Origin of the sequence: Novosphingobium sp. 18050 (genome assembly GCF_902706195.1) — a bacterium.
GTDB lineage: Bacteria > Pseudomonadota > Alphaproteobacteria > Sphingomonadales > Sphingomonadaceae > Novosphingobium.
Genome location: NZ_CACSJO010000007.1, coordinates 1 through 53,023 on the forward strand (window position 1 = coordinate 1; position 53,023 = coordinate 53,023).

Here is a 53,023-nt window from a genome sequence, read left to right on the forward strand (position 1 = left end):
GAAAAGCGTAGGTCCGGCCTTCTGCAGAAGGCCGGACCTACGCTTGAGAACACCGAAACCACCATGCCATGAGCGGGGGTCAGTTCTTCGCTTCGCCAAGGGGGTCAAACCCTCAGTTCGGTTGACACATCGAGCACGCCTGGTTTTTGACCAGCGGTTTGACTTCGATTATCGCCATGTCCGCAGGTGTCCAAAGCATCGAGGTCGGAATCTCCGGCCGTGACGGCGTGATCGGAATGCCGCTTGTCCTCGACAGTGACCGTTCGCCGCACAGGGTGTTTATGCAGGTCGGGGGCGAAGGTTTCCGTATTGCCGCAGAGCCGCTCCAGGACGCGATCGACCAAAGCCCCTCACTGCGCAAACTGCTTTTACGGTACGTCCAGGCGTTCTCGGTGCAGCAGGCTTATACAGCGCTGTCGAACGCCATCCATACCATCGAGGAGCGTCTGGCCCGCTGGTTGCTCATGACCCACGACCGGCAGGACAGTGATGATATCGCTTTGACCCACGAATTCATGTCGCTGATGCTCGCGGTGCGGCGCCCCAGCGTCACGATTGCGCTTCATTCGCTGGAAGGCCTGGGTTTCATCAAAGCGAGCCGCGGGTTGGTAGTGATCCGCAGCCGAAACGACCTCGAGGAGTTTGCCGGAATGGCTTACGGGATACCGGAAGCGGAGTATAAGCGTCTGATAGGATCGCTTCGCTAGCATCGTCGCCGCGAAGCATAGGCAAGTGACGGACAATGCGCCAATGGCCCGATATTATTTTCATTACCTCGCAAGCGGAAATCGGGTGGCGGATCCCGAAGGCAGCGAGCTTGAGAATCTCGAGGCCGCGCGGATGGAGGTGCTCGAGGCGTTGCGGGAGCTGTGGGCCGCTGCGATATTACAAGGCAATGATCTTGGCGAGGGGCGGGTCGAAGTGACTGACGGGAGCAGCGCCGTGTTACTGACCATACAGTTCGAAGAGGCACTTCCCGTAAGATTTCAAACGCAAATGTGATAGGATGCCGTCCTGAGACGCACCGCTTCGGGTCGGCACAGTCACTGAGCAGGATCGGAGACCGATGCCGGGATGTTCTTATCGCTCGTCCATCGCCGCCGCGACCATGAAGCGCCAGGTGCTTGCAGCGTCACCCTGATGGCCCATGGCCGTTTCGGCATCGCCGACAGTCCGGATCACTTCAGCACCGGCAAGCGCCATGGCGTCAGTAGGTTCACGGATCGCATGGAATATCGCGCGTATATCGCGCTTGATGGTCTCCTGATGCTGGATGTCCAGTGAATCCCAGTCATCATGCCCGCTCGCGGACTCTGCGAGGGCACGAGCGGCCCGCTCGATGATTGATCCAGTCATAAACTAAAGTATCACCTGACCTTTCAATGGCCAAGCAGGATCTGACCGCTAGTGTCCATCCGATCAGATTGGCCGGTTCGTCGCCGGTAGCCCACGCCGCGTCCCATCGCGTTGGTCATTCCAGTCCTAGGTTCTATGACAGCGCCGAGCCAGTCGGAGGACCAACCGGCCAGGCCCACTCCCGGCGGTCGCGGTGGGGTTTCAGGCCGCCGGGAGACCATTGCTGCGTTACCGTTACCGGATTGTCTCAATGGAACTGACTGCGGCACGCGCCGCCTGTTGCGTCCCTGAGTTTAAGCACGCAGCGGCCGCTTTGCGGCAGCGATGGTCCTACCGTCCGAGCAAATGCATCAACCGGACTAAAACCTGTGCGCGGTTTCTTCCGCGCAGATTCTACAGGCGCATGCGGTATTATTAAGATACGTTCATCATCTTGTTAAGTCCGGCGAATGCATGATTCTAAATGAAGGCCGGTACGGTGCAGGATGGGGGAAATATGCACGATATCTCTGAAATGGAACTGACTGCGCGTGAAGCCGAAGTGGTAGGCCATGTCGCATCCGGGATGTCGGCCAAAGAGATCGCAATCCGACTGGGCATTGCACCATGCACGGTCGAACGACACGTCGAAAACGTGCGTCTGAAGACCCGGACGCGTAACCGGGTCCACATGGTGGCATATCTCCTGCAGGAGGGTCTATTGGGAGCGGTGGCCGGCGAACAGCTGGCAAAACGAGCTTGACGGTGACGCGAAAATGGACGCTGGGGCGAGCACCCGACGATCGCGAGGGCGTCGCGTGCATGCCGCTGCGGCGCGGAGACGTTTTCGTTATCCCCGGTTGCCTCGCAGGCGTGGGTTGGGTTGTAGCTGCGCAACTAGCAGCGCAAAATCATCTGCTCGAATGATGCGTTCGAACTGAAAACCGGCGCGCTCCTCATGTGACCATACGAGATGGCCTTCGATCCGGCCGATTACAGGGAAACGAAGGGCGATCCGTTCACCGCTCTCGATGTCCGGCCGGCCCTGGATCATGAAGCCTTGGGACGAGATATTGACCAGATGCAACTCCAGCTCGCCGAGGTGCCGATGCTCACCGGTGGTGGTATAATCGACTGGATGACGCGCGGCGCCGCGCATTTCGCTCACGGTAAGCCGCGCTCCCGCGCTCATGTTCCTTGCCAGGAAGAATGTTCTTGGCAGCAGGCCGTGCATCGACGCCGGAATGTACAGTCCGGTTGCCCGGCATTGCAGAACCAGGGGGTGCTGAACGCGCTGCGAAGGCGGCGGATCACTTGCTGTATCATACCTTGGCCCAATGACTACAAATGAACAGACATACCGGGCCTATATGGTAAATTTGAAGTTACATGTGCGATGAATTGGCTTCTCGTTGCGGCGAACCGCTGAGCCGAAAGCAGGGTGAGGAAGTCGGTGCGCTCACAGTCCATGTTTGGCGCGCAGCCGCTAACGCGGCATTGGCAACCGAGCAGTCATGGATCAGTCGGTGTGGAATTAAGCACTCAGGCGACGAGCAAGGATGGTTTCCGGCTCGGCCGGCTGAAGGCGCGACACCCGAAATGGCTGCATGGGGTTGTCGGTACGCACGATGAACTGGACCGTGGCTTCGCGGAGCTGCACAGCGAGAGCGTAGCAGTTTTCGAATAGAGCCAAGCGAGGACGAGTCGACGAGATTGATATGACGGTCATAGTGGCGTCTTTCCTAGAAGTCTGCGGGTTAAGTGCCGCCGAGCCGACGAGGGCGCTTCATTCATGGAATGTCGATTGTTCCTGATGTATCGATCATCGGGACCGGATTCGATGCTGGAGCGTTGATCCGGTTGCGCCCGCATCCACGGGTGTATTCTTCGATCGACGGGATCGGTACCGCTGCTACGGTTTCGATCCCGTTTCGTTCCCCACGGCGGCGCGTCGATCGTGCTCTGCCCCTAAGCCTTCCACTATTTAAACGCCGGGCATGAACGGTGCGAGTGGACGTCAGGTCTGCCTGGTGCAAGACGATGCAGATCGACTTTTGCCTGCGTTGCGACGGCAGCGACTTCGGCGCGGCAGGCGAGATGCATTGAGCGAACGCATCTTGGACGTCTCTGACAAACGCCGGGGCACGTGAATGACTGCGACAGCCAACGCAATGGCAGGGGCAATGCCCACAAACGGCGGTAGCCCAGCCTTAAACCCAAGCAAAAGCATGGGGTAATGAATGGCGTAAAGCGGGAACGAAATCGCCCCAAGTCGTTCCCCCAAATGGTCGAATGCTTCGCTGGGACGCCCGCACCTTCGGGACGATGCTTGTCGGCCTCGCGATCTCGCAAATCCCGCTGGCATCCTCGCACTGCAGGGTGCAACGGTCTGGCAGGCGGGTGCCGGCAGCAATCTCGAAGTCGGCCGGGCGCTGCTCGCTTCGATCTCCGGTCCGTCCAGCCTTGCGCTGCTGGCCGCGAAGGTGCTGGTGGCGCCGATGATCGAGGAGTTGCTCTATCGCGGCTATCTGGTTGGTGCGCTCATTGAGCGGATGCCGGGAGCCGTAGTCGCGGTCATTTCAGCGGTGATCTTCGTAACCTTGCATTTCGAGCCGGCCAATCTTGTCGCGGCCCTGTGCCTCGGCCTCGGCGCCGCCCTATGTGCTGTGCGCACCCGGTCGGTCCTACCGGGGGCTGCTCGTGCATATTGCCAGCAACGGCTTCGGGATGTGGTACGTGACGCTCGGTTAGGTGGTAGCGACTGGTTCAAACTTCAGCTGCAGTCCGAGCGCCGGTAGCACTTTGAGCATGGTTTCAAGGGTCGGGTTGCCGTTTTCACCGAAGGCACGATAGAGCGCTTGCCGTTTGATACCGGTCTTCAAGGCGAGATCCGTCATGCCTTTGGCACGAGCAACCAGGCCGATTGCAGCAGCGACGATATGCACGTCGCCGGATCCAACCGCTTCGGCCAGCAGCTCGGTCTGATCCTCGGTTTCGGTAAGAAATTCGGCAGGATCGAAGGGGATGAGTTTCGTGGTCATGCGGGCGTCTCTTTCACTGAAGCAGGTCGTTTTCGAGATCCGCCGCAATTTTCTTTGCAGCGGTAATATCGCGGTCCTGGCTAGACTTGTCTCCACCTACCAGAAGGATCACGAGGGATGCGCCTCGTCTGGTGAAGTAGATTCGATAGCCAGGCCCATAGTGAATGCGGATCTCAGAAACCCCGGCTCCGACAGATTTGACGTCGCCAGGCAGACCCAATTCCAAGCCCGCAATGGTCTTGGCAATGCGTGAGCGCGCACGAATATCCTTCAGCCGGTCGAACCATTTCTGGAAGGCAGGGGTAACTTGCGTCTTCATGTGTCACCGTGCCCCGGTTCGCGGCAACTGTCAACATATAAGAGACAGCGCAGTCAGTTCATTTCGGCTGTAGGCGAATTTAGAGGTCACACGTCCCCCCGCACCATGATGGTCATGACGCGGCGTGAGACGCTGGCGTCCGCAGGATCTTCCGAGCGTAGACAGGGTCCAGGTCGTAAGCGTCGATCGCGAAATAGACCTTCGTGCCGCGATACTCGACGTGGCCGCGATCGCCCGGGCTTGCGTCGTCCTCGGGGAAGCGGTGCTTGCGGATCGCGGCGAGGATCTCGGCCTGGGCGACGATCCGCGTAGGCCCCTGCTCCTCACTGAACGTCGCGAGGCAGGTTCGGGTGATGACGGCGCGGCCGGTTCGATCGAGGCCGAGACGGCAGCGATCATTGAGACGGGCGATGACTTCGGCGCGCTGGGCCTCGGCGGTGAGAGTCAACATGAGCGTCCTTTCAACAGAGGAATCAGGCAGCGAGCGGTATCCTGCCGTCCTGGGGGAGCCCGACGTTGAGATTCGGAAACCATTCCTCGAGCGCAAAATCACCTCCCCCTTTCCCTCTTGCGCCAATGATCTGCAGGGGCGAAGATGGCTGGCGTGGTCAGCTTGCAGGCAGGTTCAGCATGTCAGCGAGAGTTAGCGGCGGGGTCGCCCTTGGGCGGCGCTCGCAGCTGTAGCCATGTCTGGCAGCGTACTTGTGGACCGCAGCGTAGTTGACCTAAGACGCCCGCCAGATCGCGCAAGGGACACCATTGATGGGAGCGATACGGAGCGCCCTGCAGTCGTCATCCGTCCAGGGCTTATGAAACCCGTGGGTGAGACCCATGGCGTGGCGCGAGTGGTCAACGAGGCTCGGGTGCGCCCCATCTGCCGAGCCAGCTCTGCGGTAGGGATCACGCCGTACCGGGTGCGCGATGTGGCTTCCTCGGCCTCGGTCCAGTCCGGCAAGGTACGCCATCCGCTTTGGTTGGCATGGCTTTCGCGCAAGCCAAAGCATGGTCTTGCATTGCGCGAGGTCGTCATCGTGCCGACGCTCGCGTATCCGGCCGACGGTAGAGGTCCGTTCGGTCTAGCGTACCAGGGCGTAATGGTCGCTGCTGGGGCCTAAATCGCGAACAATCGATACATGTAGCGAACCCATGCAGCTATGCCCTCCCAGGCCAGGGAATGCGCTTTCGTTCAATCGGGCTAGGGAGGTACCTCGGGAAGATGCCACTACATACCCCATGCACGCTGAACTTGGAACCCACGGGTCGGAACGCTCGTTAATCTGACGAGGACTGTATGGCGAAGTATACTAAAGGCGACCATGTGAGCTGGAATTCGGAAGCCGAACAGGCGAGCGGCCGCATCATCAAGCTGCATGAACGGGATTTCGATTACAAAGGCCATCGGCATCACGCTTCGAAGGAGGCACCGCAGTACGAGATCGCCAGCGACAAGATCGACCACATAGCGGCGCACAAGGAACACGCTGAAAAAGGTCGACTGATGGCGGCGGCTTTCACCACAATCGGCCATTCTAACCGCAGCCTCGAAGAGTTCCTTGATATGCTGCGAGATGCGCAGGTGGGCCTGCTGGTCGACGTGCGATCCTTTCCGAAATCGCGCAACAATCCTGTCTTCAATATCGACCGTCTTCCGTCCGATCTCGCGAAGCTGCAGATCGGCTATCAGCACTGCCCGGCACTGGGCGGGCGCCGTCCGAAACAGTCCGGTGTCGACGAAGGACTCAACGCCTTGTGGCGAGTGCAAAGCTTTCATAATTATGCCGACTATGCCTTGGGGGATACGTTCGGCGTGGCCCTTGATACGATCGTCCGGCTCGGCGGCGAGCGCCGGCTCGCCATGATGTGTTCGGAAGCGGTTTGGTGGCGATGTCACCGCCGCATCATCACCGATTATCTGCTTTTGAACGGACACGCGGTCGATCACCTCATGGGGCCGGGCCAAACGCAGCAGGCCAAACCCACACCCGGTGCCGAGCGAACTGAACTGGGCAAGGTGATCTACCCTTGAAGCGTCTGGGCCGGCGCGAACGAGATGATCACCGGATCGCCACCACCTTGACCTGCGCACCTTCGGCAATGGTCTTCCAGGCGAGATCACTGGTCCGCGCGGGCAGGCCGTCACGGCGGGCGAGCGCGAGACAGCAGCGATCGCCGAGCGACAGGCCAGCCTCCGAGGTCACCGCGCGCAGACGACCGGCCAACTGAGCCAGCGCCTTGTCGACCGGCACGATCGTCATCGGCAGCGGATCGAGCATCGCATCCACTTCGCGCTCGGGCATGCCGGCGTGCACAAAGTGACTGACGACCTCGGCGTAGTTCACCGCGCTGATCCTCGCGCCGGCGATGGCATTGGCAACCTTGGCGGCGCCGCGCTCGCCCTTAAGCATGGCCAGCAACGCCGACGCATCGAGAACGACCTCAGTCATTCGCCGCTATCCTGGCGGCGGTTGGCGAGAAAGGCGTCAACTGAGCTGTCCGAGTTGCCGTCAGTATAACGTTTGGCCAGCGCCTGCGCCCGGGCAACGGCTTGGGCGGCGGTGCGCAGCACCACGCCATCGTCGGTTTCGTCGAGGTAGATCGCACCGCCGCCGTTCAGGCCCAGGCGTTTGCGAATGTCAGCCGGCAGGCTCATGCGGCCATTGGGCGTGATGTTGATCTGAACGGTCATGATGGGCTCGCTTGCGATCGGCACGGTAACTGGTCACAAACTAGACCTGTATTCTATTGCATGCAACTCTGCCCATAATGAGTCTCAACGAAGGTTTTTGACCATGCTCCCTGCTCCGTGACATGCCTCAGATAGGCACTTTCCATAATCGGACATTATGGTAATATTAGAGCGATTATTGGTCAGAACAGAATGGCGGGGCAGGGCATGATCCACGAAAACGCAAACGAGGCACGATCAGCCCTCGATGACCCACCTGCATCGCCAGACCTCGATGTGGCCGATGAGGCAGACACGCTAAATTCTGGTGTGCGACCACTATCCGGGAGCAATCTAGCCCCACCGGTACACGCGACCAAGATCATGGTGCGCGGCTCCGGGCCGCTCCCACGTCGCCACGCGCGGCGCGCCCATGCTTCTACGCCCGACGAACGCCTGATGACAACGCTTGGCCGTGCCGCACCGCAGGACATGCCCCCCGTCAGCGGCATCGGCATCGAGACCGCGCTCGAGGCGATGGCGCCCGCGTCGAAGCTGGCGATTGCCGCCGATCTCGATTGCTGGCTCGACTGGTGCGCGCACGAACACCGCCGCGCGCTGCCAGCTGATCCTGAAGACCTGGTGCGCTATCTGCGCATCCTCGAAGCCGACGGCAAGAAGCCCGCTACGCTCAGCCGCCGGATCGCTAGTCTCGCGACGGTGCACCGCATACTCGACCTTGGCGGCGAGCTGCCGCCGACTTCGGCCCCGATGGTGCGCAATGCGCTGCGCGCGCAGCGCCGCCGCAAGGGCGCCGCGCAGCGCCAAGCCGCACCGCTGCGCTTTGGTGGCGCGCTCGGCAGCGTCGGCGGGTTCACGATCTCCGCGCTGCTCGCGGCGTGCAGCCACGATGTGCAAGGTGTGCGCGATGCCGCCCTGCTGTCTCTCGGCTACGATGCGGGCTTGCGCGTCAGCGAGCTCACCGCCGTGGAAGTGAAGGATTTGCGCCCTCAAGGCGACGGCACGGGCCTGCTCCATCTGCCTCGCTCGAAGACCGATCAGGAAGGTCTCGGCGCCTGGGCGTGGCTGTCCGCCGACACCATGCGCCGGATCGCGGTCTGGCGCTCGGAAAGCGGGGTTGATGAAGGGGTATTGTTCCGCCGGGTCGGCATCGATCGACGCCGCCAGCGCGCCAAGGAAATCGCCGATGCCCGCTGGGGTGAGACCGATGAAGACGGTGCGGTCCTGCTTGTCACATTTACCGTCGGCACCGCCCCCCTCACCCGGCAGGGCGTGACCGGGATCTACCGGCGGATCGCGCTCACCGCCGCGCGGGCCGGGCTCGTGGATCTGCCCGCCGGAGAACTGGACGCGGCCATCGCCGCGCTGTCGACCCACAGTCTGCGCGTTGGGCTAACACAGGACCTGTTCGCGGCAGGCGAAGATGGCGCCGGGATTGCGTTGACCCTGCGCTGGTCTTCGCCTTCCACCGCACTGCGGTACGGGCGTCAGCTCCAGGTACAAAGCGGCGTAGCGGCAAGGGTTTTGTCCCGAGTGCGGCAGTAGGTTGGCAGTCGGGGTACGCGGAAAAGTGGGACAAAGCAGTCGCAATGGCCAGCAATGATGAACAGCGGAAAATGGGGCTAAAGCGGCCATAGCGCACGCGCCGTGAGATATAGATCGAACGATTGTCTTGCAGGGTAGAGTCGCATAATCGGCATTTCCACTCATTCCTGCTAAGAATGTTTATGGACCGATTTTCGTCATTGCAGCTTTTCGCCCGGGTCGTCGAACTGGGCAGCTTCACGCGTGCATCGAAAGAGGTCGGCATTGGTCAGCCTGCCGTCAGTAAGCAGATCGCCGCGCTGGAGGCCCATCTCGGGGCGCGTTTGTTGGACCGGACGTCGCGTGGACTGCGCGCCACGGCAGCGGGCCTGGATCTTTACAATTCCACAATGCGCTTACTGGCTGACCTGGAAGAGGCGGAGGCTCGCGTCCGGCGCGCGAGCAAAGGCCCGGTCGGGCTTGTTCGTATTGCCACGCCGCCCGCACTCGGCCGCATGTACATCATTCCAAGGCTGCCAGCATTCATCGCCCAGTTCCCCGAGATCAGCGTTGAGTTCTCCGTCGCCCAGCGGCTGACGGATCTCGTGAAGGAAGGTGTCGATGTGGCGCTTCGCATTGGTAGCCTTGAGTCATCGAGCCTCGTCGCGCGGCGGATCGGGAGTATACAAACGATGACCGTGGCGGCGCCAGAATATCTCGTCACTCATGGCACCCCGACCGACCCTCAGGACCTGGTCCATCACAAGCTCGTGACCGGCCAAACCGACGGCGAGGTGCTGCCGTGGCGGTTCGGGGGCGAAAACGGCCCTTGGTCCATGGTGCCGAACGGCGCCGTCAGGTCGAATGATGGCGAGGATCTGCGAGCGGCGGTGCTGGCAGGACTTGGGATTACTCATGGTCCGAGCGCCCTTTTCCAGCCAGACCTTCAGGCGAGACGTGTTGTGCGCATCCTGGATGCCTTCACGCCTGCCCCAGTTCCGATCCATGCCGTCTGCTCCAGCGGGCGCGAGATGCCCCAGCGAGTGCGCGTATTAGTGGATTTCCTCGCAGCCGCCTTCGCTGCTGAGCCAGGTCTTCGAATTGATTAAGTAGAGAGCGCCGCATTCCCCTGCGGCATGGATGCTATGCGGGTAGGTGGCCTACAGCGGCGGTATCGATGAACTTATTAAAGGGTGTGCCTTCGTGGAAGGCCTCATCCCTTTTTCAGGAAACATCATGTCTAACATTGAAAACACCGCCGCGGGCGAAGCGGCCGACAAGCTGGCCGTAGTCGAAGCGCTTTACCGCTATTGCGCCGGCATTGACTTGCGCGACCAGGCGCTCCTCGCCTCGTCCTTTGCCGAGGATACCATCCTCGATTTCCGGCCTGCGGGCGCAAAGGCGGGCTTCGATTATCCGGTCATCGAAGGGCGTGATACCGTCACGCAGGCTCTGTCCACTTCGCTGGCGGGCATCGATACCACACACTCGGTCAGCAACCCGCGCGTTACCGTAGATGGCGACACGGCGCAGATGGATGCGCTTGTCGAAGCCCAGCATGTCCCTTCGGCCGATCCCGCCCGTCACTATCTCATGAAGAACCGCTACGACACGCGCCTGGAGCGGCAGGGTCCGGTGTGGGTCATCACCCATCAGATCATAGATAACGTCTGGCGCACAGGTGATCCGAGCGTGCTCGCCAATATCTAAGGCGTGACTTCGGTCCGTCGAAAAAGCCGCCGGGGGTGGGAACGGACGCTCAAGCGCGCCCACCCTCGATAGCGCCAGTGCCTCGCCACGCTATAATCAGGAGCACCGAACATGCCGCCCAAGGCACGCGATCCGGGTGATGTTGCCGACATTCTGGCCATCCAGGCGCTGAAAGCCCGCTACGCCCGTTTCGGCGATACAAAAGACTGGCCCGCTTTCCGAGCGTGCCTGGCGGATGATTACCATTGCCTCGTGACCGGCGCACCGCGCTCGTCGGCGGATCATTCGAACGCCTACGAAGTGCATGGTGCCGATGCATTCGTCGCCAATGCCATGACGATGGTCGCCGACATTCAGCCGATCCACCAGCTATCCTTGCCGGAGATCGCGATCACCAGCGATACGACGGCGACCGGTATCTGGGCGCTGCACGATCTCCTCATCGCCCCCCACTGCATCTTCAGAGGCTGGGGGCATTATCATGACGACTATGTGAAAGTCGGCGGATCATGGAAAATCCGCAAGAGCGTCGTCACCCGGATCAGGGTCGAGGAGACCTGGCTCTGATCCGTGCGACGAGGGCGCGCTATCAGCGCCTGTACTATGCGATTTCCTGGCAGCGGTAGCAGTCCGACACATGGTCGTTGGTGATGCCGACCGCCTGCATCCACGCATAGACGATGGTCGGGCCAACGAATTTGAACCCGCGCTTCTTCATATCCTTCGAGATGGCAGCCGATAGCGATGTCTGTGTGTCGTGGACATTGCCCGTAATCGGCTGACCATCCGTGAACGACCAGCAATACGCGGCGAAGTCCTCACCGCTGTCCTGCATTGCATTGAATATCTGCGCGCCGCTGATCGTGGCCTCGATCTTGGCGCGGGCACGCACGATGCTGGGGTTGCCCATCAGGCGTTCGATGTCCTGTTCGTCAAACCGGGCAACCCTTGCCGGGTCGAACCCGGCGAAGGCCGCACGGAAGGTTTCGCGCTTGCGCAGGACGATCTCCCAAGAAAGCCCGGCCTGGAAGCCTTCGAGCATCAGCGTCTCCCACAGCATCCGGGGATCATGCTCTGGCACGCCCCATTCGGTGTCATGATAGTGCTGCATGAGCGGGTTCGAGCCCGCCCAGCTGCAACGATGCCTGCCGTCCAGGACCGGGCTCTCCTGTTTTGTCACAGATCTTCGATCATGGTGTCGGCGATCGTTTCGGCAAAACCGTCACCGAACAGCATCGCCGGGGTCTGGAAGCCAGGGCGCTGTTCGCCGCCAACGACCCGCCGTGCGGCTTCGGCTGCAGCAATCGTCGTAAAGGTATAGCCGTTCACCGTATCAAGCACCGAGCGGACGACCGTGCCGTCCTCCCCCGTCACTTCGACGGCGGCGTAGTAGCGGTTGGCCTCGCGCTGTTCGAGCGTAGGGCCATCGGGCATCGCGGCGAGATCACCCTCCGGGAAAGCCCCTTCCGACACATGCACGAAGGTCTCGATATTGGGGATTTGCGTGGCGCGCCAGATGGTGATGAGGTCGGGCAGCGTCACCGGGAAGGATGTGGCGGGGCCTTTGCCGAAGTCGAAGGGGCGGACATCTTCGGGGCTGCGGCTGACCAGCGTGCCATCGACGCGGTGGAGCGTCTCGGTCGTAACATTCTCGCTGGCACTGACCGCCGAGCCGCGCGAAAAGCCGCCGGCAATTTGCATGGCGATGCTCAGCTTTGTCGGCGCCGTCACCCGCTTTGCTGCATGCCCTGCGAGCGATCCGAGCATGGCGACGCTACCGCCGCTGCCGGGAAGGAGCATCACCCCTGCAGCCTTCGCCTCCGCGTCCAGCGCTTCGGCGAGGCGGTAGCTGTCCATCTCGGCCGCGATGTCAAGGTAGTGGGTGCCGGTGGCAATGCACGCACGCATTAGCGGTTCGGCTGTATGCATGAAAGGACCGGCACAATTGAGGAGCACGCCGACATCGGCCAGCGCCGCCTCGGTCGCGGTCCGATCGTCAGCGGCGAACAATCGGTATTCCACGCCCAGATCCCTGGCGATGGGAGCGAGCCGGCCTTCATCCTTCGCCCTGCCGGCGATCACGAAATCCAAGCCATGCGCCTTGGCGTTGGTGGATGCCATGCGGCCGGTATATCCGGCGGCGCCGTAAATCATCAGTTTCGTCATATCAGTGCTGCCAACTCTTGTAGGTGAATTCCAGGCTGTATCCGTCGGGATCGAACACGCTCGCGGCATAGTAGCGGGGGTCGTAGTAGAGCCACGTGCCGGGCGGGCCGTTGTCGGTCGCACCGGCGGCGATCGCGGCGGCATAGGCCGCATCCACCTCGTCCTGCGACGAGGCGACAAAGCCGACATGGGCAGCTCCTCCCTCGACCACGCCAGGCCTTAGCCAGAAAAAAATTCGGTTGTTCTTGCCGAAGCCCTTGAGGTCAGGATGACCGGGAGGGCCATCCTTCCCATCGTAATCGACCCGCTGGGTGATCCCGAGCGGCGTCAGCGCAGTGGTGTAGAAGGCGATCGAGCGATCGAGATCGCTGACCGAAATAAAGACATGATCGAGCATCCGCTATTCTCCCGTTTCAGATTATGTAACCGCCAGCGACCTCGATCGACTGGGCATTCACCCAGCGGCTATCCTCCGAAAGGAGTCCTGCGATGGCGCCGCCGACATCGTCCGGCTCGCCGACCCGGCCAAGGGCGGTCTGTCCGGCAAGCATAGCCTCGAACTCGTCGTTCAGGCCACCACCAAGGTCGGTGCGGATCGCGCCGGGGGAGATCGAATTGGCGCGAATGCCGCGGTCCCCAAACTCCTTGGCCATATAGCGGGTAAGGACCTGGAGGCCGCCCTTGAAGCTGGCATAAGGTGCGACACCGGCGGTGGCGACGCGGGCAGTGGCGCTGGCGACATTCACGATGTGGGCCCCGTTGGCCATGATCGACAGCAGCGTCTGCGTCAGGAAGAACGGCCCCTTCAGATGCACGGCGAACAGTCCGTCAAACTCCGCTTCCGTCACGGTCGCGATCGGGTTGTAGAGGCCATAGCCTGCGTTGTTGACGAGGCCGTCGAAGGTCTCGCGATCCCAGTGCGCTTTGAGCGCGGCGCCGACGGAGTTGCGGAATGCGGGGAATGCAGACGTGTCGGCGACGTCTAGTTTCAGCGCGACGGCCTTGCCGCCGTCGGCCTCGATCCCGTGAACGACGGTTTCGGCCAGGGCGGGATTGCTGTTGTAGGTCAGGATGACGCCCATGCCACGCTGGGCGCAAAGCCGGGCAGCGCTCGCTCCGATACCTCGGCTGCCGCCAGTGATGATGACGATCTTCATGTGGAACTCCTCGGGTTGCTGTCGACCCTTGAGCTACGACAGCGGCGCGGGCGCCGCTCACCGGATCCTCTTCAATCCATGCCTATTCCTGCTTTTGGCTTGGCTGCACCGGGTTCTCATGGGATGAGCATCGGCATGAACGCGAACCTCGAAGAACTGCGCCGCCTTGCCGCCCATGCGGAGAACCGGCGCACTGATACCGGTATTCCGCGCGTAGCGATGGTCCAGGGCGAAATTCCCGAGCATCAGCTCGCGGCGGTCTATGATCCCATGATCAACCTGATCCTGACGGGATCAAAGACGATGACGGTCGGCGAGCGCACCTTGCGCTACAACCCGGCGACCTATTTCGTGATGTCGGTCGACCTCCCCGCCGTCGGCTCGGTGCATCCCGCGGAGACCGGGGAGCCCTATCTTGCGGTCAGCCTTACGCTGGAGCCGACGATCGTCGCCAATCTGCTCGCCGACATCTCCAAACCTGCCGGAGGCGATCTCTACAGCCCGGGCTTCTCGATCGCGCCCGTCACCGACGAACTCCTCGACGCCTGGGTCCGCATGCTGCGCCTGATGGAGCGCCCCGCCGACGTTGCCGCACTCGCCCCGGCTTATGAGCGCGAGATCCTCTACCGCGTGCTGCAGGGCCCGCACGGTTGGATGCTGCGCGACATCGCCGCGCCGGGCACCGCCCTGTCGCGGGTCGGCATCGCCATCCAGTGGATCCGCAAGAATTTTACCCTTCCGCTGCGGGTCGAGGCGCTGGCACAGATGGCTGCACTCAGCGTGTCCGCGTTTCACCGGCACTTCAAGGCAGTGACAGCCCTCAGCCCGCTCCAGTACCAGAAGCGCATCCGGCTGCTGCACGCACGCTCCTTGCTCATAGCAGGCGAAGGCAATACCACCTCGGTCGCCTTCGGTGTCGGCTATGAAAGTGCCACGCAGTTCAGCCGAGAATATTCGCGCTTTTTCGGCCTGCCTCCGTCGAAGGATACGCTGCAGATTGTATGCGGTAGTCACCTGACGCCATAAAAGGGCGCAGTCAGGCAGTCGGCAACCACGGCCCTTCGCCATGAACATGTACGACTGTCTCTTCGTCCGACCATGCAAAATGTGCGACACCAGGTGGAATGGCGACGACCCCGCCCGGCGGCACGGCAATGCCTTTGGACTTGTCGAACGTCTCGCCAATCCCGACAAACAGCGTGCCTGAAATCACTGTATTGCGGTCGATGAAGGGCGCTTCATGCCGATGCGGCGGCGTGTCGATCCCGCCCGGAAAGCGCACCCGCGCGAGAAACGGGCCGGGTGAGGAAATCGAGCCTTCGACATCGACATACTGCACACCGGGTGCGTTCGGGAAATCCTTCCATTTGACGCTCTCGAATGTCTCGATGATGGGCTGGTCGGTCATGTTGCAAATCCTGTTGCGCGCGCTCGATGCGAGCGTCGCCGGGCAGTTTGCAGAGATATGGGGCATCCGATCCGCCGCAAGAATGCACAAGTTTGTGCGCCACGATCACGGATGTTCGTGAAGCCTCGGTTAGTCGCCCTGCGGGCGTCCGTCATACCCGGTTTGCGCCTGCTCGATCGTCGGGCGGTTCTCCTGCGCCCAGCACATCAGCGTATCGAGTGGGGCGATCAGCGATCGGCCGAGCGGGGTCAGTTCATATTCGACTTTAGGCGGGATCGTCGCAAAGGCTCGGCGCTCGACCATGCCGTCGCGTTCGAGGCCGCGCAGCGTCAGCGTGAGCATGCGGTGCGAAATACCATTGATGGCGCGCTGGATCGCGTTGAAGCGCATCGGGCCCCTGGCCAGCGTCCCGACCACCATCACCGTCCACTTGTCGCCGATGCGATCGAGCACCTGCAGCAGCGCCCGGCAGCCGGAATGATCCTCATCATCAGCGACAAGATGGAGGCGAGGCGAGGACGGCGTGGCGTTCGGAATGGGCATGGACACCTCATGGTATCTCCAAAGGAAGACGACCCCGATAGCATCTCCCGGCATGAACAAAAAGTGCGTCACGTTCAAATGTGCCTATGGCGTTGACACGAACATCCCTGATCGTGGCGCACAGAAAAGTGCATTCTTGTGCGAATTGTGCCGCCTCCTACTTCCGGGACGAACATTATGTTTATGAAGGAAGCAGCCATGAAAATCGGTGTCAGCGGTGCGAACGGTAAGCTCGGGCGTTCCACAATCGCCAACCTGATCGCGCGGGATGGCCACGAGGTCGTCGCGATTTCGCGCACTCCTGATGCTATCTCCACCGCAGCTGTCACCACGCGCTTCGGAGATTATGACGACCCGGCGAGCCTGGCCGGGGCCTATGCCGGTCTGGACAGCCTGCTCATCATCCCGAGCGCGGACCTTCGCCCCGACATTCGCGGCGCCCAGTTCATCCGCGCTATCGATGCGGCGGTCGCCGCTGGCGTTGGCCGGATCGTACTGGTTTCTGCGCAAGGCACGCGCAAGGTGATGACCCCGTCGATGGCCAATGACTACTGGATCGGCGAGCAGCACCTCATCGCCAACGCGCCGAACTGGACGATCCTGCGTCCCAGTTTTCACGCCGAAGCGATGGCGCAGGAAGCGCAACTGTCTGCCGCGCATGGCGTGCTGACCGGCCTCGGTGAGGAGAGTGTTGCCTATGTCTCGCGCGACGATCTTGCCGCCGCCGCCGCGGCTGTGTTGACGGGCGAGGGGCATGACGGCGCCATCTATCAGATCAGCGGGCCGGAACGGCTGACGGGCCGGGAGAAGGCCGGGCACGTCAGCGCCGTTTTGGGGCGGGAGATCGGTTTTCTCGTCATGGATGAGGCGGCCCTGCGCGACGGGCTGAACCAGGCGGCCATCCCCGCAACCTTTGTCGACGCCATCATCGAAGGCAAGCGCGAGGCCGCTTCGCACAATTACGACTATCTGTCGGGCGACGTCGAACGCCTGACCGGGCGCAAGCCGCGTAACTTGTCAGCCGTGCTAGCCGAAGCGCTGATCGCGGAGGCGGCATGAGCGGCTTCACGCATATCACCGTCGGCACCAACGACATCGAACGCTCGCGCCGGTTCTACGACGCGGTGCTGGCCACGCTTGGCTGGACCCGCATCCTCGATCTTGAGGACGACGCATCGATGTGGGGGGATGGCGAACCGTGCTTCATGGTCACCCGGCCCCGCAACGGACAGCCCGCAACTGTCGGAAACGGGGTGACGATCAGCTTCGCGGCGCCGAACAAGGCTGCCGTCCGCGTATTTCACGAAACCGCGCTGACACTTGGCGCGCCCGACGAGGGGGCGGTTGGCCCCCGGCCATGGGCACCCGGCGCCCTGGCCGCCTACACCCGCGATCCCGATGGCAGCAAGCTCGCCGTCTATAGCGTCGCCGGCTGAGATCCGTCTTCAATCCGTAGGAATTGCGCGCCGCAACAACGAACAAGAGTGCCAAAAATGAAACTTCTTCATCTCGACAGTGCAATCACGGGTGACAACTCAATCAGCCGTAAGCTTTCCGCCAGCATCGTGGCGCACCTGACAGCGGCCAATCCAGGCCTCACCATAACCTATCGCGACCTCGCCGCGGCGCCGATCGATCATCTGACGCTATCGATGATGCCGACGCCAGGCGCGAGCACCGCCACCCTCGACGAGTTCCTTGATACCGATATCGTGGTCATAGGCGCCCCGATGTACAACTTCACCGTGCCAACCCAGTTGAAGGCGTGGATCGACCGTATCCTCGTCGCCGGCAAAACCTTCCGCTACGGTGAAGCCGGCCCAACCGGGCTGGCCGGCGACAAGCGCGTGATCATCGCGGTGACGCGTGGCGGCCTGTATGGCGCAGATACCCCTGCGGCGGGTGCTGAGCATCTCGAAACCTATCTGTCGACGGTGTTCGGATTCATTGGTGTCGTGCCCGAGTTTATAATCGCGGAGGGCATGTTGCTGGGACCAGTACAACTCGAGGCTGCGATAGCTCACGCGCATCAGAAGGTTTCGGAGATATTCGTCTGAGCGGAATTAGGGTGGCTTGTCATTGTCGCAGTGCGCCAGCTGGACGGCGATGGCAGGCCCAACTCGCGAAAGGCCGGTTCAGGCTATCGCGGCCAATTTGCGCTCCTGCCGCTAAACGGCGAATGTTGGCGAAAGCTGACGCTCAGGCGACAGCCATCAAATGGCGTGAGTTGGTCGCGAGTTGCCGGAAATATGCCCGTTTCAACAAAGAAGAAGCCCGCCCTGCCAGAAGACAGAACGGACTGAGGTTTGTTGGCGCTGGGAGGTTCAGTAGCGCCAGGTAAGCTGGAGGCGGACGCTGCGTGGCAGGCTGATCAGACCGATTTGGTCAGCATGAATGCCTGCTGCGGTTCCAGTGCCAGAACCCGTTCCAGGCCCATCGACTACGCCGGTCGCCACAAAGCGGTTGGTGAGATTCTTCCCGATAATGGCAAGGTCCCATTGCTTGGCGAACGATATCTTGGCCGTCGCATCGAGGGTCACATATGCGGCCTGCCGCGAGTACGGATTGCCAAAGCCGGAGGGGAGGTAATCGTCGCTGTATTTTGCATCGGCCGACAGGCTGAGATCGGTATCCCTGCCCAACGACGCTTCGTATGTAGCGCCGAGCGTTCCGGTCCAGGTCGGCGCTATCGCTGTCTCGGTGCCGCTGAGATCCTGGAACCGATTGGGGAACGTACAACCCTGCCTGATCGTCTGCCCAGCGTAGCAAGGCGCGAGGAAGTCCTGATAACGCGCCTTGTTGTAGTTCACCGACCCGCGCAGGGTCAGCCCAGCCAAGGCATAAGGTGCGAACTCAGCCTCGAGCTCAAGACCCTTCGTTCGCACCGCACCGGCATTAATGGTGTTGAAGGCAAAAAGCGAACTATCGAAAAAGTCGATCTGCAGGTTGCTGTATTTATAGGTGTAACCGATCAGATTGAGCCGCAGCTGTCGATCGAACAAGGTCGATTTGATACCAGCCTCAAACCCCTTTGCTTTCTCTGGTTCGAACGTAAAATTGTCCGCCGCCGCAAACGTCGAGTTGATGCCGCTGTTGGAAAAGCCACCAGATTTGTAAGCGGTCTTGTAAGACGCGAACAGGTTAATGTCCTTCACCGGCTGCCAACGAATGGTGGCTTCCGGCGACCAGTTGTTGAAAGTCTGGTCGGCCGGGACAACCACGCCCGGCGCAAAGATGGGGTTGAAGGTATAGGGCTGGACGAAGGCGCTGTTCTTCGTCTCGTGCGTATAGCGGATGCCGCCAGTCGCCTCGATCGTCTTGCTGAGCGTCAGGATCGCCTGGCCATAGGCGGCTAGCGTCTTACCGTTCGTGTAGGAATCCTTGACGATCCCAGCGTAGCGGTAGCTTGGATCAGGAGCGTTTGAATTCTCCGCCCCGCCGTTCACCACATACTGCAGGAAGTCGCGCCGGGTGTCCTGGTACAGGCCGCCCACCATGACATTCAGCGGGAAGTCGAAGCTAGTGAGCGCGCGCAGCTCCGAGCTGAACGCATGCCAGCGTGAGTCCTCTACAGCGAATGTCACGCCTGCTGATCCCGACGAGAAGTCGCCATCGACGAGCAGATTGTTCCGGTTGTATTGATAGTTCGTCACCGAGGTGACGCTGAAATGATCGCCGGAATATTCGAGCGTGCCGGTCACACCCCACGAACGGTACGTGTTGTACTGACTGCCATCGCCAGCGCCTGGAATGGTGGCGGCGATATCGGCAGGCATGTCGTTGTTGTAGACGACGAAACGCTTGCCGCATGACAGGGAGGTGTTGAACCAGCTGTCCCCGCCGGCGCATTCGTAGGTGACCCGGTTCGACGCAGGGTTGTCGACCTTCGTCCGCGAATAGGAGGCTTTGACCGTCGCGGTCAGCTTGTCCGTGAGTTCGCTCTTCACCGTCAGACGCCCCATGATCTCCTTCTCGGGAGACACGTTTCGTGGGCCGACCGGCTGAGTATGCGACGTCCGCAATCCGGTCACCCGGTTAGTGGTGACGTAGGGAAGCTCCATGCCTCCATTCGTGAAGTAGCCGTCGCTCGTGCTGCTGGCACGAACGGCGAGTCGCACCCCTGTCGTCTCGGTCACCGGGGTAGAGATTACCCCTTCGCCATAGACTGTCCCCGACTTGATCTCGTACCCAGTGCGCGCAGTCGCCTCGAAGGACGATCCCGGGTCATTGGTCGCGATGTTGATGACGCCGGCGGTGGCATTCTTGCCGAAGAATAGCGCCTGCGGCCCCTTCAGGACCTCAACGCTTGCGGCATCGAAGAAACCCTCGTTGATGATCCGCCCTTGGCCATAATAGGCTCCATCCAGGACAACCGCGACCGACTGCTCGATACCGATCGAGCTGGGTGCTGTCCCGATGCCACGCAGCGTGATCTGGGCGCCCGATCCGGTCGAGTTACGCCCCACTGTCAGCTGACCCATGCTGGCCGCAACCTTCTCGATGCTGGTCAGGTCGTAGCGATCAATCTGGGCCGCCGAGATCGCAGTCACCGCAACGGGGACATCCTGAGACGTCTCCTGGCGCTTACGAGCGGTCACGATGATATCCCCCAGACCGCCGGCGGTCTCCGAGGTCTCTTCGGCCTGAGGCGTTGCAGGTCCAGTGGTGTCGACCGTTTGAGCCTGCGCCGCGCCGGCGCAGATAATAGCGATAGGGCAAGCTGTCATCGACAGTGCGCGAATGATCCCTGCGTTCAGCATTCTCTCTCCCCTTTTATCCGATCGCCTGATTCTCGCGATCCCGTTGATGACCGGCCTATTTGAGATATATGGATTAATCCACCTGTCCTAAATCGCAGGGATCGTTCTCAGGCGGGATGGAATTCGCTCGTCTGCCAGGAGCAAAATGTGCCAAAGACCTATCATGAGCATCAGGAAAAATTCCGCAAAGCCGAGGGAGACGGCATGCGACACGAATGACACGAGGATCAAGATCATCCTCGCTGCAGAACGCTTGTTTGGTGAGCACGGAATTGATGGCGTGTCCCTCCGCCAAATTCGCCTCGATGCAGGTCAGAGCAACAACTCTGCCGTCCATTATCACTTTGACGATCGGGCTGATCTCATATCGGCGATCCTGCAATTTCGTGTCGATCAAATGGAGCCCGCACGGCGCCAGATGATCGATGAAATGCGAAGCACCGGGCGCGAATCAGACCTCCGATCACTTCTAAAAACGCTTTTGATTCCGCAGCTTAATATTACAGATGAAGCCGGAGGCCACCCCTATGTCCGCTTCACTTCCGAATACCTGACCCGATTCAGAGCAAAAGGCATCGCGCACCCTGGCGACAGCTTCAAGAACGCCCCTGCGCTCGCAGACTTGATGGAATTATACTACGATGCGATGTTCGGCTTCGATCGTGATATCGCACTGCTGAGGCTAAACGCCGCAACGCTGGTCTTTCTCAACCTTATCATCTCCTGGGATGCAGGACTGACCTTCGAGGGCCAGCGACATGACCTCGAGCTCGTGATTGACGAAGCTTTGACGATGGCAACGGCAGCCCTCCAGGCCCCTCCGAGCAAGTCCCTTCGCGCCCGCTATCAGAAAGGCTAGCTGCCGGCCCATTCCTCACCGCCTATCCCGTCTTTAAGATACATGTCTTGAAAGAGGCAACGAGATGGGAGAGCGGTAATGAGGGCAACGAGGCTCCTCGCGGGCGGCCTTTTGCTGGCACTTTGTCAGGCCACTTCACTGGGAGCGCAAAGCCTCCAGGCAGCCCATAGCTATGATCCAGACCTGGCCGATCAGTTTTCCTGGCCCGTTCACGCCGACCTGCTGCCACCAGTGGGGGACGGCCGGCGCCTTCATGCTCAGATGCTGGCCTATGATGCGCGGCTTTATGGGACCAGCGCCGTGCTGGAGTACGCCCAGATGTACGCCCAAGCCGTCGATCGTTCGGCACCGGGCTACACCGGATTCAACAAGTTCGCCCATGACCGAGATCTCGCCCGGCCGGGGTACGCTCCGTTCAAGACACCCAATGCCGACACCCTCTATTCCAACGCTTGGCTCGACCTGACGAAGGGCCCGATGATCCTCACCGTGCCGGATACGCATGGAACCTATTTCACGGCCAACTTCCTCGACATCTTTGCAAACTCGTCGAATATCAGCGCGCGCACGAGGGGCTTTGGTCCCGGTCGTTATGCCATCGTGCCCGCTAGTTGGAAGGGAACGCTGCCTGCCGGAACGCAGCGTTTCACAGTAGCAACGCCTTACTGCTGGATCCTGCTTCGCGTCCTTGCGAAGGACCTGCGCCAGCCTACCGAGGCAAGAGCCATTCAATCAGGCTTCTCCCTGCAAGCTCCACCCGGGACGTCGGACGACAGGGAAAAATTCCCGGCGCCGGGAACCACCACCAGCTCCAGTTTCTATCGGGTGCTGGACTGGATCTTGCGAAATGCGGGCCATCCCGACACCGAGACTGCACTCGTATATCGCTATCAGGCGTTAGGCATCGGTCTTGGCCCCGCAGCAATCGAAACCGCGCTTAATGATCCTGATCTTCAGGCGGGAATGCTGGCTGGGTTCAAACTCGCCGGTAGCACGATAGAGGACTCCGCCGCTCTTAGCGGATATCCGGCGGGCACCTGGAAGACGCCGGCCGACACCGGGGCCTACGGCTATAACTACGTCTACCGGGCAGCAATCAACACGCTCGGAACTGGCGCTAATGTCGTGGAAGAAAACTATCCATTCAATACGTTCGTCGATGCCGATGGCGATCCGTTGGACGGATCTAAGCACGCCTACCGGATGACGTTCCGCACGCCTCCTCCTGCGAAGTTCTTCTGGTCCGTCACCCTGTATGACGCTGCGACCCGCGAACTCTCACCGAACCCAATCGCGCGCTACATCGTCAATGATCGCACGCCCGGCATCAGGAAAGCCAAGGATGGATCGCTGACCATTTCCGTACAGCATGATCAACCGCAAGCGGCGAATAACTGGCTCCCGTCGCCCGCAGGACGCTTCTATCTCGTGATACGCGCGCAAGGCCCGGAGGAGGCACTACTCAAGGGTCAGTGGCTCCCGCCGGCTGTCAGGAAGGAGCCAGGCCTGTGAAGGTGCCCAAGCAACTCGCCCTCGCGGTTGTCATAGGACTTGCAGCCGCCAGTGCTTCGGCGACTCCACAACCGACCGGTACGTGTGATCAGGCTTCGCATTCTCTAGCCGGAGCGAAAACCAACGATGAAATATTCCGTACTGCCGCATGCAATGACTATAGTCTTGCGGTCATGGCTTTCGTCTGGGGCAAGCCGATCGTCGACGCGGCAAAAATCCGGTTGTTCTTCACTCAACCTGCGAATCCGGCGGGATCGCGCGCGCCGGCCGTAGCCGGAGCAGCGTTGAACCGCTTCGGTCATGGCCGGATTCTGGCCGACCCTGACAACAAGTCCGGCGTCGGGCCGAACAACGACACCCTCTACAGCAACGCCACTTTTGACGTGACCACGGGCCCGTTCATCGTCACGACGCCCGACTTCCGAGATCGGTACTACACGTTCTCCGTCGCGCATCCCGACAGTACGACGAGCGCGTCGCTCGGCAGCCGCACGCATGGTGGCAAGCTGCCGCCGCTTTTCATTCGAGCGGCCAGCTACACCGGTCCGGTTCCCGCCGGAATGATCGAGATCGTCAGTTCTGACCGATACTTGCATCTTTGGGGACGCACGCTTGTCGAGTCCGCGCAGGATCTTCCAAAGGTTCGAGCATTGCAGGATGCCATGAAGGTGGAGCGATTCGTCGATGGCCGCACCATCCCCGTCGGGTCACCGCCGAAGCAACGCCGGTTTCCGGAAGGCACAAACGGACGAGCATTCTTGCAGCAGCTCGCCGTTGCTTTGGCCGACATGAAGCTCTCGCCGCAGGATCAAGCTGTCGCCAACCGCCTCCAGCCTCTCTTGCAAAAGGCCCAAGCCGCAGCATGGACCACCGATGACGATCAGCGGGCAGATCGCGCGATGGCCGACGGATCGGCCATCGTCTCGCATGCCGCAAGTGCGTTCGGGACCCAAGTCGGTGGATGGAGCGTCAACCTTGCGGGCGCCCGTTTTGGGTCGGACTGGCTCCTGAGGGCGGCGGTATCAAAAGACCAGATCTTCGTCACCTTGCCCGAAGAGGCGATCTACCCCATCGCACGCACTGCCGAGGACGGCTCCGCACTCGACGGCCATCGATCCTACCGTCTCGCCATGAAGGCACCGCCACCTGTCCGCGCATTTTGGTCGATCACGCTATACGACGACAGAGGGGCGATGACGGCAAACGCGTTGAGACGGTATTCGGTCGGCAATCGCACCCCGGGGATCACCAAGCCTGACGGATCTCTGCGGGACATCGTCGTCTCGCGCACCAGGCCACAGGATCCAGACGTCGTGTGGCTTCCATCCCCGGAAGCGCCGTTCTATCTCATGATGCGCTTGTATGGACCTGGCGAAGCGATCCAGACTGGGCGATGGAAGCCGCCTGCTATTGTACCGCAGCCCCGCTGATGGAAATGGCAGCCTATGGCGGACGCAGCCACTCCGGAGATGAGGCCTGAACGTCGTGGTTTGGTCGCTATTGGTCGCAGAAGCCAGTCGGTTTCCATTCACCACCCGGGACAACCGCCGAAACTCCCTTCGGGGCCAAGATAAGTACGAGATTACGGCGGCCCTTGGGCGCCGCCTGAATGTGCGGGCCACTTTCGACGACATATGTTCCACCCGCCGGGATCATCCGCTTGTCGCTTGGTGTTTCCATGCACTGCTCACCCGCAACAACATAGAAGGCTTCAGGGCCCGGGTGGGAATGAACGCGTGTTCGCATTCCGGGTGGAAATATGGCCTCGGAGAAATGCGCCGTGCCTGTGCCGGGCGGCACGGCAAGAGGACCGATGCCGGCCCGCTTGACGCCGCCCATCACATTCTCGAATTGATCGCCAATGACGTACAGCCACACCTTCGCGTGCGCTTCGGCGACGCTTGCCCAGCGGTGACGGGCAGCTTCGGATTGAGCTGCCTCGAGCGTTGAAAACTCATATATCTGCCAGAAAATGTTAGGTGGTGCGCCGTCGAGTTCGACCGTCCCGGTCTGGTAGCAGCCCGGCATGTCGTGGTCGACTGGGACAGGAGCCATGCAAAGGCCAGGCACTGGCGGGACATTGGTTTCGCTGACCGCAGCGAACATAAGGAACATCGGCACGAGCATGGTAATGGCCCCTCTCGGTCAGGATGTCTTCAACGCTGTACGACAGCAAGTGATAAAGCGATGGAGTACCCTCAATGTCAGGATCGAGGCGTTGCTGATCGTTAGTGTATCGGGTTCGAACGGCGGCTCCTGTCTGGAACTGCCGCTCAAACACCATCTTTGAACGACTTGGTTTGGTCGACACCTGCCGCTCTCAACCAATGTGCCTTCGCCCTTCACATCCCCTCAACTGCCCGACCTTTAAGGAAGTCGTCCGGCATTTAGGGCACCGGATTACCAATCCCCGTTCCGTCCGGTAATTTAGGAAAACCGACACGCGGCGAACTTCATCTATCAAAAGGATCACGAGGGCAGCGCCCCGTACGGCACCTATTGTTGCCCCCGGCTCTGCAGTCGTCTTTCCACTCCGGCCAGTCGTAGACATCCATAATTGAGAAACGGAATGTCCAGATCCAGGGGTTCGAATTTGGCGGTTGAATAGCAAGAATGGGTCCAAACTGGAAGGCGGGGCATCCTCGCCGATTTGACATTCAGCCGGCGTTTCGCGATGTTCGCTGGATGCTTCTGCTTGAGACATATAAGCGGTTCATCGATCACGCCGGCCAACTAGCTGCACGCCGCTAGCCCGAGCTCACGGTCATTGCCGCTTGAGTTCGGGCTCTATTCGATTTGGATCTCCCGGGCGCGCGAAACGCGCCTGTGGCCTCGAATAAGCGGGAATCGCGCATGTCAAAGTCTTCTGAAAAACCACACCACCGGCTATCGCACCCTATCGATGGGACAGGCATCGAAGAAAATCATCAGCGTTTACGCCCAAGGCGTGAGCACTTCCTTTCCGATGATTTCTCACTGCAAACAGAATATGACGCAACCAAACATTCTGAGATTTGCCCCAACAGCTGGCTAGGTCGCATGAATAGGTTTGCTGAACTTAACGTCGCGTTATTAATCCTTGTCGTTGGCATTCCGATGCTTACTTATTGCGTGGTTACCTCGAATTGATAGATCGGGTCGGCATCGTCGCTCTCGACCGTTGTTATCATTGGTCAGGTCGTGGTCTCTATGCCTGCAGTGATTAAATTCCCCAAGCATCGCCGCTGGCGGCGGGTGCTTCGGCGTGAGACGACCGGATAGATATCTTTTGGGAAGCGGGGCCCCAGTGCGCAGGGTTCTTCGATGACGCACGCTTCAGCATCTCAGCGCCGTCACCGATATGCCAATTCGAAGGCTTGTCGAGATCATGCAGTTCGTCCCATGACGAAGGAACGGCAACGGGCGCATACTCCCGACTACGAGCGCTGTAAGGCATGACGGGCGTCGCGCCGCGCTGATTGCGCAGGTAATCGATAAAAATGCGGCCCGTTCGCCGGGATTTTGACAAGGCGGCGGTGAAACGTGCAGGGTCTGCTTGCTCCAGCGCCAAGGCGAACCGATGGGCAAAATCCTTCACCACCGGCCATTCGGCGGACGGGGTAAGCGGGACAATGACGTGAACGCCCTTCCCGCCTGTCACCATCGGAAAGGTGATAAGCCCCATCTGGGCCAGCAGATCCCGGATATGGAATGCGGCCGAGACCACATCCTTGAACTCAAGCCCTTCATCCGGATCGAGATCAAAAACCAAACTGTCGGCTTCCTCCACATCCTCGATGCGCGCGCCCCAGCCATGAAACTCGATCGTACCCATTTGCACCCACGTCAGGCGGCCAGTGGGCGTATCTATGAAAAGATAAGATTCCTCGTGACCGTCCTTCTCGCGAATACCGATATGTTTGACGTCATCGCCGAAGCTGCCGGCGTCGTGTTTCTGAAAGAAACATTTCTTTGCGCGCCCTTGAGGGCATCGCACGAGGCTGATGGGCCGGCTTCCCGCCCACGGCAGCATGATCGGCGCAACGGTCTCTCGCACCACCGTGCTCAGCACCGGGGCGGCGAACAACCGCCCGCAGTGGCGCCGGACAGCCCGGACCGGGACAGCGAGTAAACGTCCTGAGGGGCATTACCTTTGCCCCTCCATGCAATCATAAGCCGGAGGGACATATTCAATTCCACCGGCGCCCCGTGTCCCGGGCTGTGGTCGTTGGATCAGGCAGGCTGCTGTGCGTACAACGCGCGCTCCTTGCCGATCAGGATGTCTGCCAGAAACCAGTACGCCTCCCCCCATGCGCTAAGCACATCATCGGTAGCAGCTTCCCCCACGACGTCCCGGATCGCGGGAAGCAGGGCTTCGGCGACAAGAGGATAGTGCTCGGGCTTCACCCCCGTTTCGACGTGGCGCTCAACCATGCGCGCGACCACCGGCGTGAGATTCTGCAGCTTGTCGACGTTTTGAGCATAGCCGAGAATCGCTGCTGCAAGCCGGCGCGGCTGTTCACCCGAGTCTTGTGCGGCATGGTCAAAGAGATCGCGTACCTCCTCATTCGTGAAAAGACGCTCGTACATGCGTGTGGTGATCGCCACGCCATGTTGCTGAAGAACGGGCGCCGTGGCCTTAACAATGGCGATGGTTTGGTCGGAAAGGGGTGCAGCCACGGAAATCTCCTTAATGATGCCTACCCGATGCATCTATACTTGGGTGCTAAAACATGCAAGCTATAAACATGATTAAAGAGGTTTTCTAAAATGCGTCTGACCGCGCACACCGATTACGCTTTGCGCATCCTCCTTCACGCCGCGCTTGAGGCCAAGGGTGGCAGGCAGTTGCTTGGAATTGGGCAAGTGGCGGACGATCATGGCATTCCCCGCAACAACGCCATGAAGGTAGTGAATGCGTTATCGAACGCGGGTCTATTGGAGACCGTTCGTGGTCGCAGTGGTGGTTTTCGGCTCGGGCGCGCTGCGGAAACCATCACAATCGGTGAAGTGGTGCGGTTGACGGAGCCCTGTCTGAACTTGGCCGATTGCGCCGGATGTATTCTTCGCACACAATGCGGTCTCACAGGAATGCTGGAGCGCGCCATGGATGCTTTCCTGGCTGAACTGGATCAACAGACCTTGGCCGAAGCTGCCAATGGTTCCCGGTTTCCATTTCGTGCCGCCGCTGCATAGCTTTTGCTCTATGCGATATGGATGCGCGAATGCTCAGGTGATGGCCTTGCCAATCTGTCGCGGAGTCGCCCGCAATTATGACACCGTGCTTTTTTCTCGGGCTGACCCGCTGGTCCGCGCGAAGACAGCCCGAAAGGCTCACTCAACTGGTGTCCTGAGGAACTGGACGTAAAATTGAACGCTGCCCAATGGTTCCACGCGGTGCAAAACCGTCGGTTCAACCAAGCCAGGCTCGCCATCCGGGGTGAGCAACCAAGCGCCGCTCTCGCGACCAGGATCTGTGATGAGATAGCGCAGTTGACCTTGCTCGACCACAATCAAACCCCAAGTGCCAGCCTTCGTCGAATGATTGCTGAGCAATCCAGATGGAATGCTACTTTCAGTGAATAGCGGTGTCCGTTTGTAAGGAACGACACCGGGCCGGAAGCTTGCTTTTTTTCACGGCCCCATCCTCTCGCGGTGCAATCAATTTCGCGCGGCCCGGGGTCGGAAAATGCTACCGGCCCACCGGCGAACGAACTTCTGCGGTGTTCACCGCACCTAACGCTGCCAAGGCGCTCAAAACGATCCCGTGCCTGCATGTGGAACTAAGGACAATAGCCGGGAAGGCTTCGCGGCGGATCCGTTTTGCGACATGCGCAATTTCTGCCAGCGTCGGGTCCCTGCCTTCGCCGAGACAGGCGACGATGGCGGGATAGAGTTGTTGGTTCGGCGGGCCAATATCCTGGTCGAGCTCCATTGCCTTCTCCCGTCAATGTCTGCGCTTTTCTTGATACTTATGCCAAGCCCGTCCCGCAGGCCAAAGCACAAACGCAGCCAGCATCAAGTACACAATCATCATCTTGGTGAATTGCGAGGTCATGCTGGTGGCCACGACAAGCCCGACAGCCCCCAATAAAACCGGTGCAGCGAATTCTGGATGATGAACAACTTTGAACGCGTTCCAAGCCGCGTAACAAAGAACGGCGACGGCGACCATACTGCCGAAAACGTCCCACACCGCTTGACCGAGCATCTCGAGCATAGCCATGGCACTCTCCTGTCCGTCAGGTCTTTGTTGGACCTCTTTCCTCGAACCCCTTCAATATATATCGCATTACGAGATAAGCAAGGACTTTCGGCCTCGGCATGGCAAGGGATTAGATGTTTCTGACCAGCTTCAGCTTGGCATGCGAAGCCCGCTGCCCTCGCATTGCGAACGACTCAGGCGAGTTGAAAGAGAGTGAACATCCCGCCAAGGACGACCCCGAAAACCATGATCATGACACCGGCTATCCGCAGGACATAAGTCAACGGATCGCCATCTTCGGCTCCGTCCAAACGGGCCGCTGGCCGGTCGGGGCGTCCGAGTAACCGGCGAACGAATGTCTGGCGAAATGCCATGGTGAAGCCCACGACTGCAAGGATCAAGCCGAACGCGTCGGCTGCCAATACGTAACCAGGCATATCTGCTTACCTTTCTCCGAGCAACGGGCCCCTTACATGCATGCGGCCAGTCCCGTCCCAAGGCCAGCAAGGAGGTTTGCTTCCGCCTCGATGCCTACCGACAGGCGAAGCAGGCCCTCGCCGATCCCCGCCGCCGTGCGTGCTTCCTCGCCCATGTCGGCATGGGTCATCGTTGCGGGGTGAGCCACAAGGCTCTCCACCCCGCCCAGGGATTCTGCGAGCGTGAAGTATCGTACATTGGCCACGAACTGCCGGACAGCCGCCACCCCTCCAGCAAGCTCGAAACTCACCATTGCGCCGAAGCCTGCCTGCTGACTTGAGGCGATGTCGTGCCCCGGATGAGAGACCAATCCCGGGTAATAGACCGCAGAGACAGCCGGATGGGCGTTCAGGTACTGAGCGACTGCCATGGCGTTAGCCTGATGCAATGGCATGCGTGCGAACAGGGTCCGTAGTCCGCGCATGGTCAGCCAGGAATCGAAAGGAGCGCCGGCGCTGCCAACGACGGTCGCCCAATGGCGCAGCTCATCTGCCCGCGCCGGTTCGGCGGCGATCACAGCACCGCCGATCACATCGGAGTGACCGTTCAGAAATTTTGTCGTCGAATGGATCACATAATCCGCGCCCAGCATGATGGGCTTCTGGATGGCGGGAGTGAGAAAGGTGTTATCGACCGCGACCGCCGCTCCAGCATCGTGCGCCTTGGCTGCCAAAGCGGCGATATCGACGATCCGCAGGAGCGGGTTACTCGGAGTTTCAATGAGGACCAGCGATGGGCTGCGAGACAATCCCTGCGCGACCTGAGCCTCATCAGACTGATCAACGAAGAGCACGGAACAATGGCCGCGATCGGCCCGTGCTTTAAGTAGGCGCATCGTCCCGCCGTAACAGTCGTGAGGTGCAATCACGAGATCGTCCGCGCGCAAACGACCGATGAGAAGGTCGAGCGCCGCCATTCCGCTCGAGGTGATGACGGCTCCAGCGCCCCCTTCGAGTGTGGCGAGCGCATCAGCGAGAAGATCGCGCGTGGGGTTTCCCGCCCGTCCATAGTCATATCGCCGGGGCTTATCGTATCCTTCAAATTCATAGGTGCTCGAAAGATAGAGCGGCGGCGCTACGGCGCCGTAGGCCGTGTCGCCAGCCACGCCGAAGGCGGCCGCGCTGGTCTGCGGATGGATGACGTCGATGTTCGGCTCGCGCATTAAATGATGCCCTCTAGTGTATCGTTCGTTGAGCCTTTCGCCGCTTCGCGCCTGCGTGCCGATCGCGGAACGGCGCCGGCTACCGGGAACTTTCAGCTCACTTAAGGACACGCTCCACCAAGATTATCCAAAACACAAATTAGTTTTATTGCCTATTTAACGCAAACTTTCTGGGCTTAAAAAGCCGAAGGTCTTCAGCTAAATTTTGAAAGGATGTCGGATAGCAGCGGTCGTAATCGCTGGATTTCATCGAGATGCGCGGCCGACAGATCTGCTAGAAGCCCGTACGCTTTCTCGGTCAGGCGCAACAATGACCGGCGCCGATCCTCCTGAGCCGTTTCGCGGGTCACCAGCCCCAATGCTTCCAGGCGATCTAGTAGCCCAGTCGCGCTGTGCTGCTTGAGTATCAGCCTACCCGCGACGTACCCGACGGTCGCTTCCCCCTCTGAGGCTGCACGGATGGTCAAGAGCGCCTGATGCTGCTGCGGGGTTAGACCGACTTCACGCGCGTGGGCTTCGCTGAAGGCCTGGAAGCGGCGGATCGTGTGCCGAAAATCAGATAGTGCGGCATAATCCGATTCGTCCGGTGATCTGCCTTTTACCGTCACTTCAACTCTCCATTGAATAAGATCGTATTACGATATATTGGCGGCGGATCTCACGCAACCGGACGCTTTTCGTTTATGTCATTTACACCCATCCGCGCTGTCGAAAGTCATCAACTCGGGGATCACAGCGTTGATTTGCGCATGCCTCTGCTTGCCCTGATGGCCATTGTCGTCGGCACCGGCGGTGCCGTGGGGGCCTGGGTGCTCGTGAAGTTGATTGCCGTCGCGACCAATCTTTTCTGGTTTGGCCGTATCTCCGCAGGCGATGCTCTCATTACCGATGCATCGGTCGGACTCCTGGTCATCGCGATCCCTGTCATCGGCAGCCTCATCGTTGGTTTGATGGCGCGCTTCGGTTCAAAAAAAATCCGCGGTCACGGCATTCCTGAAGCCATTGAAACGATCCTCTTTGGCGAAAGCCGCCTATCGCTGAAGGTGGCTCTCCTCAAGCCGCTCTCGTCGGCAGTTTCGATTGGGAGTGGCGGACCCTTTGGGGCCGAGGGTCCGATCATCATGACGGGTGGTGCCATCGGCTCGCTGTTCGCTCAGTGCTTTCACCTGAGCGCCGCCGAGCGCAAAACCCTACTGGTCGCCGGCGCTGCTGCCGGTATGACGGCGATATTCGGCACACCGCTGGCCGCTATCCTTCTGGCGATCGAGGTGCTCCTGTTCGAATGGAAGCCCCGCAGCTTCGTGCCCGTAGTCGTTGCCGCGATGGTTTCCTTCGCCTGGCGACCGCTCCTCCTTGGGTCTGGCCCGATGTTCCCGATGACCGCTACGGCTACCGGCGCGGGTTGGGAATTACTGGCTTCCGCCGGCATCGGCGTCGTTGTCGGGCTCGAGGCGATGCTGCTCTCGACCTCGCTCTACAAAATCGAGGACCTGTTTCATAAACTTCCGGTCCACTGGATGTGGTGGCCCGCCATCGGTGCCGTGGCCGTGGGCATCGGCGGGCTTATTGATGCTCATGTCCTCGGCGCAGGATATGCGAGCATCGAAGCCCTTCTTAATGGAGGCCTCACGCTCAAGGTTGTAGCCGCCCTGCTTGTCGTCAAGGCGGCGGTTTGGTTGATTGCGCTTGGATCGGGGACCTCGGGGGGCGTGCTGGCCCCGCTTTTGATAATGGGCGGCGCGGCGGGCTTTCTGCTCGGCCAGGTTCTTCCTGGCAATGCCGGGTTCTGGGCCATGATCGGCATGGCCGGCATTATGAGCGGCGCCATGCGCGCGCCGCTAACCGGAGCGCTGTTCGCCGCCGAACTTACAGGCCATTTCGACGCCCTTCCCTGTGCCATCGCGGCATCAGCGGGCGCCTATGCCGTCAGCGTCCTGCTGATGCGCAGATCAATCCTCACTGAAAAAATCGCCCGCCGTGGGCGGCACATCCTTCAGGAATATACGGTCGATCCCCTCGACGTGCTTCAAGCCGCACAGCTTATGACCAAAGACCCCGAAACCCTGGCAGATACGATGACGACGGCGGAGGCCCTGGCTTTCTTTACTGCCAATGCGGGACATCGCAGCTATCCGGTCGTCGATGCCGGACATCGCTTGGTGGGTCTGGTTTCCCGCACCGACGCCCTGCGCTGGCAAGTGGATCACAGCGCCGCGGACGTATCTCTGGCGGAGGCGATCTCAGATGCCGCGCAGCCCGTTGCCTATCCCGATACACCATCCGGAGTTGTCGCAGACCTTATCATCGAATCCGGGATCGGTCGGATACCCATAGTCGAACGCGGCAGCTCCCGCGTCGTAGGCATCCTTTCGCGCCAGGACCTCCTGAAGGCCCGGGGCACCTCCCGGCTAGCCGAGACGGGCCGCTCACGTTTTTCGCCGCAGCCTTAAATACTATCCCGCCGCCGGCCATCCGGATGGCTCCACGTCGCTATGAAGCGCCCCGCGTCAACACCGGGCGCTTCATGAGCACATGCAGCAGGGCTTTAATGGCTTAATATACGGTGCAGTCCATGGGCCACACAGCGCGTAGGATCATTGGCCACGCGAGTAGGCAGACCTGTGTCGTGCTCTATAAGTTCCCGCAGCGCGGCCATGAGAGCCCCGCCGCCGGTTAGCACGATCCCGTGGGTGTGGATGTCTCGGCTTAGCTCAGGAGAGGTTGCATTGAGCACATCTCGTATAACGTCGGTAATCTGGGCCACGTGCTTTTCAACAACGTTGTCTAGATCCCGGGAAGATATCTCCAGGACAGCCGGAAGGCCGGTAGCGAGGCTTCTACCGCGGATCTGGATCGGCGTTGGCTGGCCGAGTTTTCCGCGAACGTAATCCTTCTTGAGCTGCTCAGCGCTTTGCTGCCCGATCAGGAATTTATGCCGAAGGTGGAGGTGGTCGGTGATACCCTGATCGAGTGACGCCCCCCCAATGCGGACCGACCGGGTAATGCAGATCCCACCCAGCGAAATCACTGCGACCTCTGTTGTGCCCGCCCCGCATTCGACAATCATCGATGCACACGGGGCATCGACAGGGAGCTCAGCGCCGAGGGCGGCCACAAACGGCTCGGAGACAAGGCGCGCTGAGCGCAGCCCGACGTCGCCGGCCATTGTCAACAGTGCCTGCCGCTCGGCCTGCGTAGCATCGGCCGGCACGCCGATGACCGCACGGGTGGCGGCCAGCCTCTGGCGGCTGCCCGCCCTGTCGATCGCGTATATCAATAGGTGCGTTGCCGTTCGGATGTCTTGAAGGACCCCTCTGCGCAGTGGACGCCGGACATCGAGCTGACGCGGCGTTCGATCGATCATGGCCCATGCCGCCGTTCCCGCAGCCGTCAGGATCGGCACTCGATCGAGGTCGGAAAAGCAGCAGAGCGACGGTTCATCGAAGACAATGCCTTCGTCGCGCCGGATGAGGCGAAGGTTCGACGTCCCGAAATCGATAGCCAGCTCGGAGCGCCTGCGGGATATAAGAGACATCATCTGCAGCATCTAGCATCCGGACATCCGCCTGTCTTCTATCGCTTGACTCTGGCCCGCGATCGCATACCCGCCATTACGAGGGATAATTCTCGTTTCGCTCAGCAGCTACGTGCGGCGAAGACATTTTTCCGCGCGGGCAATGCTGGCCCGATCTTTCAAGGCCATTTCAACGAGATCCGCGTGTAGCGCGTCGTCCCGTACTCGAGGCACCAACGCCTCGAGACGAACCACGAGCCTGGATCGAAGCCAATGGATGTCTATCGCGCGCTTGGATAGATCGTCTGGCTTCAGGGATTTGCTCTCCAAGAAATCAGCCGAGCCGCCGAGCCTTTGAATGTGGCGGGAAAGGACAACAACCCAATGGGCATCTTCCTCGCTGTGAATAGCGACAAGTTGTGCCAGTTTAGGGTCATCCACAGATTCTGCCACGGCCGAAGCCAGTCGCCTCCCTACGCACTTCAGTTTGCGAAGCTCCGTGAGAGCAGTCAAAAGTTCGTCCGGCGCCGCGTAGCCCATGTAGACGTCGTCTCCGTCCGCCGCGAAGCAGGTCGGTGAAGAAAGATCATTGGTCATGTGGCGATCGCTGCTGCCGCATGCAGGCCTTTGCGAACGCGGTCCATCGCCCCGGCATCAGCCTTGGTGGAATGGGCTACGTAGGCAGAATAGGAGAATTCCGGGCTTCCCGGCACGAGCGTAAGACGGCCCTCATCCAGATAAGGGCGAATGAACCCCTTTCGAAAATACCCGCTGCCACCTGTCGCGAGGATATATTCAAGAGCAAGCGGGCCATAGCTGATGGAGACGACGGCCTTTGGTTGATCGGGAAATGCCGCCTGATAGCTCGCCGCAAAGTCATCTCCCCAATCGATTTGGACATGGTCTTCAGCAGAGAGGGGATCGCTGACAGGGGTCGTTCGGACGAGTACGAGTTTCTCCTCGAACAGAAGCTCGGCGATCACGCCCGGCCGACTGGGAGCGGCATAGAGGACCGCCGCATCAAGCGTCCCATCCTGAACCTGTTCCATGAGCTGTTCGGAACTTGCGATATGGGTGCTGACGGCGATGTCCGAACATTCGCGGCGCATCCATAGCAGCCAGTGGCGCAGGAGCGGATTCCACAAACTCAGTTCTGCGCCAACTGTGACGACCGTTTCCCGGCCCGGGGGCAGCGCGACCGCACGCTGCGCGCGCGACCAAACCTGTACGAGCGTAGTTGCAAAGCGGAGGAACTGCTCGCCAGCGGGGGTAAGCCTGGCCCCGGCCTTGTTCCGAATGAACACTGGTCTGTCGAGCTGCTCTTCGAGGACACGGATACGAGCGCTCACAGCCGTCTGCGTGAGGTTGAGCTTGCTGGCGGCGCCCACAAAACTCCCGGTTTTTACTACCTCCAGAAAAGTTCGTGCGATGCCGATATCCATCCGCAATATCCTTGGGCTCAACGAGCAATAATATTCATTTGCTTCATATGTCGTACCCAGTCGAGAATATGATCGCAACCATCGTAATCGATCCCGCGCAGCCGATCGGCCATTCAATCACGGGGTAGAAAGTCGTGAGAAATCCCTATTTTCCGAAGTCAGGAGGACCGTCACGAGGTTGGCGCCTGCTCCTCGTCGCCTGGCTCATGGTCGCTACGATCGCCCTCGCGTCAGTCGTTGTCTTTCTTCGCATCCGAGGGGGTATCGCCGAAGGCCTGTATGAAGGCCTGACGTTTGTCGTCGTTGGGACGGCAGTCGGCGCCTTCGTCGCGATGACCATCGAGATAGTGCTCATCGATCTGGAGACTCCCGGCCAATCCCCAAAGGGTGGCACTTCCCCCAAGGATCCGCAGTATGCCATGTCACCAGCGATCGTCACAGTTTCTGGAGCTCGCCGTGAGCGGTGAGAAGCACAATGGCCTTAAGGAATAGGCACGGGCGATGCACAGTGACCAGACAGACGCAAGTCCAACTCTTGAGCAAAGGGCCGGCGGCCTAGCATCCATGTTCGTGCGTAACCGTGCGTGGGCTGACCGGAAAACTGCCTTAGATCCCGGCTTCTTCAGCCGGCTCGTGGATCAACAGAAGCCTCGTTATTTTTGGATAGGGTGTTCGGATAGCCGGGTTCCCGCGACAGAGATCGTCGACCTCGACCCGGGAGAAATGTTCGTACATCGTAATGTGGCTAATCTGGCACACGCTAGTGACCCGAGCTTTGCTGCGACACTGCAATTCGCCGTCGATGTCCTGCGCGTCGAGCATATCATGGTAGTCGGGCATTATGGTTGCGGCGGCATACGAGCGGCCATGGCTGAGGAGACCTCGGATGCAATCGGGCAGTGGCTCGCTCCCATTCGGCAGCTCAACCGCACACTCATCACCCACCAAGAGTCCGCGAGGCCGAGCGCGAACAAATTGTGCGAATACAATGTCGCTGCCCAAATCCACGCGCTCAGTATAAATCCGGTTGTGCGCGCAGCCTGGAAGCGTCAGGCCCCACTGACGCTACACGGGTGGGTGTATTCGATCGCTGACGGTCTGTTGCAGACGGTCTGCGATCCGATCGAAAACCCCCATCTCGGCATCTCTCCGGTTTCAAGAATCGACAAATAAGCAGTCCATGGAGGCGGAGGGCGCCATACTTGCTGCAGCGATCACCGCCTGCAGGTTGGCGCGTCTGCCCTCCCGTCTTCTGGATGCGCAAATTGCTCTGGCGGTGTTTCCGGCCCTTGCCGATCTGACAGTTATTGAAGCCGGTGTATGGCGACAGGATAATGGAGCGCCGGCCCGCGCTCTACGATATTCCTCATCTCGATTTGCCGCTTCTACGCTGGTTCCCACAGGTTTCTGGCTGGAGGTCCGCGGCGTTGACACGTGCGTTTGCGGTGCAACCCGAGAATGGCTTGGGGTACATGCGATTGAGGCCATTGCAATCTGCATCGCCGGTCTGCATGCTAGGCTTGAACGGGCTTGGTGACAAGTGAAGCGCCGCGTCACGTGGCATAGATGGTCTCGGAGGAACGCTCGAACCTGCGAGGGGCTTGCGCCCCTTACGATTCGAACGAGGGTGTCCATCCGCCTCCCAGTGCGAGAAATAATGTGATCTGGTCATCGTTCATGGCGGCTTTCCCAGCGGCGGCGGCCTGCTCGGCAGCGACAAGATCACGTTCTGCTTCGAGGGCAGGCAGTTCGGCAATCTTGCCGCCGCGACGAAGCTGCGCGGTACGCCTGGAAACCAGAGCTGCATCTTCCCGTGCGCGATCGAGGCTTTCCTGCTGTTCAATCCCCGCCGCATAAGACGTAAGAGCCGACTCCACTTCGCGCAGAGCCCGGACAACCGTACCGTCGAAGTTCGCAAGATCGGCGCGCGTTTGGGCTTGCGCCGCCTCAATACGTGCACGCGCGGCGTGGCGATTGACAGACCAACTGATCAGCGGACCGATGCCGAACCGATTGGTGAGCGGTGACAGCAGATCGTCCGTCGCTCCGGTCGAACCGGCGGACGCGCCCAGCCTGATATCGGGATAGAGCGCTGCAGTTTCGACTCCGATCCGCGCCGTCGACGCTGCGAGTTTGCGTTCGCTCCTGCGAATGTCCGGCCGCCGCCGAAGGAGGGTCTGACCATTACCAACAGGAACGGCCCGCGTCAGTTCGAGCGGCCGTTGACAGGCCAGCAGTGTTTCATCAGCCTCCCGAGGCGTACGCCCTTGCAAAGCTGCGATCCGGAACAATGCGTTTCGGTGCTGCGCGGTCAGGCGGGGCAGGCGCGCCTGGCTACCTGCAAACAGGCCCCGCCGTCGGTCCAGTTCATAGGATGCTGCGCGTCCATGTTTGATAAGGGTGCCCGTCAGACGAATGCCCTTTTCCTGCAAGGCGATTGAGCGCGCCAACACCTCGATTTGAAAGCCGCTGTTGCACAGATCGGCGTATGCTCTCGTGGTTTCCGCAGCAACGTTGACCCTTACCAAATCACGCGCCGCCGTGGCGGCTTCCGTGTCGGCGGCTGCCGCTTCGATCCCTCGTCTGAGTCCGCCAAAGAGGTCCAGATCATAACTGACCGCAATCCCGACGTTATAGGCTTGTCGCAGCGGCGGCTGCACATGCTGTAGCTCCGCCTCGGCAGATCTTTGAGCGTAGCTGGTTTCAGCGTTGAGGGTTCCTTGCAGTTCGCGGCCCGCGCCGCGCGCGTCCAGAAGCGCCGCGGCTCGCTCGAGGTTCGCTTCCGCTACGCGCAATTCAGTGTTGGCTTCCAGCGCCTGGATAACGAGAGCGTCGAGCACGGGATCGTTGTAGAGTTTCCACCAATGGTCGGGCAGCGGCTCCGCGCTTGTCACCTCGGTCGCGGATATGAAATTGTCCTGGGCGCTCGGCGCCTGAACTAAGGCTACGTCCGGGACATGGTAATCAGGTCCGACAGCTGCGCAGCCGCCCAGAAACCCCAGAAGACCGATGGCAAGACCCGACTTTACCACGGTAGGCTCCGATGGATGCTACGGCCGTCTGTCCGCGGATGGACAACCACGGTTGCGGTCTGGCCCGGGATCATCCGGACCTGCGGCGGAATCTTGTCGACTGATATGCGCACGGGAATGCGCTGTGCGAGCCGGACCCAAGTGAAGGACGGATTCACGTTGGCGAGTTGCCCATCAGCGCCCATCCGCTCACGATCTTCCACGCCGCCGGCGATGCTTTGGACGTGCCCCTGGATCTCGTCGGCGACACCCATCAGGTAAATGCTCGCGGGATCGCCAACCCGGATCGCAGGCAGCTTGGTTTCCTCGAAATACCCCTCCACGCGCATGGATTTGCTGTAAACAAGTGCGAGCGCGGGTTTACCGGCTGTCAGGTAAACCCCAGGCTGTAATGATACGTTAGAGACCACCCCGGCAACAGGGGCGCGAACCAGTGTACGCTCGAGATTGAAGCGCGCGAGATTGCGCGCGGCAATCGCCTGACCCATCTTTGCGCGCAATTCATCCACGCGCGCCCTGCCCTGCTCGATCTGTTCCCCGGCAATTACCTCGGTCATGGCGTGATTGCGCCGGTCTTCCCGGCTCGCCTGCGCCAATGCGATCTCCTGACTGGCGACATTCGCCTCCGCTTCTTCAAGAGCCAGTCGGTAGCGCGGTCGGTCGATCACGAAGAGGACATCCCCTCTGGCGACTGCCTGGTTATCAGCGACTTTCACCTCCGTCACCAGACCACCGACATCAGCTGCGATCGGAACCATGTCCGCACGCACTTTGCCATCGCGGGTGACGGGCTCGACCTGGTATCGCAGCCAAAGGGCGTAAATGCCGCCCAAGATGACGAGAAGCACGATGAGTGTCGCAAGCGAACGGGTGATGTTTTGTCGGTGCAGCATGATCAAGCAGCTAGCCATGAATGGAGGAAAGTGTCGGCGAGGAAACTTAGCCCCCACCACAGCAAGACGAAGAGAGCGACTTCCAGCAAGCTGGGATGCCAGAGAAGCCGGTAAATCGGGAACCTCTGGAGAGGCTCTCGCAGTAGATAGACGAGGACGATCGATACCACGCCCCAAGCGAGCGCTGCCGGCATATAGATTCCAAAGAGGTGGATTTCCTCAATCATCGAGATACGCCTGTCGTCAGCGCGGCCGCACCCGGAAACAGATTGCAGCGCATGCCCACCAAGGCTCGCACGGCCGCAGCGAGGAATTCATCCGTCGTATTGTTCAAGCCGAGCAGGTCCCGCAGGGCTTCATCAATCGCGATAAGCAACGGCAACGGAGGGACTTGCGCTCGCCCGCTTTGCCATTGATGTCCATAGAAGCTCGTAAGGCCGGCAAGCACCGTTCCAATGTGGTGACGCACGTCGTGTGGAACATGAGAGAGCGCGCGGCGCAGCGGTATGATATTACGCCCTATCCGCAGGTCAGCGAGCCCATCAGCGGCATGGAGATCGTCCGCTGGTCCCGCGATCGCCATGCGCGCTGCGACCTGGCCCAAACGGTCCAGGGCGGCGGCGGTCCACCGCTCATATTTGAAGGGACGCCGAATATCTGCCAACTGTGCCAGCTCTCCCCAGTTAGCTCGCAGGATCCGCCGCGCCGTCCACAGGACATTGACCGAGCGAAACAACTTCGTGACTGCAAGCGTCGTTATGATGCCGCCGACCTGTGCCAGCCCAGTGTTGATAAACAAGGCAAAATCGGCTTGGAACCGGGCCAGAAAACCCATTGCGACGATGAAACAGGAGAACATGGGCAACGCCTCAGGCGAACGTCTGGGGTCCGCCTGGATGTAGCCCATCCATAGCAGCGCCGGCGCTAGTGTGAGGATAAGCATTTCATATCCGTCGACCCTTGGCAGGATGACGAACAGATAAAGAGCGGCCAGCGGAAAGGTCTTGAGCGTGGCGATCAGATATCGGCCAATCACCGGAGCGGGATCGTCCTGGGCGGCAAACGAGCACGTAATGAGCGCAGCAAAGGCCGCCGTTGCGGATCCGTTCGGCCAGGCCAGCAGAATCCAGACCGCGCAATAAATCATGATCGCTGTAGCGGTCGCGAGACCTGCAAGCGCAGCGACACCGTGATCACGTGCAAGGGCGAATGGCGTGCCAATCAATATTTTCGCGCCGGGCCGTCCGGGTGTGCCGATGCGATCGGCGAGACGCCAGCTTGCCAAGAGGGCTGACAAAAATTCAGCCATGCGCAAGCAGGCGCTTGCCGTGAGCAGGTTGTTCCACCCACGGTCTTTCTCGGCCACTTGCGCCAGGACCTGGCATCGTCTGATCAGTGGCGCCGCGTCAACAAACCGGCCCTGCCCGCGGGCTAACCAGGCCGACACGTCTTCCAGCAGTTGGCTCAGTTCAGGTGATAGCTGATCATCCGCGCGCAAAAGGTCGAGCCGGTTAGCCGCAGCGGACGCCAAAGGCAGGGTACTGGCCAACTGCTGCTGGAGAGCCATCACCCTTCGCTTTGTCGCCGGCGCCCACCGCTGGTCGAAAGGTAGGTGAATAGCGATCATGCCCAATTCGGTTACATCGGCCGCCAATATTCGGCGATGCTCGTTCTCCAGCTTCGTGTGTTGGCTAGATAGCGCTTCTGCGGCCCAGCGATGTGCATGGCCGAGGAACGACCGCGCTCGTTCGCGTATGACCGGCGTCGCGCTCCATGGCTGCAGCACCGCGTGGACGGCGGTGACGCAAAGGATTGCGACGGTCATCTCCTGAACGCGTGCAACGGTGGTTTCAAACACATTTCCCGGATCGTCGAGATACGGAAAGCTGATCACAGCAGAACTGAAAGCGGCCATCTGAAAAAGGAACGCGCGCGGCGTTCGGTCCAGCACGGCGAGGTAGATGCACAGGCCCGTCCACGCAGCCAGACACAGGACCAGCAATTCAGGCGAATTCTGGAGGTTTGGAACGAGCAGCAGTGTAACGGCGGCACCAGTAGCAATACCTCCGAGGCGATAGAGCACCTTTGGGCGAAACGCTCCCGCCATGGGCTGCGCGGTGACGTAAACCGTCAGCAGTGCCCACCAAGGCCTCGGCAGGCTGGCAGAAAAGGCGATCGCCAAGGTCACAGCCGCAGCGATCAGGCTGCTCAACGAAAAGAGCAGCTTTTGCGGATCGATGTATGGTGCAGAGAATGGCAGGCGCGATCGGCCCACTAGCGTCGTCATTGCTGGCAACCGTGGCAGAACCGGGATCCGTCACGCTCGCCATCGATCGTGGTCAGTTTTCCCCTTGGGTTTCGCTGCTGCGCCTAATGATGTTTAGAGCGATTCCATAAATCAAAATATTAATGCCTAACCGCAAGAATTTTGTTCACTGACAATCCGACTTTCCCACCGTTCGGACTACAGCTAACGACCCAGAGTATTAGGATCGACAATCGAAATCTTCATCCTGTCCACCTTCTCTACTCGTTGCTGGCGGGTGCTCATCCTGCTTATAAAACACGAATGCGGCAATAATAACGGTTAGTAAAATTACAATCATCAGCTGTTCATCAGTGATGATCCGACGTTCACGTAAAGCGTACATGCCAAGCATTACGGCCGCCATAATGACCGTCCAAGCAGCTCGACTCCACGAAAAGGAAGCCTCACTTGGTGATCTCGATCGCTGCCCTCTCATCCGGCATCCTCTCCCGTCCGGGGCAGCCATTGATCCTATATTCATTACGACGGCCTGCAGCGACGTTGGGACAACCGGCCTCGTTCGGCAAATGAATGTTTTTGGAGGCTGACTGCAAAAGGGATCATGCCCGAGCATCGGCCAAACCGGCGATCCCGGGTTCGGGGCCAAGCCTTGGAGGATTTGACTTGTCTTCCCGCAACCGACATGATGTCCGAATGCAGACCAGTCGCATCTTCTTCCGATTTCGCCATCACGAAGGGCGTCTTCTCTCGGGCCTGTAGCCCCGGGTTCCGGTGCAGCATGCCCTGAACACCGGGGCAGCTACCATCACGCGTCGCGTTCAGTCGGATGCACGCTGTTTACACCGGGAATCTTCAACATGACGAGAATCAACGCGCCTAGGCGCCCCGCGATTCATATGATCGATACCGAAGCCGATGCGCTCACAGCGCTCGCACTGGAAGCCCAAAGCCGGCTGCCTCAAGTGAGCCGATTGCTTCTCGAGGAGATTGGGCGAGCCTCGACTCACTCCGCGGACGACATCGGAAGGGACATCGTCACGATGCACGCCCACGTCGAATTCCTCGACCAGGCCAATGGAACAACGCGCATGGTCGAGCTGGTTTATCCTCGGGCCGCTGATATTTCGGAAGGGCGTATCTCGATCATGACACCGATTGGGGCCGGCTTGATCGGACTGCGGGTAGGTCAATCGATCGTTTGGCCTGATCGAGAAGGCCACGAGCGCAAACTCACAATTCTCGGGGTGAAACAGGTTTCGTCCCTAGTTCCCGATCCTGTGCCCACAGAGGTGGCCTTGCAAAACTGGACAGTGAGATAAATGGATTTTCTGCCTGACGGCGGCCAAGATGGCCGTGTGACAGGAGCAGAAATGAGCAAACGACCCCGCCGGAATCACAGCCCGGCTTTCAAGGCGAACTAACGCAAAAATCACGCGCGAACACTAACAAATCCAGCGCCATCCCTCCAGGTTCCCGCCCTACAAATGCCAAACCGGCATTCCACCTTGGAAAGTTTGCCGCAGTTTGATCAATGCCGAGGATTGCTCACCCATGTTGTTCGCAAGTGAAATCGAATTGCTTGCAGTCATCTATCTTGTCGCCATCACGGCGGAGGCGATGTCTGGTGCGCTAGCAGCGGGTCGGCGCAACATGGATATATTCGGTGTTGCAGTTATCGCCTTTGTCACGGCCCTCGGCGGCGGCACTATTCGTGACCTGATCCTGGGCCGTTTCCCAATCGGGTGGACCCAGCACCCTGAATACATCTATCTAGTGATCACCGCAGGTTTGGTGACCGTCGTGGTTGCACGATACATTTACCATATCAAACGTATATTTCTGGCGCTTGATGCCATGGGGCTGATCGCTTTCTCCTTGATCGGTTGCAACGCTGCACTTGAGATGAACTATCCGCTAGCGGTGGTCGTCATTTCAGGCATGATCACCGGCATATTTGGAGGGGTGCTCCGGGACGTGCTGTGCAATCAGGTGCCGGTTGTATTCCGCCATGAACTTTACGCAAGCGTCTCACTCGTGACTTGTCTGTTCTACTTGGGACTGCGCAGCCTTGGAGTCGACGCGGATTTGAACACCGCCTTCAGCTTTTTTGTCGGCCTCGCTCTTCGGTTTCTTGCCATTTGGCGTGGTTGGGGCTTACCCATTTTTTCCTATCAGCATCGCTGGGAGTAGTTCCATGGCACAATAGTCCGACATGACTTGCCAAGTGTTTGATACCATTGTTTGATGGTGCGATCCTTTTGCAGGAATGGAAGGAGACATTATGGGCCAGGTACGTCACGGTAGCGCCACGACCACGCACGCTGCTCGAGCAGCAAAACAGCGATCGCAAGCTTCGCTCGCGACGCTGAGCCGAGAGTTGGGGATTAATCTCAAGACGGTGGCAAAGTGGCGTCTGCCGTCAGGCAGCTATTTTCGTCCCGGGTAAAAAAAGGCCAGTCAGAACGGATGACCGCTTTCAAGGGGCACAACAAAACCCCTCTATGGCGACAATGGGCGCATAGCCGACCGGCTGATCTGGGCTACACCACCCAGTGGGGCACGATCTGAGAAAGCTTGCCATGGATCGAAGATAGTACCTTTCCCGCCTCCAGTAAATGCGTGACGGCTGCTGCCGGTTGCAATCCGAGCACAGGCACCTTCGATGGCTTGACCGCCGCCCCGGCCACCGCTCTCATGTAGCTATGTCGTGGATTTCATATCAAGAGTGGCAGCGCCAAGACTCGCAGAACAGGCCGGATATTTCGCTGGCCGACGGCTACCTTGCCGGCGCCGCGGTGTCCCTGCAGGTCAGAGCTGACGAAGTTTGGATCGCTGAGATCCTGGGCCAGGAAGACCATTCCAACCGGAGGGACGATGGTGCCCTCGACGCGCTATCCGGCCCCAGACGTGAACTTCTGAGCCGACTGACCGAAACGCGTTCTTCGCTCACCGGGGCGCAAAACACCTACGTGCCAACGCTTGACGTGGCTGAGGACGGCGAGTTCGACCTCGCAGGTTGGGCATCGGGCTTCCTCGAGGCAATGGGCCCCGACTTGGATATGTGGTATTACCACCTTGCTGGCAGTCGAGAGTGCGCCCTTCTTGGCCTTTTGGGAACTCACGCGGTCGGTCCGATGGGTGATGCCGGTAAGGCCCACATCGCAGCGCACGAGAAGCGGCAGGATCTCGAGATGCTTCAGGCTCGATCTTGGGAGTTCATCCCCGGCCTGTTGCGGGTGCTCTATGAGCGGAAGGTCGAGTTGGGCGATCTAGGGGCATAACGCCCTCCTTCAGCCCAAAGGCGCGTCGCGTTGCCGCGCAATATCTCCCCAGTCTTGCCACGGCCGATCAACCTGCCCACGTCTCCGCGCGCGAATGCACAGCATGGTAGCTCCGAGCATAAGCAATATAATGAGCGCTGTCGGCGCGCCCCTGGCGACCGCGTAAGCCTCGCGCGAAATCGAGATCGAAGCCCATCGTGCGAAGTGAGCACCGAGGCACAGCAGCTGAAACGATGTTGCCCAAAGCGGCCAGATCCGTCGTGCATGAAGCGCAAGGGCTCCAAAGCCGAGGAACCCGATGAGATCGGCACCGAGCGATGACACGTCCACTGTCACGAACTTGCTTGGAAACAGCATCTCCACCGTCAGTTGGAACACACCCAGCGCGACGATCGAAGCTACGCCCAGGCGCTCCGGCGCGCCCCCTTTCCATAAAATGAAGAGGAGCGAGAGCGCCATGAACGTGGCCCACGGAATGGCGACATCGCTCAACGTCATGACGACACCTGTGGGTGGACGCCTCGAACATCGGCGAGGCGATCCGCCAACGGTTTTTGGACAATCAAAGCATCCGGCCCAAGGCGTCGGAGATCGCCAGCATCGCCGCAAACGTGACCGCTACACACATCGCAAGAATAAGCACGAGCCCCAAACGACCCAACTTCCCAAGCTTCACGTCCAGCGCCTGTAATCCAAAGGGCCGCTCGGCCGAGGGAGGAGGGTCCTGGTCGCGATGGAGCATGTGCACTGTAGGGGCAGCGGTCAGGATCATATCAGCGTCCAAGACAGGATCATCGACCTGTTCCATGTCTTTGGTTGGTCCGTCGACTGCCTCCGATCCATATGTGGTTTTTCCACATATGGCCTGAAGTTCGGTGTACCGCCTGACGGTGTCCTTGCGGTCGGCAGTCCCCCACCTATCACGCACCTTCAATATCCGCTGGTCGATCGTATTGGGATGAATTCCCAGCCTCCGGGCGATCCTCTTTGACGTCAGATGCTCGGTGAGCAGGTCGAAAACTTCGACTTGCTTGGGCGTAAGCTGGGCAAGCAGCTCCGCAGCCTGCTCGGGCGTCGTCAACGGAAATTGGTCTACGCTATCTTCCGACATTGGTCCTGGCCTCGACGTCGCCGAAGCTCCTTGGCACCTAGATCGCGAAAACGGAAGGAAGTGCACCTTTCGATGTGAGAAGTCGGACTGGCGATAGTTGAGACTGGCCATCACCCTCACAAGGCTAACAAAGCCTTAAGCATAAAGGCCAATTCCCATGTTGCCTCCCAGTATGTGGAAGAACCACATACTCACCGACCGTAATTGACCACGCTATCCCGGACGGGGCAGTTCTAGCCATCCAGCGTCAAACACAGACCCTGGTTGTGAGCGCATGGAGAGCGCAAATGGTCCAATTTCAAGATCTTCAAATCCTGCTAGATGCCAACAACCATTTCGAATTGACCCAGAGCGTGGAAGGCCTGGCGATCGATGAGCTCGAGCTTGTATGCGACAGGGTGCTTGCCTCGGATCCGCTTGAACCCCTCGCTTTCAGGCTAGGCCCTATCATCGAACACGCCCGTGAGCTTCAGGCCCCCGACGACTGATAATTCGAGGACCTCTCTTCCGTATGGCGCGCCCTGTGATACGCAAAGGGCATGCAGATCGTCGACGACATCCAGACTCTCTACAGCGAAGCGGCCAAGGAGCTTCGCACGAGCGATGATGCGAAGCTTGAGGCCCTGAGATTGCGGATCGCGCAGGGCGACGTCTTCGGCACCGGCATCACCCCGGCCCTTCTCGCGAGGCTACTGGACGAGACCGCTGAGGAGGCGGCAGCCCATTTCGCGGCGCTCCGCAGCGCAGGCTTCATTCAAAGCAATCTCACCCAATTTTCCTGGGCCAACCTCGATCCTCACGATAGGGCGCGCACTCTCGACATCCTCTCGATGATCGAAGCCAATGTTGCTCTCCGGTGCCGCTACCTCGACATGACGCCGGTCTTGCCGGCACTGCAACGCCTCGCCGGCGTCATTGAACAACACGCACATAACGACGAACTGCTCGAGGTGTGCTTGGCCGTACAGCGTCTATTCCTGGTGCTGGTCGCCACCGTCAACGCGCCGCCGCTGTTCCGAGAGTACGCCGCATATGCAAACGCCAGCACGGCCTATGCCTGGTCCATGGCTCAGGACACAGGGGCGGCCATGCATATCAGCGACATGATTGGCGGTATGGTTGAGGCTCTTAAGAAAGGCGACGGGGTGTCGGCTGCCCGAGCCGCGACATACCTGCGTTCGATGCCAGCGGGGGCCGAGAAACTAGCTGTCCCGCTTTGCGGCTAAACCGTCAACGGGACCGCGTTCCCAGGGCTTCTGTCTGCAGGCAGGAACAAGGGGTAGACCGGATGCGACATAGCGAGCACCCGTCCACGAACATCGGCTTCCCGGATTTCGACACGGCCATCGAGCTGCGCGCGATCGAAGCGAAGCGACGGGTTCGAGGAGATGCCGGTCTCCAGGGCGCGGCGAACGTTCTGGAAGATCATGGCTTGGCTATCTCGAATACCCGGCAGGTCACCCTCCAGCGCCTTGACGTTCTGGGCAGCCACTTTGCGCACCACGTTGCGCAAAGACGAGCTCGAGGTGACCAGGAGCCATAGAACCCGGTAGTATGCCTGCGGAATCAGCTTGTGAGCGACCTCAGAAATCGTGCGGCGCTCTCCTGCCTCAAACAATGCCGCCAGCCATTCAATCGCCTTGAGGAAGAAAGCCTCATCCTCTGGACCGGTGCTCGCCATGACACCGGCAAGCCGGTGAAGCTTCTTCAGGCGCGGACCTTGCTCGATAATCACCCGGGCCGCGCAGATCTCGACGAAGACCTCAAGCCTGTCGGTGCATTCCAGCATATTGTCCGAGCACCACACCGCAGGCGTGTAGCTGCGCTTGTGCTTGTTGAGATAACCGTCGGTCGATAGCGCGTTGAGCACGCCGATCGTAGCAGAATGCGTTAGCCCCGTCGCATCGGTGAACGTCTTGGTGACGAGCCGCTCGTCGGCCGAGAACTCATGAGCGAGAAGCCGCCGGCGAAGATCGAGGTAAAAACTGAGCTGTGCGATCTGCGGCATCCGAGCCTCTATGACTGATGACAATGCGTAGTCACCGACCGCTTCTAGCCGCAAGCATCCTTAACAAACCTTTCCCCAAACATCATGGCTCGCGCTGGATTTTGAGCGCAAGCCATGATATTTTTGAGGAAAGGAGCTTTGCCATGTTGCCTTATGACGGAAGCCCCGGCGGTAATGCGCTTGGCATGCAATTCGATGAAGACCGGCGTCGACACTACGAGGAAGCAAATGATGCACTCCTTGAGCAGACCGACGTTCACCCCACGCCACTTAACTTGCTCGTGTTCCTCTTTGGAGCCGGCGTTTTTCTCTTTGTGATGCTATACGGGACCGTGGGTTAACGCCCACGGTCTTTATCCTGGAACCAAGTACGATTCGTACGTTCATTGGCATCTTGGTTTAAGTCTGCCGCGCCCTGCACAGCACCACCCCGATTTGCCTCAGATGCGGCTCGCCTGCTTTCGATCGACGCGCGCCCCTCGTTGATCGCTCCAGCCACCTCGGCCTGAAACTCTGCAAAGCCGCTGTCACCTCCACCACCGCCGCCGCGGCGGCCACCGCCCGCGCCTAGGCTACCGCGGAGATCGGCTTCGCTGAAGTCGCTGGGCCCTTGGACCGATCCGCGTAGCTCAGTAGGGGGTACGAGCTCATCGCGGACTGGCTCCATGATGTGATCGACATAGTCCTTGGCAATACGATCAACGATCATGTCACGCGCGCGCATCTGGGTCGGGCTGAGATCCTGAGCCTGAAGCGAAGGAGCGCCAAGCGCCCGGAACTCGGCGCTGTTGGCGTATTCCTGATACTGACTCGCAACGATCTGTGAAAGGTCCTGACTGACTTGGACGCCGCCGCCCTCGCGCATAGTCCAGGTTGTCCCAAGCGACCGGGATGCCTCCTCAATCTCGGCCAGTTGTCGATCAATCGAGCGGATTTCTTCGACCGTCTTATCGCGGAATGAGCGGCTTTCCGAATAGCCCTCGTTCCGGGAGAAGTTGCCGCTACGGGAGTAGCCCTCTTCGTTCAGGCGGAAGTCCTTGCTATAATCCTCGCCTTCTTTGCTGGTTTCGCTGGAGTTTATATTCGAGCGGTCGCTTCGTGACTGATTTGACGTGTCGGAAAACACAACTCCATCCCAGGCATCTTTACTGATGCTTCCGGAGAAACCTCCCGTGAGCGGCGAAGCGCCGCCTCCCTTACCGCTGCCGCCTTTGCCACCTCGGCCAGACGGACTGAGGTTGGCATTAGCACTCCATTGAGTGCCGGTGCCGGCTTTATATTGCTCTTGCGAGGAACGGCTAGAATCCGTTCCTTGCGCGATATCTCGGCCAGAACCAGTCTGGTCGCCCGAGCCCTGAGACTTATTATGACTTTCGCCCCGGCTTGCAGTGTTGCCATGCCCCGAGGAACCCTCAGAACCGCTGGAAGTACGGAAGCCGTCGCTCGAGCTAAAGCCCGCACGCTCCAGCGCAGCCACGCGCTCCGACCTTGAGTTCGTGAGTGAGGTACGCCGCGTCTCAAGCTCGGACGCGGCCTGGCTGACCTCAGCCATGGTCGAGCGGGACACGCTCGGCGTGAAGCCTAGGCTGCTGATACCTGGCCGACTGTCATAGACTGTCGTCCCATCAGCCGTCTGTGCCGACTGCGTGCCATTGTCGTTGACGAACGTCGAACGCCCGAAGCCGCCAGTGTATGCCGGCGCTGTGTTCCACTGGTCGCGCTGGACCACGTTGCCGGTGAGGTTCTGGTAGCTCTGGTTACCGTAGGAGTAGTTGCCCGTTGTGCGCTCGATCGCCGCCGCCTCGGCCGCCGACTGCGCCGGCGCCAGCATCGAGGTAGCCTGGCTCGAAATCGTCATCGCGCCCTTGGCGAGGCCTCCTGCAAGGAATGGGATCGACATCATCAAGAAGCCGGCGATCGTCGCCGTGTCGGCGTTGACGGCATCGATGCCTTCGATCGTTGACATGGTGATGCCGCCGGGCGCGGTCGCGGCCATGGCGGACTCCTCCCGGCCCATGATGAACATATGCAGCACCGCGTAAAGCGGCCCCCAGGCGGCGAGATAGAAGAACCCGGTCAGGTAGCCCTTCAGCGCTCCCACGCCAGTCTGAGGCATGAGGAAGAGCGGGAAGATCACCGGGAACATGGCGTAGAACACCACAACCAGCACGATGTTGAGCAGCGGCACCCAGGTCATCGCCTGCTGCGAGATCGAGGTGTAAGTATTCTTGGCCTGGGTCTCGGCGCGCATCATCGCGAAGGTATCGCCATCGGCCGAGGACAGGTTCGCGCGGGCTTCAAGGAAAGCGTCCGTCAATGCGCGCTGCTGGAAGATCTGTCCGGCATTCTGCGTGCTACCGTGGAACTGCGCTGCCACCGCGGGAAGGTCTGCCTCCAGCTTCGCCTTGGCGGCGGCCTGCGTCAGGTTCGGGAAGAAGCTGGGCGCAATCTTGCCGATCTCCTCATCGGTCTTGGCCGGAATGCCCGCAGCGCCGGCAAGAGCGGTATAGGATGCTGCACAGGTGCGGATTTCGGTCGAACCGTCATCGTTCCAGTACGACATCGCCCGCGCCGGCGAGCCGGGGCCCATATCGGCGAGGATGTCGTTCGAGTTCATGACGTCGTTCGGGTTTTTCTGGCCGAGCAGGAAATCGTAGAAGAGGCACTGCTTGAAATACTCGGTGAGGTTCGTCCGGACGCGCGGATCGCGGAACTTGAAGTCCCGCGTCTTGTCGTAGAGCCGCGAGCCGTAAATGATGCCATTCGTGCGATACTCGAGCGCGTCGGGCATCACGAAGACGGTCTCGGCCTGCTGGGTCAGCCAGTCCCCGATCTGGCTCGTGAACGAGGCGATCGCTGCCAGGCCAATCGGTACATTGGGAACGACGGCCGGCGCGAGCCCGGGGTTGATCCGGTCCGTGACCTTCACCTCGGTCGTGGGCACGATCAGCACCCCATACATCAGCGTGGCTGAGAGGAACCAGTTGAGCCAGGCTTTCCAGTTGAGGCTGAACGCCACCACCAGCAGCACGTAGGCCAGACCCATCACCATCGTGACCTGGATCAGCGAGCGGAAGCCCCCTCCCCCGGTCCAGGATGCAACAGCGTTCAGGACGTTGACGATGTACTCACCGCCGCCGATCGTGAAGACCTCAAGCATGGCAACTGTCCTAGTTGAGCCCTTGCGCCGTGGCGCCGGAACGGAAGGAGAGCGCGGCCGACATCTGGGGCGATATCGAGTTGCGCAGCGTGCGTTCGAGGAAGACCGCCCGATCGACATAGGTCTGGGTGCGGACAAGCCGCTCGTTGAGGCTGTAGCTGTAGCCGTCGAGCACCTTGCTGACATTCTGGAGCTGGTCACGCCACTGCGCGAGCGTGGCCTTGTCCGCTTCGTTGAAGGAGCCCTGCCCCTTCTGCACGTAGCCGTAAAACTCCTGGACGATCTGCTCGAGCATATCGACTGCGACGATCTCGGCGAGCCCCTGGATGTCGGCCTGGGTCATGCCGCCCATCTGAGCAGCCGCGTTCACCGTGATGATCTTGTAGAGCGGGACGCTCGTACCGCCGAGGATACCGACCTCCTCGGCCGAGAGGGCCTCGTTGGAGCGAACCTTGGCCGCCATCGAGCCGATGAGGGCCGCAACGCGGGGTTGCAGGGCCTGTGCCTCGCTGATGGTCACCGTGCCGCTGGGCGTCGGATTGAGGCAGTCCTCCGTTTCGTCGCAGCGCAGGACGTTCGTGTCCGAGGTGCCGAGCAGCAAGCCCTGGATGAGATCGCGGTTGCCCTGCCCGACGTACTTGACCGTGCCGGTGCCCTCGTCGGAGTCGGCGCGCTGGTAGATGATCGTGCCCACCAGCGACATGAGGTACTCCTTGAACTCGCGCGAGAACGAGGGGTAGCTCTTGTTCAGCATGTGCCAGGTGTAATTGTACGACTTGGACGGGATCGTTTCGTCGTCGTTCTTGCCCAGGATCTCGGTGCGCTCTCCGCCGGCATTGCAGTCCTGCCGCGCCTTCGCCCAGTCGGTCGCGAAGCCTTGCGAGTTGGCGATCGCTTTACAAACCTCGCTGTCGCGGCCCTGGCTTTCACCCCACAACCCGGCAACGAGGCCCTGTGCGGCCTCGCACGACGAGATGTTCATCTGATTCAGCTTCTCGACCTTCTGCGCCATCTCCTCGATGGTCTGGGAGATCTGCGGGCTGATCGACTTGATCGCGAGCTGGAAGGCAAAGCCCAGCGCATTGCTGGCGACGCCCTTGAGCATCGCCACGATCTGATCGGTGTTGATGAACGAGAACGAGCCACCGAAGATGTCGATGCCGCCGCAGCCCGCTTTGACGCTCGGCAGCTGAATGTTGACCGGGTTGACCTGCTTGTTCTTGAACCGCGTCCACACGCCGCCGCCGGTGTAGTAGCCGGCTGACTGACCTTCGAAGGCAGTCGGGCCATAGGCATTGCCGGCGCCTCCCATGTCGTTGAAGAAGTCGTTGAGCTCACTGCCGACGTTGGCCTGCGCCTGCACGACCGCGAGCTGCGACACGGACAGCATGCTGAGCATCAGCCCGACACGCGCGCGCCATTTGAGGGATCGTGCCATCAGTAGTCACTCCCAGGTTCGGTCTGCGTGAG

The 53,023-nt window shown here is 60.2% G+C and carries 63 protein-coding genes and 2 pseudogenes (1 of these 65 cut by a window edge); 29 read left to right on the forward strand and 36 right to left on the reverse strand.

Annotated elements, in window-relative coordinates; genetic code table 11:
* The first annotated feature begins 176 nt into the window (after positions 1-176).
* Positions 177-707, forward strand: coding sequence for a Crp/Fnr family transcriptional regulator (locus GVL61_RS09020; RefSeq protein WP_159979165.1), 531 nt, complete (start codon positions 177-179; stop codon positions 705-707).
* 25 nt (positions 708-732) lie between these two features.
* Positions 733-1,002, forward strand: coding sequence for a hypothetical protein (locus tag GVL61_RS09025; protein ID WP_159979167.1), 270 nt, complete (start codon positions 733-735; stop codon positions 1,000-1,002).
* Positions 1,003-1,080: 78 nt separating this feature from the next.
* Here GVL61_RS09025 and GVL61_RS09030 read toward each other — a convergent pair whose 3' ends face one another.
* A complete protein-coding gene (locus tag GVL61_RS09030) occupies positions 1,081-1,356 on the reverse strand; it encodes a hypothetical protein (RefSeq protein WP_159979169.1) in 276 nt (91 codons plus the stop codon).
* A gap of 463 nt (positions 1,357-1,819) precedes the next feature.
* Here GVL61_RS09030 and GVL61_RS09035 point away from each other — a divergent pair, with 463 nt between their 5' ends.
* The gene (locus tag GVL61_RS09035) at positions 1,820-2,098 is read left to right on the forward strand and encodes a response regulator transcription factor (protein ID WP_235037592.1); all 279 of its coding nucleotides are present in this window, start codon (positions 1,820-1,822) and stop codon (positions 2,096-2,098) included.
* Between the two features lie 87 nt (positions 2,099-2,185).
* Here the strand turns inward: GVL61_RS09035 and GVL61_RS09040 are convergent, their stop codons facing one another.
* On the reverse strand, positions 2,186-2,527 hold the full coding sequence (locus tag GVL61_RS09040; RefSeq protein ID WP_159979466.1) for a PilZ domain-containing protein: 342 nt from the start codon (positions 2,525-2,527) through the stop codon (positions 2,186-2,188).
* Between the two features lie 1,276 nt (positions 2,528-3,803).
* Between GVL61_RS09040 and GVL61_RS25395 the strand changes: the two genes are divergently transcribed.
* Positions 3,804-4,133: a CPBP family intramembrane glutamic endopeptidase gene (locus tag GVL61_RS25395; protein ID WP_368667119.1), complete on the forward strand. Its 330-nt coding sequence runs from the start codon at positions 3,804-3,806 to the stop codon at positions 4,131-4,133.
* Here the strand turns inward: GVL61_RS25395 and GVL61_RS09050 are convergent.
* The 3 genes from GVL61_RS09050 to GVL61_RS09060 all read right to left on the reverse strand — a co-directional run bounded on the left by GVL61_RS09050 (position 4,083) and on the right by GVL61_RS09060 (position 5,146).
* Positions 4,083-4,376, reverse strand: a complete 294-nt coding sequence (locus GVL61_RS09050) for an addiction module antidote protein (protein ID WP_159979173.1) — start codon at positions 4,374-4,376, stop codon at positions 4,083-4,085. The two genes, GVL61_RS25395 and GVL61_RS09050, sit on opposite strands and share 51 nt — an antisense overlap.
* A gap of 13 nt (positions 4,377-4,389) precedes the next feature.
* Positions 4,390-4,695 (reverse strand): type II toxin-antitoxin system RelE/ParE family toxin, encoded by a 306-nt coding sequence (locus GVL61_RS09055; RefSeq protein WP_159979175.1) that lies wholly within the window; start codon positions 4,693-4,695, stop codon positions 4,390-4,392.
* A gap of 112 nt (positions 4,696-4,807) precedes the next feature.
* Entirely contained in the window at positions 4,808-5,146 is a 339-nt protein-coding gene (locus tag GVL61_RS09060) for a hypothetical protein (RefSeq protein WP_368667111.1), read from the reverse strand.
* An 840-nt stretch (positions 5,147-5,986) separates the two neighbouring features.
* Between GVL61_RS09060 and GVL61_RS09065 the strand changes: the two genes are divergently transcribed.
* On the forward strand, positions 5,987-6,721 hold the full coding sequence (locus GVL61_RS09065) for an HVA1 family protein (RefSeq protein ID WP_159979177.1): 735 nt from the start codon (positions 5,987-5,989) through the stop codon (positions 6,719-6,721).
* A 28-nt stretch (positions 6,722-6,749) separates the two neighbouring features.
* On the opposite strand, the gene GVL61_RS09070 is transcribed toward GVL61_RS09065, so the two are convergent.
* Both GVL61_RS09070 and GVL61_RS09075 read right to left on the reverse strand, forming a co-directional pair.
* Positions 6,750-7,139, reverse strand: coding sequence for a type II toxin-antitoxin system VapC family toxin (locus GVL61_RS09070; protein WP_159979179.1), 390 nt, complete (start codon positions 7,137-7,139; stop codon positions 6,750-6,752).
* Positions 7,136-7,381, reverse strand: coding sequence for an AbrB/MazE/SpoVT family DNA-binding domain-containing protein (locus tag GVL61_RS09075; protein ID WP_159979181.1), 246 nt, complete (start codon positions 7,379-7,381; stop codon positions 7,136-7,138). The genes GVL61_RS09070 and GVL61_RS09075 overlap by 4 nt, the downstream gene beginning before the upstream one ends.
* A 363-nt stretch (positions 7,382-7,744) precedes the next feature.
* Here GVL61_RS09075 and GVL61_RS09080 point away from each other — a divergent pair, with 363 nt between their 5' ends.
* From GVL61_RS09080 to GVL61_RS09095, 4 genes are all read left to right on the forward strand, one after another.
* Positions 7,745-8,926 carry a tyrosine-type recombinase/integrase gene (locus GVL61_RS09080; protein ID WP_159979183.1) on the forward strand — a complete coding sequence of 394 codons (1,182 nt, stop codon included), beginning with the start codon at positions 7,745-7,747 and terminating at the stop codon, positions 8,924-8,926.
* A gap of 182 nt (positions 8,927-9,108) precedes the next feature.
* On the forward strand, positions 9,109-10,014 hold the full coding sequence (locus GVL61_RS09085) for a LysR family transcriptional regulator (protein ID WP_159979185.1): 906 nt from the start codon (positions 9,109-9,111) through the stop codon (positions 10,012-10,014).
* Positions 10,015-10,141: 127 nt separating this feature from the next.
* Positions 10,142-10,615, forward strand: a complete 474-nt coding sequence (locus GVL61_RS09090) for a nuclear transport factor 2 family protein (RefSeq protein WP_159979187.1) — start codon at positions 10,142-10,144, stop codon at positions 10,613-10,615.
* Positions 10,616-10,726: 111 nt separating this feature from the next.
* Complete coding sequence (locus GVL61_RS09095; protein WP_159979189.1) at positions 10,727-11,182, forward strand: nuclear transport factor 2 family protein; 456 nt, start codon at positions 10,727-10,729, stop codon at positions 11,180-11,182.
* A gap of 34 nt (positions 11,183-11,216) precedes the next feature.
* On the opposite strand, the gene GVL61_RS09100 is transcribed toward GVL61_RS09095, so the two are convergent.
* The 4 genes from GVL61_RS09100 to GVL61_RS09115 are packed head-to-tail and all read right to left on the reverse strand — an operon-like array spanning position 11,217 to position 13,938.
* The gene (locus GVL61_RS09100) at positions 11,217-11,771 is read right to left on the reverse strand and encodes a DNA-3-methyladenine glycosylase I (protein ID WP_159979468.1); all 555 of its coding nucleotides are present in this window, start codon (positions 11,769-11,771) and stop codon (positions 11,217-11,219) included.
* Between the two features lie 20 nt (positions 11,772-11,791).
* Positions 11,792-12,781: a trans-acting enoyl reductase family protein gene (locus tag GVL61_RS09105; protein WP_159979191.1), complete on the reverse strand. Its 990-nt coding sequence runs from the start codon at positions 12,779-12,781 to the stop codon at positions 11,792-11,794.
* A gap of 1 nt (position 12,782) precedes the next feature.
* Positions 12,783-13,178, reverse strand: coding sequence for a VOC family protein (locus GVL61_RS09110; protein WP_159979193.1), 396 nt, complete (start codon positions 13,176-13,178; stop codon positions 12,783-12,785).
* 16 nt (positions 13,179-13,194) lie between these two features.
* A complete protein-coding gene (locus GVL61_RS09115; protein ID WP_159979195.1) occupies positions 13,195-13,938 on the reverse strand; it encodes an SDR family NAD(P)-dependent oxidoreductase in 744 nt (247 codons plus the stop codon).
* A 135-nt stretch (positions 13,939-14,073) separates the two neighbouring features.
* Here GVL61_RS09115 and GVL61_RS09120 point away from each other — a divergent pair, with 135 nt between their 5' ends.
* On the forward strand, positions 14,074-14,964 hold the full coding sequence (locus tag GVL61_RS09120) for an AraC family transcriptional regulator (protein WP_159979197.1): 891 nt from the start codon (positions 14,074-14,076) through the stop codon (positions 14,962-14,964).
* A gap of 10 nt (positions 14,965-14,974) precedes the next feature.
* Here the strand turns inward: GVL61_RS09120 and GVL61_RS09125 are convergent, their stop codons facing one another.
* Entirely contained in the window at positions 14,975-15,346 is a 372-nt protein-coding gene (locus tag GVL61_RS09125) for a cupin domain-containing protein (RefSeq protein ID WP_159979199.1), read from the reverse strand.
* 129 nt (positions 15,347-15,475) lie between these two features.
* The gene (locus GVL61_RS09130) at positions 15,476-15,889 is read right to left on the reverse strand and encodes a helix-turn-helix domain-containing protein (protein WP_159979201.1); all 414 of its coding nucleotides are present in this window, start codon (positions 15,887-15,889) and stop codon (positions 15,476-15,478) included.
* Positions 15,890-16,087: 198 nt separating this feature from the next.
* Here GVL61_RS09130 and GVL61_RS09135 point away from each other — a divergent pair, with 198 nt between their 5' ends.
* From GVL61_RS09135 to GVL61_RS09145, 3 genes are read left to right on the forward strand one after another with little or no spacing between them, the layout of a single operon-like run.
* Positions 16,088-16,948 (forward strand): NAD(P)H-binding protein, encoded by an 861-nt coding sequence (locus tag GVL61_RS09135; RefSeq protein ID WP_159979203.1) that lies wholly within the window; start codon positions 16,088-16,090, stop codon positions 16,946-16,948.
* Positions 16,945-17,325 (forward strand): VOC family protein, encoded by a 381-nt coding sequence (locus tag GVL61_RS09140; RefSeq protein ID WP_159979205.1) that lies wholly within the window; start codon positions 16,945-16,947, stop codon positions 17,323-17,325. Before GVL61_RS09135 ends, GVL61_RS09140 begins: the two co-directional genes overlap by 4 nt.
* A gap of 57 nt (positions 17,326-17,382) precedes the next feature.
* Positions 17,383-17,946: an FMN-dependent NADH-azoreductase gene (locus GVL61_RS09145; protein WP_159979207.1), complete on the forward strand. Its 564-nt coding sequence runs from the start codon at positions 17,383-17,385 to the stop codon at positions 17,944-17,946.
* A 267-nt stretch (positions 17,947-18,213) separates the two neighbouring features.
* On the opposite strand, the gene GVL61_RS09150 is transcribed toward GVL61_RS09145, so the two are convergent.
* Positions 18,214-20,649, reverse strand: coding sequence for a TonB-dependent receptor (locus GVL61_RS09150; RefSeq protein ID WP_159979209.1), 2,436 nt, complete (start codon positions 20,647-20,649; stop codon positions 18,214-18,216).
* A 163-nt stretch (positions 20,650-20,812) separates the two neighbouring features.
* Between GVL61_RS09150 and GVL61_RS09155 the strand changes: the two genes are divergently transcribed.
* The 3 genes from GVL61_RS09155 (at position 20,813) to GVL61_RS09165 (ending at position 24,450) form a co-directional block, all read left to right on the forward strand.
* On the forward strand, positions 20,813-21,508 hold the full coding sequence (locus GVL61_RS09155) for a TetR/AcrR family transcriptional regulator (RefSeq protein WP_159979211.1): 696 nt from the start codon (positions 20,813-20,815) through the stop codon (positions 21,506-21,508).
* Positions 21,509-21,586: 78 nt separating this feature from the next.
* Positions 21,587-23,020 carry a DUF1254 domain-containing protein gene (locus GVL61_RS09160; RefSeq protein WP_159979213.1) on the forward strand — a complete coding sequence of 478 codons (1,434 nt, stop codon included), beginning with the start codon at positions 21,587-21,589 and terminating at the stop codon, positions 23,018-23,020.
* Complete coding sequence (locus tag GVL61_RS09165) at positions 23,017-24,450, forward strand: DUF1254 domain-containing protein (RefSeq protein WP_159979215.1); 1,434 nt, start codon at positions 23,017-23,019, stop codon at positions 24,448-24,450. Before GVL61_RS09160 ends, GVL61_RS09165 begins: the two co-directional genes overlap by 4 nt.
* Positions 24,451-24,517: 67 nt before the next feature.
* Here the strand turns inward: GVL61_RS09165 and GVL61_RS09170 are convergent, their stop codons facing one another.
* Positions 24,518-25,147 carry a cupin domain-containing protein gene (locus GVL61_RS09170; RefSeq protein WP_159979217.1) on the reverse strand — a complete coding sequence of 210 codons (630 nt, stop codon included), beginning with the start codon at positions 25,145-25,147 and terminating at the stop codon, positions 24,518-24,520.
* Between the two features lie 726 nt (positions 25,148-25,873).
* Between GVL61_RS09170 and GVL61_RS09175 the strand changes: the two genes are divergently transcribed.
* Entirely contained in the window at positions 25,874-26,149 is a 276-nt protein-coding gene (locus tag GVL61_RS09175; protein ID WP_159979219.1) for a hypothetical protein, read from the forward strand.
* Positions 26,150-26,222: 73 nt separating this feature from the next.
* Here the strand turns inward: GVL61_RS09175 and ligD are convergent.
* Both ligD and GVL61_RS09185 read right to left on the reverse strand, forming a co-directional pair.
* Positions 26,223-27,044: pseudogene (gene ligD / locus GVL61_RS09180) on the reverse strand (non-homologous end-joining DNA ligase); the annotation flags it as partial.
* A gap of 188 nt (positions 27,045-27,232) precedes the next feature.
* Positions 27,233-27,679 carry a globin domain-containing protein gene (locus GVL61_RS09185; protein WP_159979221.1) on the reverse strand — a complete coding sequence of 149 codons (447 nt, stop codon included), beginning with the start codon at positions 27,677-27,679 and terminating at the stop codon, positions 27,233-27,235.
* A gap of 90 nt (positions 27,680-27,769) precedes the next feature.
* On the opposite strand from GVL61_RS09185, the gene GVL61_RS09190 reads away from it, so the two are divergent.
* Entirely contained in the window at positions 27,770-28,195 is a 426-nt protein-coding gene (locus GVL61_RS09190) for an Rrf2 family transcriptional regulator (RefSeq protein WP_159979223.1), read from the forward strand.
* A gap of 174 nt (positions 28,196-28,369) precedes the next feature.
* Complete coding sequence (locus tag GVL61_RS25400) at positions 28,370-28,585, forward strand: hypothetical protein (protein WP_368667112.1); 216 nt, start codon at positions 28,370-28,372, stop codon at positions 28,583-28,585.
* 106 nt (positions 28,586-28,691) lie between these two features.
* On the opposite strand, the gene GVL61_RS09200 is transcribed toward GVL61_RS25400, so the two are convergent.
* The 5 genes from GVL61_RS09200 to GVL61_RS09220 form a co-directional block, all read right to left on the reverse strand.
* Positions 28,692-28,934, reverse strand: a complete 243-nt coding sequence (locus tag GVL61_RS09200; RefSeq protein ID WP_159979225.1) for a hypothetical protein — start codon at positions 28,932-28,934, stop codon at positions 28,692-28,694.
* 12 nt (positions 28,935-28,946) lie between these two features.
* Positions 28,947-29,225, reverse strand: coding sequence for a hypothetical protein (locus GVL61_RS09205; protein ID WP_159979227.1), 279 nt, complete (start codon positions 29,223-29,225; stop codon positions 28,947-28,949).
* Between the two features lie 173 nt (positions 29,226-29,398).
* On the reverse strand, positions 29,399-29,641 hold the full coding sequence (locus GVL61_RS09210; RefSeq protein WP_159979229.1) for a hypothetical protein: 243 nt from the start codon (positions 29,639-29,641) through the stop codon (positions 29,399-29,401).
* Between the two features lie 32 nt (positions 29,642-29,673).
* Entirely contained in the window at positions 29,674-30,843 is a 1,170-nt protein-coding gene (gene metB / locus GVL61_RS09215) for a cystathionine gamma-synthase (protein WP_159979231.1), read from the reverse strand.
* Between the two features lie 194 nt (positions 30,844-31,037).
* Positions 31,038-31,451 (reverse strand): MarR family winged helix-turn-helix transcriptional regulator, encoded by a 414-nt coding sequence (locus tag GVL61_RS09220; protein ID WP_159979233.1) that lies wholly within the window; start codon positions 31,449-31,451, stop codon positions 31,038-31,040.
* Positions 31,452-31,526: 75 nt separating this feature from the next.
* On the opposite strand from GVL61_RS09220, the gene GVL61_RS09225 reads away from it, so the two are divergent.
* The gene (locus GVL61_RS09225; RefSeq protein ID WP_159979472.1) at positions 31,527-33,293 is read left to right on the forward strand and encodes a chloride channel protein; all 1,767 of its coding nucleotides are present in this window, start codon (positions 31,527-31,529) and stop codon (positions 33,291-33,293) included.
* 95 nt (positions 33,294-33,388) lie between these two features.
* Here the strand turns inward: GVL61_RS09225 and GVL61_RS09230 are convergent, their stop codons facing one another.
* The 3 genes from GVL61_RS09230 to GVL61_RS09240 all read right to left on the reverse strand — a co-directional run bounded on the left by GVL61_RS09230 (position 33,389) and on the right by GVL61_RS09240 (position 35,799).
* On the reverse strand, positions 33,389-34,390 hold the full coding sequence (locus GVL61_RS09230) for a rod shape-determining protein (RefSeq protein WP_368667113.1): 1,002 nt from the start codon (positions 34,388-34,390) through the stop codon (positions 33,389-33,391).
* A 96-nt stretch (positions 34,391-34,486) separates the two neighbouring features.
* Positions 34,487-34,954, reverse strand: coding sequence for a DUF6306 domain-containing protein (locus tag GVL61_RS09235; protein WP_159979235.1), 468 nt, complete (start codon positions 34,952-34,954; stop codon positions 34,487-34,489).
* Complete coding sequence (locus GVL61_RS09240; RefSeq protein ID WP_159979237.1) at positions 34,951-35,799, reverse strand: LysR family transcriptional regulator; 849 nt, start codon at positions 35,797-35,799, stop codon at positions 34,951-34,953. Before GVL61_RS09240 ends, GVL61_RS09235 begins: the two co-directional genes overlap by 4 nt.
* A gap of 206 nt (positions 35,800-36,005) precedes the next feature.
* Here GVL61_RS09240 and GVL61_RS09245 point away from each other — a divergent pair, with 206 nt between their 5' ends.
* Positions 36,006-36,266: a hypothetical protein gene (locus tag GVL61_RS09245; protein WP_159979239.1), complete on the forward strand. Its 261-nt coding sequence runs from the start codon at positions 36,006-36,008 to the stop codon at positions 36,264-36,266.
* A 34-nt stretch (positions 36,267-36,300) separates the two neighbouring features.
* Positions 36,301-36,972, forward strand: coding sequence for a carbonic anhydrase (locus GVL61_RS09250; RefSeq protein WP_235037595.1), 672 nt, complete (start codon positions 36,301-36,303; stop codon positions 36,970-36,972).
* 437 nt (positions 36,973-37,409) lie between these two features.
* On the opposite strand, the gene GVL61_RS09255 is transcribed toward GVL61_RS09250, so the two are convergent.
* From GVL61_RS09255 to GVL61_RS09275, 5 genes are all read right to left on the reverse strand, one after another.
* A complete protein-coding gene (locus tag GVL61_RS09255) occupies positions 37,410-38,831 on the reverse strand; it encodes an efflux transporter outer membrane subunit (protein ID WP_159979241.1) in 1,422 nt (473 codons plus the stop codon).
* A complete protein-coding gene (locus GVL61_RS09260; RefSeq protein ID WP_159979478.1) occupies positions 38,825-39,724 on the reverse strand; it encodes an efflux RND transporter periplasmic adaptor subunit in 900 nt (299 codons plus the stop codon). Before GVL61_RS09260 ends, GVL61_RS09255 begins: the two co-directional genes overlap by 7 nt.
* Before the next feature lie 2 nt (positions 39,725-39,726).
* Positions 39,727-39,951 (reverse strand): DUF1656 domain-containing protein, encoded by a 225-nt coding sequence (locus tag GVL61_RS09265; RefSeq protein WP_159979243.1) that lies wholly within the window; start codon positions 39,949-39,951, stop codon positions 39,727-39,729.
* Complete coding sequence (locus tag GVL61_RS09270) at positions 39,948-42,011, reverse strand: FUSC family protein (RefSeq protein ID WP_159979245.1); 2,064 nt, start codon at positions 42,009-42,011, stop codon at positions 39,948-39,950. Before GVL61_RS09270 ends, GVL61_RS09265 begins: the two co-directional genes overlap by 4 nt.
* Positions 42,012-42,210: 199 nt before the next feature.
* On the reverse strand, positions 42,211-42,384 hold the full coding sequence (locus GVL61_RS09275; RefSeq protein WP_159979247.1) for a hypothetical protein: 174 nt from the start codon (positions 42,382-42,384) through the stop codon (positions 42,211-42,213).
* 466 nt (positions 42,385-42,850) lie between these two features.
* On the opposite strand from GVL61_RS09275, the gene rnk reads away from it, so the two are divergent.
* From rnk to GVL61_RS09295, 4 genes and pseudogenes are all read left to right on the forward strand, one after another.
* Positions 42,851-43,312, forward strand: coding sequence for a nucleoside diphosphate kinase regulator (gene rnk, locus GVL61_RS09280; protein WP_159979249.1), 462 nt, complete (start codon positions 42,851-42,853; stop codon positions 43,310-43,312).
* Between the two features lie 232 nt (positions 43,313-43,544).
* Complete coding sequence (locus tag GVL61_RS09285; RefSeq protein ID WP_159979251.1) at positions 43,545-44,183, forward strand: trimeric intracellular cation channel family protein; 639 nt, start codon at positions 43,545-43,547, stop codon at positions 44,181-44,183.
* A gap of 91 nt (positions 44,184-44,274) precedes the next feature.
* Positions 44,275-44,406, forward strand: a pseudogene (locus tag GVL61_RS24945) (IS481 family transposase); the annotation flags it as partial.
* Positions 44,407-44,695: 289 nt separating this feature from the next.
* Positions 44,696-45,274, forward strand: coding sequence for a UPF0149 family protein (locus tag GVL61_RS09295; protein WP_159979253.1), 579 nt, complete (start codon positions 44,696-44,698; stop codon positions 45,272-45,274).
* A 9-nt stretch (positions 45,275-45,283) separates the two neighbouring features.
* Here the strand turns inward: GVL61_RS09295 and GVL61_RS09300 are convergent, their stop codons facing one another.
* Positions 45,284-45,772, reverse strand: a complete 489-nt coding sequence (locus GVL61_RS09300; protein ID WP_159979255.1) for a hypothetical protein — start codon at positions 45,770-45,772, stop codon at positions 45,284-45,286.
* A gap of 64 nt (positions 45,773-45,836) precedes the next feature.
* Complete coding sequence (locus GVL61_RS09305) at positions 45,837-46,385, reverse strand: sigma factor-like helix-turn-helix DNA-binding protein (protein WP_159979257.1); 549 nt, start codon at positions 46,383-46,385, stop codon at positions 45,837-45,839.
* Between the two features lie 287 nt (positions 46,386-46,672).
* Between GVL61_RS09305 and GVL61_RS09310 the strand changes: the two genes are divergently transcribed.
* Both GVL61_RS09310 and GVL61_RS09315 read left to right on the forward strand, forming a co-directional pair.
* Positions 46,673-46,873, forward strand: coding sequence for a hypothetical protein (locus tag GVL61_RS09310; RefSeq protein WP_159979259.1), 201 nt, complete (start codon positions 46,673-46,675; stop codon positions 46,871-46,873).
* A gap of 51 nt (positions 46,874-46,924) precedes the next feature.
* On the forward strand, positions 46,925-47,611 hold the full coding sequence (locus tag GVL61_RS09315; RefSeq protein WP_159979261.1) for a hypothetical protein: 687 nt from the start codon (positions 46,925-46,927) through the stop codon (positions 47,609-47,611).
* On the opposite strand, the gene GVL61_RS09320 is transcribed toward GVL61_RS09315, so the two are convergent.
* Positions 47,608-48,393, reverse strand: coding sequence for a hypothetical protein (locus GVL61_RS09320; RefSeq protein ID WP_159979263.1), 786 nt, complete (start codon positions 48,391-48,393; stop codon positions 47,608-47,610). The two genes, GVL61_RS09315 and GVL61_RS09320, sit on opposite strands and share 4 nt — an antisense overlap.
* A gap of 143 nt (positions 48,394-48,536) precedes the next feature.
* Between GVL61_RS09320 and GVL61_RS09325 the strand changes: the two genes are divergently transcribed.
* The gene (locus GVL61_RS09325) at positions 48,537-48,734 is read left to right on the forward strand and encodes a hypothetical protein (protein WP_159979265.1); all 198 of its coding nucleotides are present in this window, start codon (positions 48,537-48,539) and stop codon (positions 48,732-48,734) included.
* Here the strand turns inward: GVL61_RS09325 and GVL61_RS09330 are convergent.
* The 3 genes in view from GVL61_RS09330 to traF are tightly spaced (at most 10 nt apart) and all read right to left on the reverse strand, a layout consistent with a single transcriptional unit that may run on beyond the window.
* Positions 48,731-51,553, reverse strand: coding sequence for a conjugal transfer protein TraG N-terminal domain-containing protein (locus GVL61_RS09330; RefSeq protein ID WP_159979266.1), 2,823 nt, complete (start codon positions 51,551-51,553; stop codon positions 48,731-48,733). The two genes, GVL61_RS09325 and GVL61_RS09330, sit on opposite strands and share 4 nt — an antisense overlap.
* Before the next feature lie 10 nt (positions 51,554-51,563).
* Positions 51,564-52,991: a conjugal transfer protein TraH gene (locus GVL61_RS09335; protein WP_159979268.1), complete on the reverse strand. Its 1,428-nt coding sequence runs from the start codon at positions 52,989-52,991 to the stop codon at positions 51,564-51,566.
* Positions 52,991-53,023, reverse strand: partial view of a conjugal transfer protein TraF gene (gene traF, locus GVL61_RS09340; RefSeq protein ID WP_159979270.1) — the 3' portion only. It continues 822 nt past the right edge of the window; 33 of the gene's 855 nt are visible here — the last part of the coding sequence; the start codon falls outside the window, past its right edge — the gene reads right to left on this strand; its stop codon occupies positions 52,991-52,993. The genes GVL61_RS09335 and traF overlap by 1 nt, the downstream gene beginning before the upstream one ends.

What these genes read in the sequence shown, in the direction of transcription:
- GVL61_RS09020 (WP_159979165.1), top strand. Translation starts at nt 177, where the DNA reads ATGTCCGCAGGTGTCCAAAGCATCGAGGTCGGAATCTCCGGCCGTGAC.
- GVL61_RS09030 (WP_159979169.1), bottom strand. Translation starts at nt 1,356, where the DNA reads ATGACTGGATCAATCATCGAGCGGGCCGCTCGTGCCCTCGCAGAGTCC.
- GVL61_RS09035 (WP_235037592.1), top strand. Translation starts at nt 1,820, where the DNA reads ATGAAGGCCGGTACGGTGCAGGATGGGGGAAATATGCACGATATCTCT.
- GVL61_RS09040 (WP_159979466.1), bottom strand. Translation starts at nt 2,527, where the DNA reads ATGAGCGCGGGAGCGCGGCTTACCGTGAGCGAAATGCGCGGCGCCGCG.
- GVL61_RS09050 (WP_159979173.1), bottom strand. Translation starts at nt 4,376, where the DNA reads ATGACCACGAAACTCATCCCCTTCGATCCTGCCGAATTTCTTACCGAA.
- GVL61_RS09055 (WP_159979175.1), bottom strand. Translation starts at nt 4,695, where the DNA reads ATGAAGACGCAAGTTACCCCTGCCTTCCAGAAATGGTTCGACCGGCTG.
- GVL61_RS09060 (WP_368667111.1), bottom strand. Translation starts at nt 5,146, where the DNA reads ATGTTGACTCTCACCGCCGAGGCCCAGCGCGCCGAAGTCATCGCCCGT.
- GVL61_RS09065 (WP_159979177.1), top strand. Translation starts at nt 5,987, where the DNA reads ATGGCGAAGTATACTAAAGGCGACCATGTGAGCTGGAATTCGGAAGCC.
- GVL61_RS09070 (WP_159979179.1), bottom strand. Translation starts at nt 7,139, where the DNA reads ATGACTGAGGTCGTTCTCGATGCGTCGGCGTTGCTGGCCATGCTTAAG.
- GVL61_RS09075 (WP_159979181.1), bottom strand. Translation starts at nt 7,381, where the DNA reads ATGACCGTTCAGATCAACATCACGCCCAATGGCCGCATGAGCCTGCCG.
- GVL61_RS09080 (WP_159979183.1), top strand. Translation starts at nt 7,745, where the DNA reads ATGGTGCGCGGCTCCGGGCCGCTCCCACGTCGCCACGCGCGGCGCGCC.
- GVL61_RS09085 (WP_159979185.1), top strand. Translation starts at nt 9,109, where the DNA reads ATGGACCGATTTTCGTCATTGCAGCTTTTCGCCCGGGTCGTCGAACTG.
- GVL61_RS09090 (WP_159979187.1), top strand. Translation starts at nt 10,142, where the DNA reads ATGTCTAACATTGAAAACACCGCCGCGGGCGAAGCGGCCGACAAGCTG.
- GVL61_RS09095 (WP_159979189.1), top strand. Translation starts at nt 10,727, where the DNA reads ATGCCGCCCAAGGCACGCGATCCGGGTGATGTTGCCGACATTCTGGCC.
- GVL61_RS09105 (WP_159979191.1), bottom strand. Translation starts at nt 12,781, where the DNA reads ATGACGAAACTGATGATTTACGGCGCCGCCGGATATACCGGCCGCATG.
- GVL61_RS09110 (WP_159979193.1), bottom strand. Translation starts at nt 13,178, where the DNA reads ATGCTCGATCATGTCTTTATTTCGGTCAGCGATCTCGATCGCTCGATC.
- GVL61_RS09115 (WP_159979195.1), bottom strand. Translation starts at nt 13,938, where the DNA reads ATGAAGATCGTCATCATCACTGGCGGCAGCCGAGGTATCGGAGCGAGC.
- GVL61_RS09120 (WP_159979197.1), top strand. Translation starts at nt 14,074, where the DNA reads ATGAACGCGAACCTCGAAGAACTGCGCCGCCTTGCCGCCCATGCGGAG.
- GVL61_RS09125 (WP_159979199.1), bottom strand. Translation starts at nt 15,346, where the DNA reads ATGACCGACCAGCCCATCATCGAGACATTCGAGAGCGTCAAATGGAAG.
- GVL61_RS09130 (WP_159979201.1), bottom strand. Translation starts at nt 15,889, where the DNA reads ATGCCCATTCCGAACGCCACGCCGTCCTCGCCTCGCCTCCATCTTGTC.
- GVL61_RS09135 (WP_159979203.1), top strand. Translation starts at nt 16,088, where the DNA reads ATGAAAATCGGTGTCAGCGGTGCGAACGGTAAGCTCGGGCGTTCCACA.
- GVL61_RS09140 (WP_159979205.1), top strand. Translation starts at nt 16,945, where the DNA reads ATGAGCGGCTTCACGCATATCACCGTCGGCACCAACGACATCGAACGC.
- GVL61_RS09145 (WP_159979207.1), top strand. Translation starts at nt 17,383, where the DNA reads ATGAAACTTCTTCATCTCGACAGTGCAATCACGGGTGACAACTCAATC.
- GVL61_RS09150 (WP_159979209.1), bottom strand. Translation starts at nt 20,649, where the DNA reads ATGCTGAACGCAGGGATCATTCGCGCACTGTCGATGACAGCTTGCCCT.
- GVL61_RS09155 (WP_159979211.1), top strand. Translation starts at nt 20,813, where the DNA reads ATGAGCATCAGGAAAAATTCCGCAAAGCCGAGGGAGACGGCATGCGAC.
- GVL61_RS09160 (WP_159979213.1), top strand. Translation starts at nt 21,587, where the DNA reads ATGAGGGCAACGAGGCTCCTCGCGGGCGGCCTTTTGCTGGCACTTTGT.
- GVL61_RS09170 (WP_159979217.1), bottom strand. Translation starts at nt 25,147, where the DNA reads ATGCTCGTGCCGATGTTCCTTATGTTCGCTGCGGTCAGCGAAACCAAT.
- GVL61_RS09175 (WP_159979219.1), top strand. Translation starts at nt 25,874, where the DNA reads ATGTCAAAGTCTTCTGAAAAACCACACCACCGGCTATCGCACCCTATC.
- GVL61_RS09190 (WP_159979223.1), top strand. Translation starts at nt 27,770, where the DNA reads ATGCGTCTGACCGCGCACACCGATTACGCTTTGCGCATCCTCCTTCAC.
- GVL61_RS09200 (WP_159979225.1), bottom strand. Translation starts at nt 28,934, where the DNA reads ATGGAGCTCGACCAGGATATTGGCCCGCCGAACCAACAACTCTATCCC.
- GVL61_RS09205 (WP_159979227.1), bottom strand. Translation starts at nt 29,225, where the DNA reads ATGGCTATGCTCGAGATGCTCGGTCAAGCGGTGTGGGACGTTTTCGGC.
- GVL61_RS09210 (WP_159979229.1), bottom strand. Translation starts at nt 29,641, where the DNA reads ATGCCTGGTTACGTATTGGCAGCCGACGCGTTCGGCTTGATCCTTGCA.
- metB (WP_159979231.1), bottom strand. Translation starts at nt 30,843, where the DNA reads ATGCGCGAGCCGAACATCGACGTCATCCATCCGCAGACCAGCGCGGCC.
- GVL61_RS09225 (WP_159979472.1), top strand. Translation starts at nt 31,527, where the DNA reads ATGTCATTTACACCCATCCGCGCTGTCGAAAGTCATCAACTCGGGGAT.
- GVL61_RS09230 (WP_368667113.1), bottom strand. Translation starts at nt 34,390, where the DNA reads ATGCTGCAGATGATGTCTCTTATATCCCGCAGGCGCTCCGAGCTGGCT.
- GVL61_RS09235 (WP_159979235.1), bottom strand. Translation starts at nt 34,954, where the DNA reads ATGACCAATGATCTTTCTTCACCGACCTGCTTCGCGGCGGACGGAGAC.
- GVL61_RS09240 (WP_159979237.1), bottom strand. Translation starts at nt 35,799, where the DNA reads ATGGATATCGGCATCGCACGAACTTTTCTGGAGGTAGTAAAAACCGGG.
- GVL61_RS09245 (WP_159979239.1), top strand. Translation starts at nt 36,006, where the DNA reads ATGGTCGCTACGATCGCCCTCGCGTCAGTCGTTGTCTTTCTTCGCATC.
- GVL61_RS09250 (WP_235037595.1), top strand. Translation starts at nt 36,301, where the DNA reads ATGCACAGTGACCAGACAGACGCAAGTCCAACTCTTGAGCAAAGGGCC.
- GVL61_RS09260 (WP_159979478.1), bottom strand. Translation starts at nt 39,724, where the DNA reads ATGCTGCACCGACAAAACATCACCCGTTCGCTTGCGACACTCATCGTG.
- GVL61_RS09265 (WP_159979243.1), bottom strand. Translation starts at nt 39,951, where the DNA reads ATGATTGAGGAAATCCACCTCTTTGGAATCTATATGCCGGCAGCGCTC.
- GVL61_RS09270 (WP_159979245.1), bottom strand. Translation starts at nt 42,011, where the DNA reads ATGACGACGCTAGTGGGCCGATCGCGCCTGCCATTCTCTGCACCATAC.
- GVL61_RS09275 (WP_159979247.1), bottom strand. Translation starts at nt 42,384, where the DNA reads ATGCTTGGCATGTACGCTTTACGTGAACGTCGGATCATCACTGATGAA.
- rnk (WP_159979249.1), top strand. Translation starts at nt 42,851, where the DNA reads ATGACGAGAATCAACGCGCCTAGGCGCCCCGCGATTCATATGATCGAT.
- GVL61_RS09285 (WP_159979251.1), top strand. Translation starts at nt 43,545, where the DNA reads ATGTTGTTCGCAAGTGAAATCGAATTGCTTGCAGTCATCTATCTTGTC.
- GVL61_RS09295 (WP_159979253.1), top strand. Translation starts at nt 44,696, where the DNA reads ATGTCGTGGATTTCATATCAAGAGTGGCAGCGCCAAGACTCGCAGAAC.
- GVL61_RS09300 (WP_159979255.1), bottom strand. Translation starts at nt 45,772, where the DNA reads ATGACGTTGAGCGATGTCGCCATTCCGTGGGCCACGTTCATGGCGCTC.
- GVL61_RS09305 (WP_159979257.1), bottom strand. Translation starts at nt 46,385, where the DNA reads ATGTCGGAAGATAGCGTAGACCAATTTCCGTTGACGACGCCCGAGCAG.
- GVL61_RS09310 (WP_159979259.1), top strand. Translation starts at nt 46,673, where the DNA reads ATGGTCCAATTTCAAGATCTTCAAATCCTGCTAGATGCCAACAACCAT.
- GVL61_RS09315 (WP_159979261.1), top strand. Translation starts at nt 46,925, where the DNA reads ATGCAGATCGTCGACGACATCCAGACTCTCTACAGCGAAGCGGCCAAG.
- GVL61_RS09320 (WP_159979263.1), bottom strand. Translation starts at nt 48,393, where the DNA reads ATGCCGCAGATCGCACAGCTCAGTTTTTACCTCGATCTTCGCCGGCGG.
- GVL61_RS09325 (WP_159979265.1), top strand. Translation starts at nt 48,537, where the DNA reads ATGTTGCCTTATGACGGAAGCCCCGGCGGTAATGCGCTTGGCATGCAA.
- GVL61_RS09330 (WP_159979266.1), bottom strand. Translation starts at nt 51,553, where the DNA reads ATGCTTGAGGTCTTCACGATCGGCGGCGGTGAGTACATCGTCAACGTC.
- GVL61_RS09335 (WP_159979268.1), bottom strand. Translation starts at nt 52,991, where the DNA reads ATGGCACGATCCCTCAAATGGCGCGCGCGTGTCGGGCTGATGCTCAGC.